At 71.2% G+C, this 55235-nt stretch carries 58 protein-coding genes and 2 pseudogenes (1 of these 60 running past the window's edge); 32 read left to right on the top strand and 28 right to left on the bottom strand.

The window, feature by feature from the left end; genetic code table 11:
- The 4 genes from KXC43_RS43445 to KXC43_RS43430 all read left to right on the top strand — a co-directional run.
- Positions 1–335, top strand: the 3' end of a protein-coding gene (locus KXC43_RS43445; protein ID WP_221382118.1) for a class I SAM-dependent methyltransferase. 691 nt of this gene lie to the left of the window's left edge; the window shows 335 of its 1026 coding nt (coding positions 692–1026); its start codon lies off the left edge, out of view; its stop codon occupies positions 333–335.
- Positions 336–427: 92 nt separating this feature from the next.
- Positions 428–769, top strand: coding sequence for a YciI family protein (locus tag KXC43_RS43440; RefSeq protein ID WP_221382117.1), 342 nt, complete (start codon positions 428–430; stop codon positions 767–769).
- Entirely contained in the window at positions 766–1971 is a 1206-nt protein-coding gene (locus tag KXC43_RS43435) for an RNA polymerase sigma factor (RefSeq protein WP_255645818.1), read from the top strand. The genes KXC43_RS43440 and KXC43_RS43435 overlap by 4 nt, the downstream gene beginning before the upstream one ends.
- A gap of 89 nt (positions 1972–2060) precedes the next feature.
- Positions 2061–2288 (top strand): hypothetical protein, encoded by a 228-nt coding sequence (locus KXC43_RS43430; RefSeq protein WP_221382116.1) that lies wholly within the window; start codon positions 2061–2063, stop codon positions 2286–2288.
- Here the strand turns inward: KXC43_RS43430 and KXC43_RS43425 are convergent.
- The 6 genes from KXC43_RS43425 to KXC43_RS43400 form a co-directional block, all read right to left on the bottom strand.
- On the bottom strand, positions 2285–3211 hold the full coding sequence (locus KXC43_RS43425) for a sugar kinase (RefSeq protein WP_221382115.1): 927 nt from the start codon (positions 3209–3211) through the stop codon (positions 2285–2287). The two genes, KXC43_RS43430 and KXC43_RS43425, sit on opposite strands and share 4 nt — an antisense overlap.
- On the bottom strand, positions 3208–3855 hold the full coding sequence (locus KXC43_RS43420; protein WP_221382114.1) for a bifunctional 4-hydroxy-2-oxoglutarate aldolase/2-dehydro-3-deoxy-phosphogluconate aldolase: 648 nt from the start codon (positions 3853–3855) through the stop codon (positions 3208–3210). Before KXC43_RS43420 ends, KXC43_RS43425 begins: the two co-directional genes overlap by 4 nt.
- Positions 3852–4445 (bottom strand): hypothetical protein, encoded by a 594-nt coding sequence (locus tag KXC43_RS43415; protein WP_308129522.1) that lies wholly within the window; start codon positions 4443–4445, stop codon positions 3852–3854. Before KXC43_RS43415 ends, KXC43_RS43420 begins: the two co-directional genes overlap by 4 nt.
- Before the next feature lie 77 nt (positions 4446–4522).
- Positions 4523–7195, bottom strand: a complete 2673-nt coding sequence (locus KXC43_RS43410; RefSeq protein ID WP_221382113.1) for an AfsR/SARP family transcriptional regulator — start codon at positions 7193–7195, stop codon at positions 4523–4525.
- Positions 7196–7245: 50 nt separating this feature from the next.
- Positions 7246–7983 (bottom strand): hypothetical protein, encoded by a 738-nt coding sequence (locus KXC43_RS43405; RefSeq protein WP_221382112.1) that lies wholly within the window; start codon positions 7981–7983, stop codon positions 7246–7248.
- Positions 7984–8118: 135 nt separating this feature from the next.
- Positions 8119–8985 carry a S66 peptidase family protein gene (locus KXC43_RS43400; RefSeq protein ID WP_221382111.1) on the bottom strand — a complete coding sequence of 289 codons (867 nt, stop codon included), beginning with the start codon at positions 8983–8985 and terminating at the stop codon, positions 8119–8121.
- 132 nt (positions 8986–9117) lie between these two features.
- On the opposite strand from KXC43_RS43400, the gene KXC43_RS43395 reads away from it, so the two are divergent.
- The gene (locus KXC43_RS43395) at positions 9118–9858 is read left to right on the top strand and encodes a dienelactone hydrolase family protein (protein ID WP_221382110.1); all 741 of its coding nucleotides are present in this window, start codon (positions 9118–9120) and stop codon (positions 9856–9858) included.
- Here the strand turns inward: KXC43_RS43395 and KXC43_RS43390 are convergent.
- The 3 genes from KXC43_RS43390 to KXC43_RS43380 all read right to left on the bottom strand — a co-directional run bounded on the left by KXC43_RS43390 (position 9800) and on the right by KXC43_RS43380 (position 13270).
- Complete coding sequence (locus KXC43_RS43390) at positions 9800–10444, bottom strand: peptide chain release factor-like protein (protein ID WP_221382109.1); 645 nt, start codon at positions 10442–10444, stop codon at positions 9800–9802. The genes KXC43_RS43395 and KXC43_RS43390 overlap by 59 nt on opposite strands.
- Entirely contained in the window at positions 10441–11514 is a 1074-nt protein-coding gene (locus KXC43_RS43385) for an RNA ligase RtcB family protein (RefSeq protein WP_255645817.1), read from the bottom strand. Before KXC43_RS43385 ends, KXC43_RS43390 begins: the two co-directional genes overlap by 4 nt.
- 133 nt (positions 11515–11647) lie before the next feature.
- The gene (locus tag KXC43_RS43380; protein ID WP_221382108.1) at positions 11648–13270 is read right to left on the bottom strand and encodes a helix-turn-helix domain-containing protein; all 1623 of its coding nucleotides are present in this window, start codon (positions 13268–13270) and stop codon (positions 11648–11650) included.
- Positions 13271–13581: 311 nt separating this feature from the next.
- Here KXC43_RS43380 and KXC43_RS43375 point away from each other — a divergent pair, with 311 nt between their 5' ends.
- From KXC43_RS43375 to KXC43_RS52485, 4 genes are all read left to right on the top strand, one after another.
- A complete protein-coding gene (locus KXC43_RS43375) occupies positions 13582–14076 on the top strand; it encodes a hypothetical protein (protein WP_221382107.1) in 495 nt (164 codons plus the stop codon).
- 75 nt (positions 14077–14151) lie between these two features.
- Positions 14152–16218 carry a M14 family zinc carboxypeptidase gene (locus KXC43_RS43370; protein WP_221382106.1) on the top strand — a complete coding sequence of 689 codons (2067 nt, stop codon included), beginning with the start codon at positions 14152–14154 and terminating at the stop codon, positions 16216–16218.
- Positions 16219–16238: 20 nt separating this feature from the next.
- On the top strand, positions 16239–16808 hold the full coding sequence (locus KXC43_RS43365; RefSeq protein WP_221382174.1) for a nucleotidyltransferase family protein: 570 nt from the start codon (positions 16239–16241) through the stop codon (positions 16806–16808).
- On the top strand, positions 16801–18243 hold the full coding sequence (locus tag KXC43_RS52485; RefSeq protein ID WP_304523169.1) for an XdhC family protein: 1443 nt from the start codon (positions 16801–16803) through the stop codon (positions 18241–18243). Before KXC43_RS43365 ends, KXC43_RS52485 begins: the two co-directional genes overlap by 8 nt.
- Positions 18244–18829: 586 nt before the next feature.
- Here the strand turns inward: KXC43_RS52485 and ligA are convergent.
- Positions 18830–20809 carry an NAD-dependent DNA ligase LigA gene (gene ligA, locus KXC43_RS43350; protein ID WP_221382105.1) on the bottom strand — a complete coding sequence of 660 codons (1980 nt, stop codon included), beginning with the start codon at positions 20807–20809 and terminating at the stop codon, positions 18830–18832.
- Between the two features lie 76 nt (positions 20810–20885).
- On the opposite strand from ligA, the gene KXC43_RS43345 reads away from it, so the two are divergent.
- Positions 20886–21464, top strand: coding sequence for an MmpS family transport accessory protein (locus tag KXC43_RS43345; protein WP_221382104.1), 579 nt, complete (start codon positions 20886–20888; stop codon positions 21462–21464).
- Here KXC43_RS43345 and KXC43_RS43340 read toward each other — a convergent pair.
- Entirely contained in the window at positions 21461–21874 is a 414-nt protein-coding gene (locus KXC43_RS43340; RefSeq protein WP_251798358.1) for a MarR family winged helix-turn-helix transcriptional regulator, read from the bottom strand. The two genes, KXC43_RS43345 and KXC43_RS43340, sit on opposite strands and share 4 nt — an antisense overlap.
- An 83-nt stretch (positions 21875–21957) precedes the next feature.
- On the opposite strand from KXC43_RS43340, the gene KXC43_RS43335 reads away from it, so the two are divergent.
- Positions 21958–22353 (top strand): VOC family protein, encoded by a 396-nt coding sequence (locus KXC43_RS43335; protein WP_221382103.1) that lies wholly within the window; start codon positions 21958–21960, stop codon positions 22351–22353.
- Between the two features lie 3 nt (positions 22354–22356).
- Here KXC43_RS43335 and KXC43_RS43330 read toward each other — a convergent pair whose 3' ends face one another.
- Together KXC43_RS43330 and KXC43_RS43325 are read right to left on the bottom strand one after the other, a co-directional pair.
- The gene (locus KXC43_RS43330; RefSeq protein ID WP_221382102.1) at positions 22357–22890 is read right to left on the bottom strand and encodes a dihydrofolate reductase family protein; all 534 of its coding nucleotides are present in this window, start codon (positions 22888–22890) and stop codon (positions 22357–22359) included.
- A gap of 17 nt (positions 22891–22907) precedes the next feature.
- Positions 22908–24245 (bottom strand): hypothetical protein, encoded by a 1338-nt coding sequence (locus tag KXC43_RS43325; RefSeq protein WP_221382101.1) that lies wholly within the window; start codon positions 24243–24245, stop codon positions 22908–22910.
- Between the two features lie 30 nt (positions 24246–24275).
- Here KXC43_RS43325 and KXC43_RS53685 point away from each other — a divergent pair.
- Positions 24276–24383 (top strand): annotated as a pseudogene (locus tag KXC43_RS53685) (ATP-binding protein); the annotation flags it as partial.
- Between the two features lies 1 nt (position 24384).
- Positions 24385–24552, top strand: a pseudogene (locus KXC43_RS43320) (response regulator transcription factor); the annotation flags it as partial.
- 66 nt (positions 24553–24618) lie between these two features.
- On the opposite strand, the gene KXC43_RS43315 reads toward KXC43_RS43320, so the two are convergent.
- Positions 24619–24741: a ribosomal protein bL36 gene (locus tag KXC43_RS43315; protein WP_127501833.1), complete on the bottom strand. Its 123-nt coding sequence runs from the start codon at positions 24739–24741 to the stop codon at positions 24619–24621.
- A 137-nt stretch (positions 24742–24878) separates the two neighbouring features.
- On the opposite strand from KXC43_RS43315, the gene KXC43_RS43310 reads away from it, so the two are divergent.
- Positions 24879–26525: a S8 family serine peptidase gene (locus KXC43_RS43310; protein WP_255645816.1), complete on the top strand. Its 1647-nt coding sequence runs from the start codon at positions 24879–24881 to the stop codon at positions 26523–26525.
- On the opposite strand, the gene KXC43_RS43305 is transcribed toward KXC43_RS43310, so the two are convergent.
- On the bottom strand, positions 26518–26985 hold the full coding sequence (locus tag KXC43_RS43305) for an NADPH-dependent FMN reductase (protein WP_221382099.1): 468 nt from the start codon (positions 26983–26985) through the stop codon (positions 26518–26520). The two genes, KXC43_RS43310 and KXC43_RS43305, sit on opposite strands and share 8 nt — an antisense overlap.
- A gap of 13 nt (positions 26986–26998) precedes the next feature.
- Positions 26999–27547, bottom strand: a complete 549-nt coding sequence (locus tag KXC43_RS43300) for a flavin reductase family protein (protein ID WP_221382098.1) — start codon at positions 27545–27547, stop codon at positions 26999–27001.
- Between the two features lie 319 nt (positions 27548–27866).
- Between KXC43_RS43300 and KXC43_RS43295 the strand changes: the two genes are divergently transcribed.
- The 5 genes from KXC43_RS43295 (at position 27867) to KXC43_RS43275 (ending at position 32448) form a co-directional block, all read left to right on the top strand.
- Positions 27867–28364: a winged helix-turn-helix domain-containing protein gene (locus KXC43_RS43295; RefSeq protein ID WP_221382097.1), complete on the top strand. Its 498-nt coding sequence runs from the start codon at positions 27867–27869 to the stop codon at positions 28362–28364.
- A complete protein-coding gene (locus tag KXC43_RS52480; protein ID WP_221382096.1) occupies positions 28361–29617 on the top strand; it encodes an FAD/NAD(P)-binding protein in 1257 nt (418 codons plus the stop codon). The genes KXC43_RS43295 and KXC43_RS52480 overlap by 4 nt, the downstream gene beginning before the upstream one ends.
- A 160-nt stretch (positions 29618–29777) precedes the next feature.
- Entirely contained in the window at positions 29778–30806 is a 1029-nt protein-coding gene (locus KXC43_RS43285) for a S1 family peptidase (RefSeq protein WP_308129521.1), read from the top strand.
- A gap of 252 nt (positions 30807–31058) precedes the next feature.
- Positions 31059–31715 carry a sensor domain-containing protein gene (locus KXC43_RS43280; RefSeq protein ID WP_221382095.1) on the top strand — a complete coding sequence of 219 codons (657 nt, stop codon included), beginning with the start codon at positions 31059–31061 and terminating at the stop codon, positions 31713–31715.
- A 253-nt stretch (positions 31716–31968) separates the two neighbouring features.
- Entirely contained in the window at positions 31969–32448 is a 480-nt protein-coding gene (locus KXC43_RS43275; protein ID WP_255645815.1) for a mycothiol transferase, read from the top strand.
- 32 nt (positions 32449–32480) lie between these two features.
- Here KXC43_RS43275 and KXC43_RS43270 read toward each other — a convergent pair whose 3' ends face one another.
- Positions 32481–33500: a methyl-accepting chemotaxis protein gene (locus tag KXC43_RS43270; RefSeq protein ID WP_221382094.1), complete on the bottom strand. Its 1020-nt coding sequence runs from the start codon at positions 33498–33500 to the stop codon at positions 32481–32483.
- 149 nt (positions 33501–33649) lie between these two features.
- On the opposite strand from KXC43_RS43270, the gene KXC43_RS43265 reads away from it, so the two are divergent.
- A complete protein-coding gene (locus KXC43_RS43265) occupies positions 33650–34594 on the top strand; it encodes a serine hydrolase (protein ID WP_308129520.1) in 945 nt (314 codons plus the stop codon).
- Between the two features lie 7 nt (positions 34595–34601).
- On the opposite strand, the gene KXC43_RS43260 is transcribed toward KXC43_RS43265, so the two are convergent.
- Together KXC43_RS43260 and KXC43_RS43255 are read right to left on the bottom strand one after the other, a co-directional pair.
- On the bottom strand, positions 34602–35201 hold the full coding sequence (locus KXC43_RS43260; RefSeq protein ID WP_221382093.1) for a DedA family protein: 600 nt from the start codon (positions 35199–35201) through the stop codon (positions 34602–34604).
- Positions 35198–35974: an MBL fold metallo-hydrolase gene (locus KXC43_RS43255; RefSeq protein ID WP_221382092.1), complete on the bottom strand. Its 777-nt coding sequence runs from the start codon at positions 35972–35974 to the stop codon at positions 35198–35200. The genes KXC43_RS43260 and KXC43_RS43255 overlap by 4 nt, the downstream gene beginning before the upstream one ends.
- Positions 35975–36084: 110 nt before the next feature.
- On the opposite strand from KXC43_RS43255, the gene KXC43_RS43250 reads away from it, so the two are divergent.
- The 7 genes from KXC43_RS43250 to msrA all read left to right on the top strand — a co-directional run bounded on the left by KXC43_RS43250 (position 36085) and on the right by msrA (position 42933).
- Positions 36085–36999: a diacylglycerol/lipid kinase family protein gene (locus KXC43_RS43250; RefSeq protein ID WP_221382169.1), complete on the top strand. Its 915-nt coding sequence runs from the start codon at positions 36085–36087 to the stop codon at positions 36997–36999.
- A gap of 28 nt (positions 37000–37027) precedes the next feature.
- Entirely contained in the window at positions 37028–37987 is a 960-nt protein-coding gene (locus tag KXC43_RS43245; RefSeq protein WP_255645814.1) for a YihY/virulence factor BrkB family protein, read from the top strand.
- Positions 37988–37996: 9 nt separating this feature from the next.
- The gene (locus KXC43_RS43240) at positions 37997–39463 is read left to right on the top strand and encodes a phosphatase PAP2 family protein (RefSeq protein WP_221382090.1); all 1467 of its coding nucleotides are present in this window, start codon (positions 37997–37999) and stop codon (positions 39461–39463) included.
- A complete protein-coding gene (locus KXC43_RS43235; RefSeq protein ID WP_221382089.1) occupies positions 39460–40239 on the top strand; it encodes an endonuclease/exonuclease/phosphatase family protein in 780 nt (259 codons plus the stop codon). The genes KXC43_RS43240 and KXC43_RS43235 overlap by 4 nt, the downstream gene beginning before the upstream one ends.
- A 171-nt stretch (positions 40240–40410) precedes the next feature.
- Positions 40411–41484, top strand: a complete 1074-nt coding sequence (locus KXC43_RS43230) for an RNA/DNA-binding domain-containing protein (RefSeq protein WP_221382088.1) — start codon at positions 40411–40413, stop codon at positions 41482–41484.
- On the top strand, positions 41462–41863 hold the full coding sequence (locus KXC43_RS43225; protein ID WP_221382087.1) for a putative DNA binding domain-containing protein: 402 nt from the start codon (positions 41462–41464) through the stop codon (positions 41861–41863). The genes KXC43_RS43230 and KXC43_RS43225 overlap by 23 nt, the downstream gene beginning before the upstream one ends.
- Before the next feature lie 566 nt (positions 41864–42429).
- Entirely contained in the window at positions 42430–42933 is a 504-nt protein-coding gene (gene msrA, locus KXC43_RS43220; protein ID WP_221382086.1) for a peptide-methionine (S)-S-oxide reductase MsrA, read from the top strand.
- On the opposite strand, the gene KXC43_RS43215 is transcribed toward msrA, so the two are convergent.
- From KXC43_RS43215 to KXC43_RS43200, 4 genes are read right to left on the bottom strand one after another with little or no spacing between them, the layout of a single operon-like run.
- Entirely contained in the window at positions 42930–43349 is a 420-nt protein-coding gene (locus KXC43_RS43215; protein ID WP_221382085.1) for a VOC family protein, read from the bottom strand. The two genes, msrA and KXC43_RS43215, sit on opposite strands and share 4 nt — an antisense overlap.
- A 30-nt stretch (positions 43350–43379) precedes the next feature.
- Positions 43380–43898: a GNAT family N-acetyltransferase gene (locus tag KXC43_RS43210; protein ID WP_221382084.1), complete on the bottom strand. Its 519-nt coding sequence runs from the start codon at positions 43896–43898 to the stop codon at positions 43380–43382.
- 11 nt (positions 43899–43909) lie between these two features.
- Positions 43910–44788 carry an alpha/beta fold hydrolase gene (locus KXC43_RS43205; RefSeq protein WP_221382083.1) on the bottom strand — a complete coding sequence of 293 codons (879 nt, stop codon included), beginning with the start codon at positions 44786–44788 and terminating at the stop codon, positions 43910–43912.
- Positions 44778–46883, bottom strand: a complete 2106-nt coding sequence (locus KXC43_RS43200) for an EAL domain-containing protein (protein ID WP_255645813.1) — start codon at positions 46881–46883, stop codon at positions 44778–44780. The genes KXC43_RS43205 and KXC43_RS43200 overlap by 11 nt, the downstream gene beginning before the upstream one ends.
- Before the next feature lie 200 nt (positions 46884–47083).
- Between KXC43_RS43200 and KXC43_RS43195 the strand changes: the two genes are divergently transcribed.
- Both KXC43_RS43195 and KXC43_RS43190 read left to right on the top strand, forming a co-directional pair.
- Entirely contained in the window at positions 47084–47449 is a 366-nt protein-coding gene (locus KXC43_RS43195; protein WP_438870953.1) for a PadR family transcriptional regulator, read from the top strand.
- Positions 47446–48819 (top strand): permease prefix domain 1-containing protein, encoded by a 1374-nt coding sequence (locus KXC43_RS43190; RefSeq protein ID WP_221382081.1) that lies wholly within the window; start codon positions 47446–47448, stop codon positions 48817–48819. The genes KXC43_RS43195 and KXC43_RS43190 overlap by 4 nt, the downstream gene beginning before the upstream one ends.
- Here KXC43_RS43190 and KXC43_RS43185 read toward each other — a convergent pair.
- From KXC43_RS43185 to KXC43_RS51910, 3 genes are read right to left on the bottom strand one after another with little or no spacing between them, the layout of a single operon-like run.
- On the bottom strand, positions 48751–49266 hold the full coding sequence (locus tag KXC43_RS43185; protein ID WP_255645811.1) for an anthrone oxygenase family protein: 516 nt from the start codon (positions 49264–49266) through the stop codon (positions 48751–48753). The genes KXC43_RS43190 and KXC43_RS43185 overlap by 69 nt on opposite strands.
- Before the next feature lie 2 nt (positions 49267–49268).
- On the bottom strand, positions 49269–49937 hold the full coding sequence (locus tag KXC43_RS43180) for an NAD(P)-dependent oxidoreductase (protein WP_221382080.1): 669 nt from the start codon (positions 49935–49937) through the stop codon (positions 49269–49271).
- On the bottom strand, positions 49934–50059 hold the full coding sequence (locus tag KXC43_RS51910; protein WP_255645810.1) for a hypothetical protein: 126 nt from the start codon (positions 50057–50059) through the stop codon (positions 49934–49936). The genes KXC43_RS43180 and KXC43_RS51910 overlap by 4 nt, the downstream gene beginning before the upstream one ends.
- 64 nt (positions 50060–50123) lie before the next feature.
- Between KXC43_RS51910 and KXC43_RS43175 the strand changes: the two genes are divergently transcribed.
- The gene (locus tag KXC43_RS43175; RefSeq protein ID WP_221382079.1) at positions 50124–50636 is read left to right on the top strand and encodes a MarR family transcriptional regulator; all 513 of its coding nucleotides are present in this window, start codon (positions 50124–50126) and stop codon (positions 50634–50636) included.
- Positions 50637–50794: 158 nt separating this feature from the next.
- Here KXC43_RS43175 and KXC43_RS43170 read toward each other — a convergent pair whose 3' ends face one another.
- The gene (locus KXC43_RS43170; RefSeq protein WP_255645826.1) at positions 50795–52264 is read right to left on the bottom strand and encodes an alpha/beta hydrolase; all 1470 of its coding nucleotides are present in this window, start codon (positions 52262–52264) and stop codon (positions 50795–50797) included.
- A gap of 175 nt (positions 52265–52439) precedes the next feature.
- On the opposite strand from KXC43_RS43170, the gene KXC43_RS43165 reads away from it, so the two are divergent.
- Positions 52440–52829: a DUF2255 family protein gene (locus KXC43_RS43165; RefSeq protein WP_221382077.1), complete on the top strand. Its 390-nt coding sequence runs from the start codon at positions 52440–52442 to the stop codon at positions 52827–52829.
- A 114-nt stretch (positions 52830–52943) separates the two neighbouring features.
- On the top strand, positions 52944–54584 hold the full coding sequence (locus KXC43_RS43160) for an alpha/beta hydrolase (protein ID WP_221382076.1): 1641 nt from the start codon (positions 52944–52946) through the stop codon (positions 54582–54584).
- Between the two features lie 216 nt (positions 54585–54800).
- Here the strand turns inward: KXC43_RS43160 and KXC43_RS43155 are convergent.
- Positions 54801–55235: TetR family transcriptional regulator C-terminal domain-containing protein (locus KXC43_RS43155; protein ID WP_221382075.1), on the bottom strand; the 435-nt coding region annotated here is incomplete at its 5' end.

The raw sequence follows: 55235 nt of genomic DNA, 5'->3' as shown, positions 1-55235 counted from the left end.
TGGTGACCATCTTCGAGGCCCTGCACGACATGGGCGACCCGGTCGGCGTGCTGAGCGCCGTCCGCCCCCGGCTGGCGCCCGGCGGCAGCGTCTTCATCGGCGACGAGCGGGTGGCCGACGAGTTCACCGCCCCGGCCGGCGAGATCGAGCGGCTCCAGTACGCGTTCAGCGTGCTGCACTGCCTGCCGGCCACCCGCGCCGAGGACCCGGTGATCGCCAACGGCACCATCCTGCGCGCCCCGACGCTGCTGGCCTGGGCGCGCGAGGCCGGCTACCGGTCGCCGGAGGTGCTCGACATCCCGAACGACTTCTGGCGCTTCTACCGTCTGCGGTAGAACCGTCTGAGGCGGAACAGGGCCTGGGGTTGTCGATTTCCGGTCGGCGGCGTTCGTCGGTGGAGTGACAGCGAAGAACGGAAGGAACCGACATGCCGAAGTACACCCTGCTGATCTACGGCGACTCCGCACAGTGGGAGGCCCTGACCGGCGAGGAGCGACGGGCCCACGACGCCGCTCACGCCGAGTTCCGGACCGCGGCGGGCGACCGCGTCATCGGCGGGCAGGAGCTGGAGCCCGCGCCGACCGCCACGACGCTGCGCGGATCCGTGACCTCCGACGGCCCGTTCCTCGAGACGAAGGAGGCGCTGGGCGGCTTCTACCTGCTCGAGGCGGCCGACCTCGACGAGGTGCTGGCCCTGGCCAAGCTGCTGCCCGAGGTGCGGGCCGCCCACAGCGGCGTCGAGATCCGTCCGGTCGTCGACCACGGATGACGGCCGAGATCGTCGCGGCGGTGGCCGAGGCCCACCGCCGCGACTGGGCTCAGGTGCTGGCGACGACCGCGCGCGTCACCCGGGATCTCGACCTGGCCGAGGAATGCACCCAGGACGCGTACGCGCAGGCCTTGGCCGTCTGGCCCCGCGACGGCGTGCCGAGCCGGCCCGGGGCGTGGCTCACCCGGGTCGCGCGGAACCGGGCGCTGGACGAGATGCGGCGCGAGGCAGCCTTCCGCCGCCGGCTGCCGCTGCTGGTCACCCCGCCCGACGGCCCCGGCGACGACCGTCTGCGCCTGATCTTCACGTGCTGCCACCCCGCGCTGTCCCGCGAGGCCCAGGTGGCCCTGACCGCCCGCCTCGTCTGCGGGCTCTCCACGTACGAGGTGGCCCGCGCGTTCCTGCTGCCGGAGCCCACGATGGCGGCTCGCCTGACCCGGGCCAAGAAGAAGATCGCCACCGCCCGCATCCCGTACCGGACGCCCGACCCCGACGAGATGGGGTCTCGCCTCGACACCGTGCTCGAGGTGGTGCACCTGCTCTACACCACCGGGCACACCGCCCCCATCGGCCCCGTCCTGATTCGCGCCGACCTCACTGCGAGCGCGATCCACCTGGCCCGGACGCTGCACCTGCTGATGCCCCGGTCCGCCGCGGTTGCCGCCCTGCTGGCGCTGCTGCTGGTGACCGATGCCCGGTCCGCGGCCCGGGTCTCCGCCTCGGGCGCCCTGGTGCTGCTGCCCGACCAGGACCGCAGCCGGTGGAACCACCCGCAGATAGCCGAGGGTGTGGCCCTGCTGACCGATTCGCTGCGCCGCGAGGCGCCGACCCGCTTCGCCGTGGAAGCCGCGATAGCCGCCGTGCACGCCGAATCGCCGTCCTGGGAGCGGACCGACTGGCCCGAGATCGTCGGCCTGTACGACGTTCTGCTGCGTCTGACCGGCGAATCGCCCGTGGTGGCGCTCAACCGGGCGGTGGCAGTCGGCTTCCGCGACGGCCCCCAGGCCGGGCTGGACGCGCTGGCGCCGCTGACGGCCGAGCCGGCCCTGGCCACGTACGCCTATCTCGCCGCGGCCAGGGCCGACTTCCTGCGCCTGTTGGGCCGACGCCCCGAGGCGGCCGCCGCCTACGACGAGGCCCTCACGCTGACCGACAACGAGGTGGAACGTGCTTTCCTGGCCGCCCGCCGGGGCAGTCTCTAGGCGGACACCTCACATTCGTTGCCGCCCGGCCGATGGTTGGGGTACAAATGATTGGTGTGGCAACGATATCGGCTCGGGAGGGCGCGGAGATGACGAAGGACGCCGAGGGACGCGGCCGGTTCCGGCAGTGGATTCACGAGACGTTCGACGACATGTGGTTCCGCTCGATGATCGGGCCGGCCCAGACGAAGAACGCCGTGCAGGGCTGCGACGAGGGTGCCCGCGAGCAGTGGAAGCGCGACCTCGAGAACCGCAAGCGCTACACCCGTGAGCAGCGCGAACGCAAGCGCCTGGCCCGTGCGGCCGCGAAGGGCTAACGGCGGACGTCGTCGCCCGTGAGGGCGGCCAGTTCGGCCCGGGTGGGGGCGCCCTCGCAGTCGCCCGGGACGGTCACCGCGAACGCCCCGGCTCTGATCGCCGTCGTGAGCCGCTCGGCCGGGGCGGCCCCGGCCAGCCGGTCGGCCAGGTAGCCGGCCACGAACGCGTCGCCCGCGCCAACCGGGTCGACCACCGTGACGCGCAGGGCCGGCACCGTGTGCCGTTCGCCGTCGATCAGCGCCACGCAGCCGTCGCCGCCGTCCTTGACGATCACCTCGGCCGGGCCCAGCTTGGCCAGTTCGGCCGGCACGTCGCCCGGGTCGACGAACAGCTCGGCCTCAGCCGGTGACGCGAAGACCACGTCGGCCCGGGTGGTGAGATCGCGCAGGACGGGAGCGGCGTCGTAGCGGCTCCACAACTTGGCCCGGTAGTTCAGGTCGATCGAGACGGTGACGCCGGCCGCCCGGGCGGTCTCGATCGACTGGAACGTCGCCGCCCGGGCCGTCTCGCTCAGGGCCGGCGTGATGCCCGTGATGTGCAGGATGGTGGCCGCCGTGACCTCGGCCGCGGGGACATCGGCGGGGGCGAGGCGCGAGCCCGCGCTGCCCGCCCGGTGATAGTCGACCTGAGCGAACTCGCCGGACCGGCGGTGGCGCACCATCAGGCCGGTGAACGACTCGTCGGTGATGGCCAGCGTGCGCACCCCGGCGGCGGCGATGCGGGACGCGATCAGGGCACCGGTGGCGTCGGGGCCGACCCGGCCCAGCCAGGTGGCCTCGCCGCCGAGGCGGGCGACGCCCATCGCCACGTTGCTCTCGGCGCCGCCGATGCCGAACGAGAAGCTCTTCGCGTACGCCAGCGGGCCGATGCCGTCGGCCGCGACCAGCCCCATCGTCTCGCCGAAGGTGAGCAGGCCCGTCATGAGCGGGCGAAGGCGACCGCGCTGACCGCATGGCGGGCCCGGGCGGCCAGGGCGGCGAGGCTGCCCCCGACGACCGCGTCGCCGACCAGCGGGCCGCCCAGGCCGACCGACCGGGCCCCGGCGAACAGCCAGTCGGCGATGTCCTCGATCTTGATGCCGCCGGTGGGCATGACGTTGATCTGGGGCAGCGGGCCGCGCACGTTACGCAGGAACTCGGGGCCCAGACCGGCCGCCGGGAACAGCTTGACCAGCGGCGCGCCGACCTGGTGGGCCGCGTACGTCTCGGTCGGGGTGGACGTGCCGGGGTAGAACGGGACGGCCGAGGCGGCGATCAGACCGCGGTCGAGCACGGGGGAGACCAGGAACTCGGCGCCCGCGTCGACTGCGGCCTTGGCGTCCTCGGGGGTGAGCACCGTGCCGGCGCCGACCGCCACCGACGACGGCAGCTGACGGCGCAGACCAGCCAGCGCCTCGACAGCGCCCCGGGAGGTGAGCGTCACTTCTAGGGCCGTGATGCCGTTCTCGGCCAGCACTTCGGCCACGGCGGCGAAATAGTCGGCCGTGGGGGCCCGCAGGATCGCGACGATCCCGCTTTCGACCACGGCGGCGGACACGGCGTCGAGGGGAACGCTCACATCGGTCACGCCTTCAGATCCTGCCCCACTTCGGCCCGGCCATCCAGGGGTGCGGTGCGTGCGGGACGTCTCAACCGGGGCCAGGTGCGGCTTTCGGCGTCGGCCGGCGGCGACGGGGGCGCCGTCTCGATCCGCAGCTCGTCGCGGATGGCCGCCTCGAACTGCTGCATGACCAGCGGCACCTGGGCCAGCAGCTCCCGGAAGTGGATCTGCGGCTCGACCCCGACCACTGCGGCCGGGTTCATCTCGCCGTGCAGCTTCTGCAAAAGGACGTGCACGGCCAGGGCGGCGCTGCGCACCGGCCCGGAGGCGAGCAGCCGCACCTGCATCAGGGCCGGGCCGACCTCGTCCATGTACGTGAGGACGGGCACCGCCTTCTCGCCGGCGTCGTACGCGGCCCGCAGCCGGTAGGTGTCCCGCTCGAAGACCGACAGAAGCGACACGTACGCCTCCTTGCGTTCCTCGTACCACCTCCGGGTGCGCTTACGACGGCTGCGCAGGTAGTCGTTGCGAGCGGACGCGAGCTGTACCGCCGCGGCTCCGGCCAGGGCGAACAGGGCGGCGATGAGGGGGAGTCCCCACCACGGGATGTCAGACACGCGCTAACGGTATCGACGCCGTGCCCGGCGGGCGCAGCCCGCATGCCGATCGTGACCGCCCGGCGACCAAAGCTCGCCTATCCGGCTATCCGGGACAGCGCAGCGTTGATGGCCCGTGACGCTTCGTCGTGCACACCGGCCGGAGGGAGGAGGGCGCCGCGCCGCCTGAGGATCGCCACCCGATCGGCGCCGAGTCGTTCGCCGGCGGCGGCCCGGGCCCGGTCGAGGCGGGCCTGTTCGGCCGGATAGACGTCGGCCGGCGGCAGCGCGGCGTCGACCAGCACGGCCGTCTCGTCGGCCCCGACCCGCACGAGCAGCACGACCAGGTTGCGCAGCGCCGCCGCCCGCAGTGTGTCGTTGCCCACCCGGCGCCACATGGCCAGCACCTCGCGGAACGCGGACAGCGCGGCCGCCGGGTCGCCGTGCCGGCTGCCGATCGCCACCGCGGCCGTCTCGGCCGCGCCCTGGAAGAGCCGCTCGTCGACCGTCGCGGCCACCTCGGCCGCCTCGGCCAGCAGACTCAGGGCCCGGTCGGGGTCGCTGTCGCCCAGCGCCTCGCCCAGGGCGTAGAGCGCCTCGGCCCGGGCGCCCGGGTTGCCGGTCGACACGGCGAGATCCACAGCCGACCCGGCCGCTGCGACCGCCTCGTCCACCCGGCCCGACCACGCCAGCACCAGGGCCTCGCCGACCAGCCCGGACACCCGGTGCACGGGCTCGGTGCCCATCGCGCGGTAGTGCCGCAGGGCGGTCGCGGCGTCGCACGACACGAGAGCGACGTCGCCCAGCACCTCGTGGACGGCGTCGCTCTCGTATCCGGCCGCGAGCGCCCGGGCCTCGGCGAGGTCGCCCCGGCCCCATGCGTGGGTGGCCGCGGCGGCCCGGGCGTCGGGCTGATCACCGGCCGCCCGTCCCCAGGCCAGCACCTCGTAGTGCTGGCAGCGGTAGCCGTAGCGGTAGAGGGCGGCGGCCAGGTCGCCGGCGCGCGAGCTCCGCAGCACCGCGAGGCGCAGATCGGGCAGGAGGGCGTCGAGCTCGCGCACCGCCACGGCCTGCGACGGCCCGCGGAACATCAGATCGAGCCGGCGGGCGGTGGCCAGCATCACCTCGGCGTGGCGATGGTGGAGCGCCTCGCGCTCCTCGCCCAGCAACGAGGCGGCGTACGCCCGGATCGTCTCGAGCAGGCGGAACCGCCCCGGCCCGTGCCGGACGACGAGCGAGCGGTCGACCAGGTCGGCCAGCACGGCCGCCGCCCCGTCGGCAGCCACCACGGCCTCGGCCTGCGACACCGTGAACGCGCCGGCGAAGGCCGACAGCCGCGTCAGCACACGCCGCGCCGCGGGGTCGAGCAGTCCGAACGACCACTCCACCACCGCGCGCAGCGTACGGTGCCGGGCGGCGCTCGTCCGGCCGCCGCGGACCAGCAGGTCGAGCCGGTCGTCAAGCCTTTCCCGCAACTCGTCGACCCCGAGCGCGGCCGCCTGGGTGGCCGCGAGCTCGATCGCCAGCGGCAGCCGGTCGAGCCGCTCGACGATGACCGGGTCGCCGGTGGGCACGCCGGCCCGTTCGGCGAACAGGCGCATCGCCGCCGGCCGGTCGAGCGGCCCGAGTTCGAGCAGCCGCTCGCCGTCCACCCGTAGCCTTTCCTGGCTGGTCACGACGACGCGGACGCCCGGCATGGCCTGCACGACGGCTGCGGCCGGTTCGACGACGTGCTCGCAATTGTCGAGCACGACGACGGTGAATCCGGCCGCGTGCCGCCCGATGACCTCGAGCGGGTCGTCGAGCGGCCCGACCCGCGCGCCCACCTCGGTGGCCACCGCCGCCAGGAAGTCGTCGACGGTCACATCGGCCGCATCCACCCAGGCCACCCTCGAACCGGCCCGCACCGTCTCGGCCACCAGCCGGGTCTTCCCGACGCCGCCGGGCCCGGTCACCGTGACGATGCCGGGCTCGGCCAGCAGGCCGGCCAGCGTCCGCTGCTCACCCTCGCGTCCGAGGAAGCTGGAAAAGCGGAGGGGCAGGGTCTTCTTATGTACGCGCGAGGGTGACAAGCCGGGGGCAGGAGTTCCCACCACAGCCGCCGGTCCCTCGCCGCGCAGCAGCGCGACCTGTAGAAGCCGTACGGTTTCGGACGGGTCGATCCCCAGCCGGTCGACCACCGCGTCGGAGTGCCGCCGCAGCACCTCGAGCCCCTCCCCGCGCCGCCCGCTGCCGGCCAGCGCCGTGGCCAGCACGATCGCGCCGCGCTCCCAGCAGAGGTCGTCCGCCACCGCCACCCACAGCCGATCCACCGGCCCACCGGCTCGGACGAGATCGGCCACGGCCTCGCGATGCAGCCCGGCGAGCCGCCCGGCGACGCCCCGGAACGGTTCGCCCTCGAACTCGGGCATCGCCGGCCCGCGCCACAGGTCGAGCGCCTCGGCCACCGCCCCGTCGCGCAGCAGATCTTCGAACCGGAGCACATCGACCTCAGCGCGACGCAGACCGAGGCAGTAGCCGGCCGGCGTCAGCGCGATCAACGCGGGCACGCCGATCGCCGCGCGCAGCCGGGCCACATGGGACTGCAGGCTGTTGCGAGCCGATGCCGGCGGCCCCTCGGGCCAGAGCGCGTCGGTCAGAGCCGCGGCGCCGACGGGCTGCCCGGCGTGCAGCGCGAGCATCGCCAGCACTGTCCGCTGGCTCCCGCCGGTCACGACGACCGGCCCGTCGTCGCCGCTCACCTCGAACGGCCCGAGCATCCGCACGAGCACCCGCCGAACATACGGGCCCGCCCGGCAAGATCGCTTCAGCTTTTCGGGGATCAGCCGCCGGGCCGCAGCAGGGCGGTCAACCGATGACGCACGGCGGCCGGGTCGGACACGTCGGCGACGTGGATCAGGGGATGGTCGGCCAGGCGCGTGACCTGGTCGTCGTCGCGGCCGCCGTTGCGGACGGCCTGGATGCGGTCGGCCAGGCGGCCCGTGCCGGCCAGCACCAGCACCGGGCGACGGGAGCGCAGGCTTTCGGCGGCGTCGCCGGCCGAGATCGGGCCGCCGTTGATCAGCACGGTCGCCGACGGGGCGGAGCCGGCCACGACGGTGGCGGTGTCGGCCAGCCAGGGGGCCTCCTCGCCCCATGCGGTGCCGGGGACCAGCACGAAGTGCGAGTGGTGCGACTCCAAGGGAGCCGGGTCGCCCGGCCCGGCGGATCCGCCGGGCAGCACGACGGTCTGTTCGACCGCCACACCGACCAGGGGAAAGGTGTCGCGGGCGCGGCCCATCAGGCGCATCACGCCGACGTCGGTGCCGCCGTCGACGACGACGGCGCGGGTGGCGGCGAAGGTGGGCAGCAAGGCCAGCGCCACCACCGCGCTGATTCGTTCCATGTCGGTGTCGGTCATGCCGTTGGCCCCGCCCACGATCGCCACTGCGGTCCGGGGGCCGGTCAGGCCGAAGTCGCGGACGGCCGCCTCGAGACCCTCCCGGTCGGACACCCGGGCGGCCAGGGCCTGGCGGCCCGCGCCGAAGTCGAGAGTGAACACTGCCCGGCCGTCACCCATACGCGTCCTCCGTCAGCCCGTGGCCACTGCCGTTGCCTGGCACGTTACGCGAATCGGGGACAGCGTACGTCCATGATCACATCGGTGGTGATCCAGCTCGATCCTCCACTGCTGACAAGCCTGGGCGCGTCGCCCTCAGGAAACGGCCGGCTCGATCGTGAGGGTGCCGGCGTCGGCGTCCAGGAAGGCGGGGGTGCCGAGCGGGATGGCGCCCTGGCCGATCGGCAGGCCGCCCAGGATCGGCACGCCGAGCGGGGACAGCCGGTCGCGCAGGACGTCCAGCACCGGGCCCGGGCCGCAGTCGATGTAGCGGCCCAGGGCCACCCCGCTGATGCCCTGCAGGCGGCCCGTGCGATGCAGCATGGTCAGCTGGCGGTCGATCTGGGCCGCGTTCAGCGACCGGGCCTCCAGGAGCAGGATCGCGCCGTGCAGGCTGGGCAGGATCCAGCCCGCGGCGGTGGCGATCTGTTCCTGGTCGCCGCCCAGCAGCACGCCGGCGGCCTGGCCGGTGGTGGTCAGTTCGGCGGTGTGCGAGTCGGGCTCGCTGTGCAGGACGGTCGGCTCGGCGCCGAAGGCCGCGGCCACGAACGAACGGTCGGGCTCGCCGTAGATGCCGGCCAGGCCGGCCCGCTCCCAGAACGCCAGGTGCAGGATCGTGCAGTCGCGGAAACCGACCAGCAACGTCGGCAGGTGGGCCGCGGTCGCGAAGTCGAGGTCGTCGGCTATCCGGTGGGCATAGGCGCCGCGGCCGACGGCGATGATCGCCTTGATCGACAGGTCGCGCAGAGCCTCGTCGATGTCGGCGATGCGGTCGGCGCCGGAGCCGGCGTCCAGCGCGTGTTCGGCCACCGAGACCTTGAGACCCAGGCTCTCGAGCCAGTGGGCGGTGCGCTCGACGTCCGCCCGGTCCGGCGAGTCCGTCGGTGACACCAGTCGCACCTGATCGCCGGCCCGCAGCCGCGGCGGCCGGACGATATAGACATACTCGGATGCAGTCTGCACGTCCGCATTATCGCTCCCTCGGGTGCTGGGGCCGGATAGTTCCGCTGGTCGGGAACCATGGGCGGCACGCGCCACTCCGCTCGGGGCGACGGTCCGGAGCGACGACGGATCTTCCCAGTAGGGTGCGCAGGCATGAAGGTGCTCGAGGAAGACGTACGCATTGCCGGGGCGGGCCACGAGATCCGGGCCCGGGTGCTGACACCCGACGGCGGCGGCGACCGGCCCGGCCTGCTGCTCTACTCCGACATCTTCCAGCTCACCGAGTCGACGCTGCGCACCTGCCGCCGCCTGGCCGCGGCCGGGCTGGTGGTCTGCGTGCCCGAGATCTATCCGCGGGGCGAGCTGGCCGGGGTCGCGCTCGAGTTCGACGACGCGGGCAAGCAGGCCGGCCTGGCCGGCGCCGCCTCGATGACGACGGCCGAGTTCGACGAGGACCGGGCGAGCGTGCTCGACTACCTGGCCGCGCGGGCCGACGTCACAACCGTGCACGTGGGCGGCTGGTGCCTCGGCGGGCACCTGGCGTTCCGGGCCGCCTTCGACGAGCGGGTCGCCTCGACCGTCTGCTTCTACCCGACCGGCCTGCACAACGGCTCGCTCGGCGCCGACACCGCCGACTCGCTGAGCCGGGCGGCCGACATCCGGGGCGACCTGATGATCATCTTTGGGTCGCGTGACCCGCACGTCCCCGCCGGCGCCCGGGCTCAGATCATCTCCGCCCTCTACGAGGCGGGTCTGGAGGATCTGGAGCTGCACGTGTACGCCGGCGGGGAGCACGCCTTCATGCGGGATGTCGGGCCGCGTTACGACCCGGCGCTCACCGACCTCGGGCTCGCCGAGGCGGTCTCGTTCCTCGGGGGTCGCTCGCTCCGATAGCCGGCCGCTCGATCCGGGCCGGGTTTCCGCGTACGAGCTGATCGTGCACCCGCCACCGGCCGGCCACCGCGGCCCGCTCGGCGGCGGCGTCGTCCGCTTCCAGGCGTTCCCGCAGCAACCGCAGGGCGATCCGCCGGTTGAGCCCGAACTGCCGCTCGGTGTCGACCACCACGACCCGGCCCGACGGCCGGTGGGTGGCCCGGACGGCCGTGCTTGCCTTGTTGCGGTGCTGGCCGCCCGGCCCGCCGGTGCGCGTGGCGACGACGTCGACGTCGCGCTCCGAGAACCCGGTGTGCGGCACGTCGAGGTTGACCGGCTGCGCGATGACGTACCAGTTCTTGCGGCCGATGCCCGTACGGAAGGGACTGGAAGCCTGCCAGCAGAGCGTGCCCGTCCAGCCCCGCGCGAACTCGCCCGCGCCCTCACCCTCGACCGTGACCAGGGCCGACCGGGACGTGTCGGAGGCGACCGCGGCTCGCAGCCCGCGCGCCGCCGCCTCGGCCTTCAACCGCACCAGCAGCTCGATCAGCGCCCACTCGCATTCCCGCGGCCCGCGCCCGGCCGAGAGCAGCAGATGCACCCTCACTGGTGCCCCCTCGTCTTGTAGGTGACCAGCGGAACGGTGACCGCGACCGGCGTGGCCAGCCCGTGCGCCGCCAGGTCCCCGATCACCTGCTCGATCCGTTTGTAGGCCGTCGGCGCCTCCTCGAAGAGCAACTGCCGGTCGCCGCAGACGACCAGGGAGCCCACCTTCGTACGCCGGAGCTCGGCCACCGTGTGCTTGGCCTTCCCGCGGCGGAGCGCATCCGACCGCGACATCTTGCGCCCGGCGCCGTGGGCCACCGAGAAGTTCGCCTCGGCCCCCGCGTGCGCCGCGACGAGGTACGACGGTGTGCCCCGCGTGCCCGCGACCAGAACGTCCCGCGAGTCGCCGCGGGCCGCGCCCTTGCGGTGCAGGTAGAGACCGTCGCGCACCTCGACCAGGTTGTGGCACTCGTCGACGACCGGCTCGCCGATCTCGGCCCCGAGCGCGCGCCCGACCCGGGCCGCCATCAGCCGCCGGTTGAGCGACCCCCAGCGCACGGCGTCGTCATGCGCCTTCAGGTACGCGGCGGGGTCGGCGGCCGGTCCGGCCCCGTGCAGCTCGGTGTGCGCCCGCAGGATGCGCTCGCCGAGCCCCCGCGATCCGCTGTGGACGATCAGCACGAGGCTCTTCTCCGAAAGCGTCGTCTGCTGGAGGACGCCGTCGACCCGGGCCAGCTCCACGAAGTGATTGCCCCGTCCTACGGTGGCGAGGCTGTCGGTGTGCCCGGCCGGAATGTCGGCCGGCCATTCCTCGTCGTCCGGGGTCAGCGCCCGGTCGAGGTCGGGAAAGCGGGCGGCGATCCGCTCCGCGTTGGGGCGCTTGATCCTGATCGGAAAGACGGCGATGCCGCAGCCGATGTCCGACCCGACCAGGAACGGATACAGCACCGACGACAACATGGCCGCCCCGATCGGCGCCCCCTTGCCCGGATGCAGATCCGGCATGCCGGCGACCCGGATCATCCCGTCGAGCGCGGCGACCTGGTCGCACTGCACGAGGGCGTCGGACTCGATCCAGCTGCCGGGAGAGGCGAAGACACGAACAGTTGCGCGAGCAGACTGCTGAGACAAAAGAACTCCACAAAAGGGAATGACGACATGACGGCGGCGCGTCACAGCGCGCGGCCACAGGATGGGCTGAGGGCAGTCCGTCAGTACGTCATGCGTCCACTGTCGCGGAAGTTGCGCGTTCGCAGCAACAGAATTACGGGCCCGCGAGGTGCCGGACGAGGGCAGGGTCCTCGCCGATGGTCAGCGGATTGCCGGCCGACAGCGCTGACGACGTTCCGTCGAGGCGCTGAACCGACGTCATGTCGGTTGCCGCGGTGACGGTCGCCGTGCCCTCATGGGTCCAGACGATGGTGACCGGGGCCGATCCGGATCCGGCGGGTGCCGTGAACCGGCACTGCCAAGCGTTGGGTGGCAGGTCAACAGCCGGACCATGGCCGCAGGAGTGCACCTCGGCACCCGCGAGCCAGCGTTGCAAGGCCTCCACGGCCCGCGCGGCCGGCGTGGGCGAACCACCGTCGGGCTGCAACACGATCGGGATCTTGGCGCCGCCCCAGTTGTAGAAGTACATGCGCTCGAGGAACGTCTTCCGTGCCAAGAGCCCCACGAGGTAGAAGCGTACGGCGAAATTCCGGGCGGTGGTCTCGTCGAGCTTGTCCTGCAGCGGGATCGTGTAGGTCGTGCCCGTGTTCCAGATCCGGGGGTGGACGCCGGCCTCGTGCAAAATCTCATCGACGACGCCGGTGAGCTGCAACATCGTCTCGGGCGGGTCGGCCGCGCTGCGTTGGTAGAGCTTGATCCCGGCCACGTCGCAGTGATCGTAGCCGCCCAGAGCGGCGAAGGCGCGTAACGTCTCGCGGCCTTCCTCGGTCCACAGGTTGCCCATGCCGGGGCATACCAGGGTGGCGCGCGGGTCCGCCTTCTTGACGATCCGATGAGCCCGGCGGGTCATGTCGACGAGAGTCTCGACGGTTCCGCTGTAGAACCGGCGGTCAGTGGCGAGCACCCACAACTCGTACGCTTCGATCCGGCCGGCGTACCGACCGGCCAGGGCCGTGACGAAGGCGTCCCAGCGCGCCAGGTCGTCGGGCGGCGCGGCCCGGGCGTCCTCGGGGTACGGCGCTCTCGGCCCGGCGGGGGCGGCCCACCCCGGCGTGCCGCCGATAACGAACAGCACAGGCAGTGAGGATGCCTCGGCGCCGGCCACCTGACGATCGAGCAGCGTCCAGTCGAAGCGGCCCGGTTCGGGTTGAAGCTTGGCCCACAACGTCCCGCTGTCCCACAGCCGGACGGCGCCGACTTCGAAGTCGGGCATGTGACCGGTCTTGCTGTTGATGGTCACGCCGAAAAACTGATCCGGCACCGGTTCGGGAGGCAAGGTCCAGGTCGGCCCGCTGATCCACTGGGCGTCCGCCGGGCCGGGGTCCGGGGTTCCCCGCTGCCCGTCGAGCACGACGAGAAGGCCAACCAGGATTGTGAGAACCACGGCGACCATCAGAGGACGCCGGTGTTTCTTCGGCGCCGGCGTGGCCGGGTCAACCCGTTCCACCGGGGGAGCTGCTGGCGTCTCGCTGCTCGCCGCAGCCAGGGACCACAGCTCGAACAACTCTTCGAGCTCGGGCCGGGTGGCCCCCGTGGCGCGGCCGATTCTCTCGACGGTGCCGAAGTCAGCCGGGGCCGAACTGCCCGAACAGTACCGGTGGACGGCCGATTTGCTCAGGTGCACCCGGGCCCCGAGGGATTGGTAGCTGAGGCCGGAGCGTTCCTTCAGACGGGTCAGCGTCCGCCCGAGCTCGGCGCGAGGATCGCTTGCCGCCATCGCCACCTCCGCTCGAGCGCGGCTGCACTGCTGTCCGGAACCGATCCGAGACTCGCACGACATCACCGTGCCGAAGAAGCGCGGATCGATGACCATGCCTGTCGGATAACGGATTGCGAACCTGTCCCGGCGCCTCGGCCGCGTCCCACACTTCTGAGTTCTCGCTGGTCAGAAACGGGTCAACGTCCCAGCGTCCCGAAAGTCGCCGTCGGTCTTGTGCCGGGACGAGCACCGCCGCGACGGTGGACGCGGATCGGGGCCCGGCCCGGCGGATGCCGGGGATTCGCGGATTCCGGAAACGGGGGAGAACGATGCGGAGATTCATCGCTCTGATGGTGCTGCTGGCGAGTCTCGTGGCATTCGCACCGTCGGCGCATGCCGCCGAGGCGGACACTGCGCCGGCGGATGTCGTACAGCCGATGGGCACATGCTCGACGGTGGGCTGCGGTGGTGAGGTCACCAACCACTCGCAGCACTACATCAGGATCAGCAACAACTGGTGCTCCGGGTCAAGCGCCGACTACTACGGTGACCGCCTGTACGACTGCTACCCGTGGCAGAACTGGGACAGGTCCGATCTGTACCCGGCCGACATGTGGCTGACCCAGAACCAGTACTCGGGCAACTTCGTGAAGTACCGCGACACCGACGCGTTCATGGCGTCGGCCGGCTGCACCACGGTCTTCAACAAGTGGATCGGTCCGCTGCTGCTCGGCCGGTGGACGTACGACCGGCACAACCGGACGAGCGCCTGGATCAAGATCACCGACGCCGAGTTCATCGACATCCTGTCGATCAGCTGCTGATGCCTCATTGATTGACAAGCATCCATGTAAGGGATGAGGTGAGGAGCGACATCCTTCAACGAAGCAGGGGGTTCGATGTCGCTCCGTCCTCGATGGGTGGCCACTGTGGCCACCCTCGCTCTCATCACCGCGTCGGTGTCTGTGCCGGCGCAGGCAGCGCCCGCTGCGGCGCCGCCGTCGGTCACTCTGAACGCCGGCGAGACGGCGCTCATCCGATTCAGGCTCGCCGACGAGGAAGCGCTGCGGCGTCTCGTGGCCCAGGGCGCCGACCTCGCCGCGCGGCCGCGGACCCAGCAGGGCGCCGTGCTGGTCGACATGGTCGTCGACGATCGGCAGTTCGCGACGCTGACCGGGCAGGGCGCCGTGCCGGTGCAGGTCATCCAGCGCGAGTCGCCCGGCGGCGCCCAGCGGTCCGCGAAGGTCGCGGTGCAGGCCGACACGCTGCACTTCCTGCAGGCGTACTGGTGGACGACGGCCGGGCGGACGTTCGTGCAGACCCAGGTCGCCACCACCTCCAGCGACGACCCCGACGTCGAGATCACCGTCACCTGGCGGACGGCGGACGGCGCGACCGGGTCGTTCCCGCTCGTGCGGTTCGAGGACGCGGGGGAGTACCAGTACCACTACGCGCTGCCGCAGCCGTTGCCGGCCAAGCCGGTGCAGGTGACGGCCACCTCGAGCCTCGGCGGCACGGCCCGGCCGGCCACCCCGGCGGCGTGGCCGGGTGCGGCCCCGCCGGCCCCGCCCAGCGGCTATCAGAAGGACTTCATCGACGCGTACATGACGCCGGTCGACGTGCGGGCGCGGATCAAGCGGCTCGGGCGGCAGTACCCGGCGCTCGTCGACGTGATCAACCTGCCCAACCGGACGCAGGGCTACCGGCGTACGGCCGTGGCCTATCTCGGCGATCCCAACGCGGCCGCCGTCGTCGTCGAGTCGGTCCGGTTCGGCGCCCAGAGCATGAACGGCGTCCAGGTGCGCACCGTCGACCCGGGCCGGGCCAACCGTCCGCTCGCGGCCACCTACCGGGACCGCGTTCTCACCGTACGACTGGCCACCGACGCCGGCGGCAAGGTGATCAGCACGACCGACGATGTGGCCGCGTTCCTCACGGCCCGCTACCCGCAGCAGTTCCGCGCGTTCGTCGAGGCCGGTTCGGCCGGCCTGCCCATGCCGATCGCCGGGCCGGCGCGGCTCGACGACGGGCTGAAGGGCACCGAGGTGCCGACCGGTCCGTGGACGGTGCAGGCGCTGCGCATCGGCAAGGTGCGCGACGGCTCGAAGCCGGGCGTGCTGGCGTACTCGCAGGAGCACGCCCGCGAGTGGGCCACCCCGCTGGTGACCCTGGAGTTCGCGGAGCGGCTGCTGGCCAACTACGCGACCGACCCGGCCACCCGCGAGCTGGTCGACTCGGCCGACGTGTTCGTCATCCCGACGGTCAACCCGGACGGCGCGAACTACTCGTTCAACGACTTCAACTTCCAGCGCAAGAACCTGGTCAACCACTGTGCCGGAGCGTCCCGCGACCCGCGCAACCGCGACTCGTGGGGGGTCGACGTCAACCGCAACTACACCGTCGGCTCCTACTTCGACGGCTACGTCGGCGGCAGTTCCAACTGCCTTTCCGGCACGTACGCGGGCACGGCCGAACTCTCCGAGGCCGAGAGCCGCAACGTGATCGCCCTCGCCCAGGCGCACCCGAACATCGGGCTGGCCATGAACGTGCACAGCTACGGCGGCTACTTCATGTGGCCGCCCGGCGCCTACCGCGCCGACGGCCGGGTCACGTTGCCGCGGCCCTCGATCGACGAGTCGAAGTTCTTCCTGGACAGTGCCCGCCGGATCGTCGGCGCCATCTCGGCCGAGCGCGGCACGGTGACCTGGCCGTCGTACACCGGCCCGGTGGCCGACGTGCTCTACTCGGCGGCCGGCAACTCGGCCGACCAGCTCTACTACGAGCTGGGCATCGACGCGTGGGACTTCGAGGTCGGCAACGACCGCTGGAACGAGGCGACCCAGCAGTGGGAGGGCGTCGGCTTCCAGCCGCCGTTCGACGAGGCGCACGCCGAGGCGCAGGAGTACGCGGGCGGGCTCGTCGAGCTGGTCCGGGTGGCGCGCGACAAGGCCGCAACTGAACAGTGACGGCCTAAGCTTGGCCGGTGATCGGGAACACAGCGGGGCTGGTGCTCGCCGCGGGCGCGGGGAGCCGCTACGGCATGCCGAAGGCGCTGATCCCGTACCCGGACAAGCTGCTGGTCGAGCGGGCCGTCGACACCTTGCGTGAGGCGGCCCTGTCACAGATCGTCGTGGTGCTGGGGGCGGCGGCCGAGCGGGTGCTGGCCGCCGCCCCCGGTCTGCCCACGACAGTCATCAACCCCGACTGGCCGACCGGTCTGGGCTCCTCGCTGCGAGCGGGCCTGCGGGCGCTGACCGGTACGCCGGCCGGGTCCGTCGTGGTCCTGCTGGTCGACATGCCCGGCGTCACCCCCGAGGCGGTACGCCGGGTGACCGCCCATGCCGGGGCCGACGCGCTGGTCATGGGCGGTTACGGCAAGCGCCGGGGCCATCCGGTGCTGCTCGGTCGCGCCCACTGGCCCGGCGTGATCGCGAGTGCGACCGGCGATTCCGGGGCAAGGTCCTATCTGCAGTCCCATTCCGTACGCGTCGTGCCCGTCGACGATGTCGCCGACGACCTCGACCTCGACGTCCCGGAGCTGAATCCCCATGCGTGACGTGCTGGACGCCCTGCTCGAGTGGTGGCACGCCGACGTGCCGGTCGGCCTGGCCACGGTGACCGCGACGTGGTCGAGCGCCCCCCGCCGGCCCGGCGCAGCCATGGTCGTCGGCCCCGACGGCCAGGTGGTGGGAAGCGTCTCCGGCGGCTGCGTCGAGGGCGCCGTCTACGAACTGTGCCGCGAGGTCATCGACACCGGCACCCCCCGCACCGCCCGCTTCGGCGTGAGCGACGACGACGCCTTCGAGGTCGGCCTGACCTGCGGCGGCACGATCGAGCTGCTGATCGAGCGGGTCGACCGCGGGTCCTTCCCCCAACTGCCCGTCCTGGCCGCGGCGATCGCCGAATCCCGCCCGGTGGCCCTGCTCACCCGGATTCCCGGCAGCCGGCCCCCAGCACCCGCTGACCACCCGCCGCCCACCTTGAACGGCCTCGCCGACGCCCGTCACTTGACCGACAACATCGGTGGCAGCCACACCCCGGCCTCCACGACCAGCGACCCCACCGACGTCCGCCCGGGCGTCACATCGGGAGGCGGTGACAGTGTCGGTGCTGGTCTGGGCGCTACGGGGGGAGGCAGTGACGGTGTCGGTTCGGGAGCCTCGTGGGGAGGCGGTGATGGTGTCGCGGGCGGTGCTGGTCCCGGCACCACATCGGGAGCCGGTGACGGTATGGGCGGTGACGCCCGTTCGGACATCACGCCGGACGGTCGGAACGGCGTCAGCGGCTCTCGTCATCTGGTCATCACGCCCGACGGCCGGGACGGCACGTTGGGTGGCGACCGGATCGACGACGCGGCCACCGATGACGGACGCGGCCTGCTCGCGGCCGGGCGAACGGGCGTGCTGCATTACGGGCCGTCGGGCGAGCGCCGCGGCGAAGGGCTCTCGGTGCTGGTCGCGTCGTTCGCGCCGCCCGCCCGCATGCTGGTCTTCGGCGCCACCGACCACGCCGCCGCGACCGCCCGGATCGGCTCGTTCCTCGGCTACCACGTCACGGTGTGCGACGCCCGCCCGGTCTTCGCCACTGCCCGCCGCTTCCCCTCGGCCGACGAGGTGGTGGTCGACTGGCCGCACCGCTACCTGACCGCCGAGGTGGAGGCGGGCCGCATCGACGAGCGCACCGTCCTCTGTGTGCTGACCCACGACCCCAAGTTCGACGTCCCGGTCCTCGAGGTCGCGCTGCGCCTGCCGGTCGCCTACGTCGGCGCGATGGGTTCCCGCCGCACCCACGACGACCGCAACAAGCGCCTCCAGGAGGCCGGCGTGACCGACGCCGACCTGAACCGGCTGGCTTCCCCGGTCGGCCTCGACCTGGGCGCCCGCACCCCGGAGGAGACCGCAGTCAGCATCGCCGCCGAGATCGTCGCCCTGCGCTGGGGCGGCACGGGCGCCCGCCTGACCGCCACCGAGGGCCGCATCCACGCCGACTGACAGAGATGATGTCGGTGAGCACCTCCCCCGCAGCCTGACCCACCGATTGACTCCACCTGCACGCGGCCCCACCGAGACGGCCGGGGCCGTTGAGGATGGCGGACCAGAAAGCTCGACCGCGCCGGCGATCGCGAGTGCCTGCCGGCCGACGCTTGTCATCCCGGCTCACGTCGGCTTGACCTGCTGGTCCACCGGCACGCGGTCTCGACCAGCAAGCTCGATCGCGCCGGGATCGCGAGCGCCTGTCGGCCCACACCTGTCACCGAGCCCACACCCGTCTGACCTACCGGTCCACCCGTATGCGGCCTCGGCCGGCAAGCTGGACGGCGCCGGCGATCGCGAGGACGTGCCGGCCACACCAGCCGCCCGTTGACCTGCCGGATCCGCCCGCACGCAGTCCCGACCGGCAAGTTCGGCCGCCGCCGCCGCCGCCGCCGCAGCGATCGCGAGCGCGTGCTGGTCCACACACCTACCACCCGCCCACGCCCGTTTGATCTGCCGGACGCGCGACCCTGCAGCGCCGCGTGCCAACCCTGCTTCGGCCCCACCGTTCGCCCGGCCGCCTGCCAGGCGCTTAAGTGGGATGTCAGTCGGCGAGCATTTCGGCGAACTCGGCCGGGTCGATGATCGGGACGTTCAGCTTGGCCGCCTTGGTGGCCTTGGCGGTGGTGGTCTCAGAGGTGATCAGGGCTGTGGTGGTGGCGGAGACGCTGCCGCTGGCACGGCCGCCCAGTTGTTCGATGCGTTCGCTCACGGTGGTGCGGGTGTAGCCCGGGACGCTGCCGCTGACCACGTAGGTGCGGCCCTCGAAGGGCTTGTCGCCCTCGGTCTCGGGGACGCTCATGGTGACGCCGGCGGCGGCCAGGCGGTCGATGACGCCGGACATGGCGCTCAGGCCGTCGACGACGTGCTGAGCCTTGATCAGGCCCATCTTGTCGATCTCGGCGATCTCTTCGACGGTGGCGGCGCGTAGCGCGTCCATGGTCTTGAAGCGGGCGGCCAGCCAGCGGCCGACGCTGCGACCGGTCATGCGGATGCCGAGGCCGGTGATGACGCGGTTGAACGGCTGGGCCTTGCTGCGTTCCAGCGAAGCGACGACCTTGGCCGCGTTGAGCTTGCCGAGCAGCACGACGCCGCCGGCCTTGGTGTTGCCGACGGGAAGCTCGGCCAACTGCTCCTCGGTGAGCTGGTAGAGGTCGGCGACGTCGTTCGCGAGGCCCCGGTTGACCAGGACGACGCACAGCGCCTCGCCCACGCCCTCGACGTCCATGGCCTCGCGGCTGCACCAGTACTCGAGCGCGTTGGTGGCGCTGCACGAGGCGGTGTGGCAGCGCCAGAGCAGGCTGGATTTGTCCCACGGCTCGCCGCACTGGGGGCAGGCCTCGGGCGGCGCCCACGGGGTGAGGCCGTGCGGCTGCTCGCCGATGGGCGCGGTGACCCGGGGGATGACGTCGCCGGCCCGCCACACGGCGACGGTCTGGCCGATGGCCAGGCCCTGTTCCTCGACGAACTTGGGGTTGTGCAGGGTCGCGTACGTGATCGTGGTGCCGTCGACGAAGACCGGGTCGAGCACGGCGCGCAGCGAGATGCGGCCGGTGCGCCCGACCCGCACCTCGATGTCGCGCAGCACTGTGGAGCCGGTGTCGGCGGGATACTTGAACGCGGCCGCCCAGTGCGGGGTGCGGCTGCCGGAGCCGAGCCTGCGGCGGGTCGATTCGAGGTCGGCCGTGAGCACGGCGCCGTCGATCGGGAACTCGAGGCTGCGGCGCAGCTCGCCGATGTGGGCGACGGCGGCCAGCGCGGCCTCGGCATCCGTCGCGACCTGGGCCTCGCCGGTGGCCAGCCGTCCGGCCACCGGGAAGCCGAGCTCGGCCGCGCGGGCCATGCGCTCGCGGTGGGACTCGAAGGCGCCGGAGATGTCGTACGCCGCGAAGGTCATCGGCGTCTCGTAGGTGCGGTCGACGCTGCGGATCGACCCGGCCACCGCGCCGCGCGAGTTGATGAACGCCTTGGCCCCGGCGGCGACCCGGTTGGCGCTGGCCGCCTCGAAGTCGGCGACGGTCATGTAGACCTCGCCGCGCACCTCGCCCGTCCATTCGGTGGCGAGCTGGGCGGGCAGGCCGGCCACGCCGCGCAGCACCTGGGCCGTGACGTTCTCGCCGGTGCTGCCGTCGCCGCGCAGGGCGGCCAGAACCAGGCGGCCCGAGTCGTATTCGACGCGGATGGCGAGGCCGTCGAGCTTGACCTCGACCAGGCAGGGTTCGCCGCCGAGGCTCGCGACGAAGGTTCGTACGCCCTCGTCGCCGTTGATCTTTTCGAGCGACATCATGGGCACCGGGTGCCGGACGTCGCCGCCGCCGGACACCCCGGCCGCGACCTGCATGGTGAGGCCGCCGTCGTCCCATTCCGGGTGGGCCTGCTTCGCCTGGGCGATGCGGTCGAGCAGCGCGTCGTAGTCGGCGTCGGTCATCAGCACTTCGCCGGTGTCGTAATACGACTTGGCGGCGACCTGCGCCTGACCGACCGCGGCGGCGAAGTCGGCTTCGGTGAGGGCGGAGTCCGTCATGCCGACAACCTACGTCCCCGGTACGACAATTCGGCGCCGCCGTGACTGGTTGGCACCGTCCCCCTACTGTGAGGTTGTGACGAACGCCGATCAGGACGGTGGACCCGACGACCGCCGGTCCCGGCCGCCCACACCCGCCGCGTACGCCGCCCCCAGCATGCCGGTAGCCCCTGTCCCCGACGACGGCTACGTCGAACAGGCCCCACCGCGACGCGACCGGCGCTTCGTGTGGTTCGCGGCCTCCGTCCTCGCGGTCCTCGCCTGCTTCTCCGGCGTCCTGCTCACCGCGGTCAGCGACGGCGATCGGCCCGGCCGGGCCCCCGCCGCCACCGCCGTGGCGCCGGTCGTCGAGACCGATCCGCCGTCCGCCGCCGCGCCGGTCGAGGTCGTCTACCTGGTCACGTCGAGCGGCCGGGGTGACCTGGCCCGGGTCGAATACACCGACCAGGACCGCGACATCATCCGCAAGGGCGAGGTGTCGCTGCCGTGGCGGCTCACCTTCACGGTCGTCGGCGACAAGCCCCCGCTGGTGCTGCTGGCCCAGCGCAAAGAGGGCGGCACCGGCGCGATGACCTGCTCGATCACCGTCGGCGGCAAGGAACTCACCACCGCCGTCCAGCGAGGCCGCTACGCCGCCCCGCAGTGCTCCGCTTAGCTCAGCGCCTTCAGCGCGGCCAGGAAGCCGGCCCGCTCGTCCTCGGCCAGCCCGGCCAGCAGGGCCTCTTCCTCCGCGCGGATCTCGGCCTGCACCGCCCGCTGCCGGTTCCGGCCGGCCGGGGTCAGGCTGAGCAGGCGTACGCGCCGGTCGGCGGGGTCGGGCGTCCGCTCGATCAGCCCGCGTCGTTGCAGGTCGTCGAGCACCGGGATGAGCCGCGTCTTGTCGGCGTTGATTGCCGCGGCCAGCGCCGCCTGCGTCCGCGTCGGCCCCTCGCGCAGTGAGCTGAGCACCACGTACGCCCACATGGAGATCTCGTGCCGGGCCAGGATCGGCTCCTCCGCCGCGATCAGCCGGCGGGCCAGCCGCCCCACCATGGCCGCGAGATCCGCTCGCTCCTCGCCTCGCACGCCTCCTACCTTCTCACGCCTTGACATATCGTAAGCATGCATAGATCGTAGGTAAGTGCTTACGAATGAGAGAAGGGACCACCATGGGAACCCAGCTCGGCATGATCGGCCTCGACGTCCGTGATCTGCGTCGATCGATCGAGTTCTACCGGCTCCTCGGGCTCGACATTCCCGAGCCGCTCGCCGATCATCCCGCCGCGCTCTACCGGATGGACAGCGGCGTCACCCTCGTGCTGGCTGAGGGCTTCGCCGCCGCCAACGATCCCGACTGGGTGCGTCCCGAGCGCGGCTACCAGCAGTTCCTCGAGTTCTACGTCGGCGATGACGCGGCCGTCGACGCCGAGTGGGCCAAGCTCACCGCGGCCGGCCACCACGGGCGCATGGCGCCGGCCCAGACCAAAGGCCCGTACGCGGCCATGGTCGACGACCCGGACGGCAATGTCGTGCTGATCACCTCGGACGCCGGGGCCAAGCCTTGAAAGTCAGCCGGCGGTGTACTCGAGCAGCACCACGCCTGACGCGAAGGCCTTCGTCCGGGCCGGGGACAGGCGGAGCGTGACCTCGTCGAACAGGCGGATGCCGCTTCCCTGCACCACCGGGTGAACGAACAAGCGGTAGACGTCGACGAGACCGGTCGGGACCAGGGACCGGACGAGGCTGGTGCTGCCGGTGACGGTGATGTCCTTGCCGTCCCGCTCCTTCAGCGCGGTGACCTCGTCGGTCAGGGGGCCGCGGAGGATGGTGGTGTTCTGCCACTCGGCCTTCTCGAGGCGGGTGGAGACCACGTACTTGTCGACCTGGTCGAGGTACGCCGAGATCGCACCCTCCTGCTGCGGCCAGAAACCGGCGAACTCCTCGTAGGTGACCCGGCCCAGCAGCAGCCCGTCGGCGGCGGCGGCGTGCTGGGCGTTCACGGCGGCCAGCTCGTCGTCGGTCGTCCCGGGGTCGAACCAGTCGCCCATGGGGGAGATGATGCCGTCCACGGTGATGTTCTCGGTCACGATGAGTCTGCGCATGACCGGCACTTACCCGGTCAGGGCAGAAAACCGCGCACCGCGGCCAAGCCCAGCGCCGTCCTCGGGTGGTAGGCGGTGCGCCACAGGCCGCCGTGGGCGGCCGATTCCGCCTCGTCCTGCCAGGCCAGCGGGGCGGCCGGGCGAGGCTTGCGGATCTGGTGGACCAGCAGCAGGGCCATCAGGCGGTTGGCCGTCTCGGGGCGGAAGATCTCGACGTCGAAGAGGTGGGCGCCGGCGTAGGCCGCGGCCAGCAGGCGGTTGCTGGTCACCGAGCGGGTCCAGGTGGGCGGGGCCACCGCGAAGCTGACCACGCCGTCGCGGCGCGCGACCGACGCCCGCCAGCGCTGGATCCGTTTGGCCAGCGCGTAGTTCGGGCCCTGCTGCGGCACCAGGCTGTCGTTGATGGCGTCGCCGTGGTAATTGGGCTGCAACAACCGGCCACCGGAGAGTGCCCCGGTCACGCGGGCCCGCCGGGACCGGGCCCGGAACCGTTGCGTGGACTGCTCGACGGCCGGCGGCGGCACCGCGAAGACGTCGGTCGGCGTGGCCAGGAAGGCCAGCGCGACGTCGTCGCGGCTCGCGCGCAGGCGTACGGCAAGAGCGTCGAAGGCAACTGACAACCGCACGTACGCGGCCCCGGGCGCGTACAGATAATTGCCGACGATCAGCCGGCCCTCGATCCCGTCGAGCCAGTGCGCGACCGCGCTCAGCTCGGTCAGCAGGTCGGCGCCGGGGTCGCGCCCGGGCCGCACCGGCGCGATCACCGTGCCCGCCGAGCGGACCGCCGAGATCCGCCCCCACACCGCGGGCAGGTCGACCGCGACAACCGTGCCGCCCCAGCCCAGCACGGCCGGCACCGGGCCCATCTCGGCCCCGGCCCCGGTCACCACCAGCCGCTGGTCGGACAGGTCGAGCCAGTCCGGGTTGTCCATCACCTCGCGCACGGCTTCGGCGCACGACTGTTCGACGACTCCCGCTGTCACCCACGCGTCGAGCCGCTGCCGCAGGGCATCCCCGCGCAGCAACTCCCGGCCGTACGGAAGCACGACCTCGGTCTCGCGGCTTTCGCGCCCGGCCGTGGTCAGCGTCTCGAACGGCTGCTCGGGCGCCTCGATCGTGACCGGCATCCTGTGGTGCACCGCCGCCAGCCCGGCCGCCGCGATGTCGTAGCCGCCGGCCAGCCCGGTCGAGACGAGCGCCCGGAAATGCGCCAGGTAGCCGCGGCGCCAGTCGGTCTGCGCGGCGGCGGCGTCGGCAGCGGCCGGGTCGGCGGCGCGCAGGGCATCGGCGACCACGTGGCGGCCGAAGGCAGCACTGCTGCGCCGGCCCGTCTCATCGGCGGGAAACTCGATCACGCGCGACAGTATCTCCTCCCACGGTAGGGGGCGCCGGGCGGCGGGCACGGGCTCACCGGCATGCGGGAGCGGGTCGAGGTGCTCGGCGGCACGCTGACCGCCGGACCCGACGGCGCGGGCTGGCAGGTCGCCACGGTGCGAGAAGGACGTGCTGGACCTGGTGGGCGAAGGGCTCTCGAACACCGAGATCGCCGAGCGGCTGCACATCGGGATCACCACGGTCAAGACGCACATCACGGCGCTCATGACCAAGACCAACAGCCCCAACCGCGTACGCCTGGCCCTCGTGGCCCATCGGGGCGGATGAGAAAAGCCGGAGCCCCCGTGGCGGCGGGGACTCCGGCTTTGTCTCGTCCAGGTTATCTCAGCCGGGTCAGCCCTGTCGGCCGTTCCAGCGCGGGTTCTTCTTGTTGATCACAACCTGGCGGCCGCGGCGACGAGTGACCACGCTACCGGGCTTGCTCTTGAGCGACCGCAGCGAGTTTCGGACCTTCATGATCGGTACCTCTCTCCGCGCCGGCGATGGCGTCCGCCGGTCGCGAGGGGTGTAACGACCGTGGCAGGGCCGGTATTTCCGCGTTGCCGGCAGGGTTTCCCCTCATGTCGGCGCGGTGCCGCACCGATCACAGGGCCATGCGTATGCGCACCCTGGCCACCGCGGCCGCCACCGCCGCCGTGGTCCTCGCAGGCACCGCCGTCCCCGCTCAGGCCTCGCTGCCGGAGGGCACCGTCGTCGGAACGGGCCTGCCCGGCGCCATCCCGGGCCGGTACATCGTCACGCTCGACGAGCCGGCCGGCGGCGACGTCTCGGCCCTGTCGGTCGACGGCGGCGCCACCTACGTCGCCGACATGAGCGCCACCGAGGCGCGCCGGCTGGCGGCCGATCCGGACGTGCGCTTCGTGGAGCAGGACCGGATCCTGACCCTGCAGGCGACGCAGAACAACCCGGCCTGGGGCCTCGACCGGATCGACCAGCGGGTCACCAAGGCGTCCAAGACGTTCACGCCGACCGACGACGGCGACTCGGTGCACGCGTACGTGCTCGACACCGGCATCCGGATCACCCACGCCGACTTCCGTGGCCGCGCCTCCTACGGCTACGACGCGCTCTCGGGCACGAGCAACGCGAACGACTGCAACGGGCACGGCACGCACGTGGCGGGCACGATCGGTGGCCAGTACTTCGGCGTGGCCAAGAAGGTCGAGCTGGTCGCCGTCCGGGTGCTCGACTGCAAGGGCCGCGGCTCGCTGTCCCAGGTCATCGCGGGCGTCAACTGGGTCACGACGCACGCCGTCAAGCCGGCTGTGGCCAACATGAGCATGGGCGGCTCGAAGAGCGCCTCGCTCAACGCGGCCGTGCAACGCTCGATCAACTCCGGCGTCACCTACGTGGTCGCGGCCGGCAACGAGAACGCCAACGCGAGCACGATGAGCCCGGCCAACCTGCCGGCCGCCATCACCGTCGGCGCCACCGACGCGGCCGACCGCCGCGCCACGTTCTCCAACTACGGCACGGCGCTCGACCTGTTCGCGCCCGGCGTGAACATCCGCTCCGACTACTACGGCGGCGACAACTTGACCGCGGTGGCCAGCGGCACGTCGATGGCGGCCCCGCACGTCGCGGGCGCGGCCGCGCTGATTCTGGACGCCTCGCCCGGCCTCAGCCCGGCCCAGGTGCGCAATTTGCTGGTCAAGAACGCCACGGCGAGCAGGGTGAAGAACGCCAAGGGTTCGGCCAACCGGCTGCTGTTCGTGCCGCGGCCGCCGGCCAAGGCGGTCATCGCGAGCGCCTCGCTGACCGTGACCGCCGGACAGGCGTACGCCGGCCGGCTCGCCCTCACCGCGGCTCGGCGCGGCACCTGGAGCATCGCCGCCGGCAAGCTGCCCATCGGCCTGACGCTGCGCCCGAACGGCTCGATCACCGGCACCCCGACCGGGCCCGGCTCGGCTGCCGTCACCGTCCGCTTCACCGACTACGTACCGCAGGCGGTCACCCGCTCGATCAAGGTCATCGTCCGCACGACCACCCCGGTGATCGCTACGACCTCGCTGCCCGCCGCCGCGGTCGGCGACTACTACTACCAGCAGCTCACGGTCGCGGGTGGCCGCGCCGGCAGCTGGTCGGTCGACTCGGGCGCGCTGCCCGACGGCCTGACCCTCTCGGCCGGCGGCACCCTCGAGGGCACGCCGGCGACCGCGGGCAGTGCCGCCTTCACCGTGGCGTTCACCGACAGGTTCGGCGTCCGGGGGACGCGCGCCCTGACGATCGACGTCAGCTGAACTCAGCCGCGTACTTCTCCGCGATCGCCGCGGAATCCGGGAGGTCTGCCTCGATCACGGGCAGGCCTTCCGCCACGTCCGCGCCCAGTTCGGTCAGCAGCCGGCGCAGCAGAGCCTCGGCCGCGGCAGCCTGCGGCGCGACCCCGGCTGTCACGACCGGCACGGCCCGCTTGCCGGCCAGCGCCTGCGCCGGCAACTGGTCGAGCAGCACCTTGAGGACGCCGGTGTAGCTGCCCTTGTAGGTCGGGGTCGCCACCACCAGGACGTCGGCCTCTTTCAACGCGGCCACGGCGGCCGCGGTCGCCTCGTCGCCCGGTGTCAGCAGGCCCGGGCCGAGCTCACCGACCTCGATGATCGTCGGCTGGGCCGGCTCGGCCAGGGCTCGGCCGACGGCGGTGGCCAGGATCGAGGTCCGGGAACCGGGACGGGGGTTTCCGGACACGACGACGTACTGGGTCATCGACCCTCCAGGATCACGCGGCATGCCGCAGGTGGGTGTAGTGCCCGTCGTGATAGACGAGCGGGGTCACGGAGCTGTCCTCGTGGTGCCAGCCCGTCTCGGGCGCGGCCAGCACGATCGTGTGGTCGCCGGCCTCGACGCGCTGTTCCACCCAGCAGACGATGCGGGCCAGCACGCCGTCCAGCAACGGCACCCCGCCCGGCCCGGGCCGCCAGGCCCCGTGCGTGGCGAAGCGGTCGATGCCCTTGGTCGAGAAGGTGCGCGCCACCTGCTCCTGCTCCTGGGTCAGGACGTGCACGGCGACGATGCCGGCGGCCTCGACCGCGGGCCAGGCCGAGGCCGTGTGGGCCAGGCAGAACGAGACCAGCGGCGGGTCGAGCGAGACCGACGTGAACGACGTCGCGGTGAAGCCGGCGGGCGGCTCGCCGGGCGCGGTGATGACGACGACAGCGGCGGCATGCCGGCGCAGCAGCGCCCGGAAGAGATCGGTGTCCACGACGTCCACGTAGTGAGAAATCCCGGAATCGGACGGGGCGGTGGCCCCGCTTGCGGCTGCTTGCATGACCATCACCGTCCCTTCTCTCCAGCGGCTGTGTCAATGCCCTTCTCAAATCCTAGTAAACCTAGAGGGTTTGACCAACATAGGGGAGTTCTCCAACGCCCTCCCCTGCCCGGACGATGTCCGGGCAGGGGGGTGGGCCGGCGGCTCGCTCCGGTGTGCTCTCCGTCTCTCGCCGACCCCGTCGAGGGCCCTCGAGGCGCCCCCGACCGCGGGCCCGGGTTGGATCATCCGCTTCGAGGGGCCGACCCGCCGGTCGGGTCTTAACCTATCTTGCAGATAGGAGATATATTGTTCGGGCCGCCACCGGAGGGAGAACCCCATGTCCGCGCTCGCCGTCGCCCACCCCACGATCCCGCGCCGCCGTCTGCATCCCGTGCCCGATCGGCCCGAGCCGCCCGTCACCGTCACGATCAGCATCTCGGGCTCGGGAGCGGGCCGTGACCGGGTCGTCGCCGCCCTGCGTGACTTCGTGGACGCGGCCGGAACGGCCGTCTCGGTCGAGGAGCCGCCGGCTGCCGGCGACGCGCTGAGGCTCGAACCCGGCGCCCGCACCGCGGTCCGGGCCGGTCAGCAGCTCGACCTGAGCCGCCTCGAGTACGACCTGCTGCTGTTCCTCGCGCGGCACCCGCGCCAGGTGTTCAGCCGCAGTCAGCTGCTGGCCCAGGTGTGGGGGCACACGCACACCACCAACCGGACGGTCGACGTGCACGTGAGCCGCCTGCGCACCAAGCTGGCCGACCCCGAGGTCGTGACCACCGTCTACGGGCTCGGCTACCGCCTGGCCGACGACGCCTGCGTCACCGTGGTCGAGCGGTGACCCGTCGGACCGTCGCCGTCGTCGGCGGTGGGTGTGCCGGCGTGCTGGCCACCCGCGAGCTGCTGCGCGGCACCGACGACCGGGTCGTGCTGATCGAGCCGGACGAGCCGGGCGGCGGTCTGGCCTACGGCTCGGCCCGGCCGTGGCACCTGCTCAACTCGCGGGCCGGTGCGATGAGCGCCGATCCCGACGACCCGGGGCACTTCGCGCGCTGGGCCGGCTGCTCGCCCGACGAGTTCCGCCCGCGAGCCGAATACGGCCGCTACCTGCGCTCCGTCCTGCCCTCCTCGGAGCGCCTGGACGTGCGCCGGGCCCGGGCGGCCGGACTGACCGCGACCGGCGTGCGCCTCGCCGACGGAACCGAGGTGCGGGCCGAGAGCGTCGTCGTCGCGACCGGCAATCCGGCCGCCGCGCAGCCCGCGGCCCGGCCCGACCACCCCGACTACATCGGCGACCCGTGGGCCAAGGGTGCGCTCGACGCCATCCCGTCCGACGTCCCGGTGCTGCTGGTCGGGGCCGGGCTGACCGCGATCGACGTCGCGCTCACGCTCACCGCCTCGGACCGGGACGCGCCGATCACCGCGGTCAGCCGCCGGGGCCAGCTGCCGCTGACCCACACCGAGGTGGCCGCGCCGCCGGTCGGGCTCGCGCTCGACGACTGCGCGACCCTGCGCGACATCGTGCGGGCCGTGCGGGCCGAGGCGGCCCGCGCGGGGGACTGGCGGGCTGTGGTCGACGGGCTGCGTCCGTACCTGGACGAGCTGTGGACCGCCTTCACCCCCGACGAGCAGGAGGCGTTCCTGCGCCACCTCGCCCGCCCCTGGGAGTGCCACCGGCACCGGATGGCCCCCTCGGTGGGCGCCCGGATCGCCCGGTTGCGGGAGGAGGGCCGGTTCGAGGTGCGGGCGGGCGGCATCCGCTCGATGACCGCGCCGGCCGCCGGAGGCCTGCTCGTCGAGCTCGAGGCGGGCGTGCAGTGGTTCGGCGCGGTGGTGAACTGTGCCGGGCCCGGCCGGCTGCCGGAGGCCGCGGGATCGTTCGTGGGCAGCCTGCTCACGGCCGGCCAGGCCCGGGTCGGCCCGCACGGGCTGGGGCTCGACATCGACCCGGCCGGCCGGCTGATCGGCGCCGACGGGCGCGTTCAGCAGGACCGATGGCTGATCGGGCCGCTGCGCCGGGGCGCCCGGTGGGAGACGACGGCCGTACCCGAGATCCGCTCGCAGGCTCGGGGTCTAGCCATCCCGGTTGGATAATACGATTCGCGCTATGCGTGGGTGTTCGCGCAGGTCAGAGGGTTTCGTTCAGGGACGCGAGAATGTGAACATCTTGTCGAACCATCGAGATGCCTCAATACTCCGAGGGCAGAGCGGTACGCCGGATCCGGCGTACCCCCACCCCCCTGGGAGGACCCCCGTGCTCAACCGGAAGCTGCGCCGGCCGATCGTCGGCCTTGCTGCCTGCATGCTCGTCGGCACCGGACTCGCCGCCTCACCCGCGTCGGCCGCCCCCTCCGGCGACTCCTTCGCCCCGTCCGCTCTGTCCCAGAAGCTCGACTCCCAGTTCGGCGTCAACGCCGCCGGCTCCTACATCGACTCGGCCGGCAAGGTCGTCGTCAACGTCACCGACGCCGCGACCGCCAAGTCGGTCAAGGCCGCCGGCGCCACCCCGCGCTTCGTCAGCCGCACCGGCGCCCAGCTGGCCGCGGCCGACAACGCCCTCAAGAGCAGCCTGAAGACCCCCGGCACCGCGTTCGCCGTCGACCCGGTCAGCAACCAGGTCGTCGTCGAGGTCGACAGCTCGGTCACCGGCGCCGCGCTCGCCTCCGTCGAGGCCACCGTGGCCAAGCTCGGCGACAACGCTCGCATCGAGAAGACCGCGGGCACGCTCAGCACGAAGATCAGCGGCGGCGACGCCATCTACGCCGGCGGCGGTCGCTGCTCGCTCGGCTTCAACGTGCGCTCCGGCAGCACCTACTACTTCCTGACCGCCGGCCACTGCACCAACATCGCCTCGACCTGGACGAACGGCTCGGCCACCCTGGGCACCCGCGCGGGCAGCAGCTTCCCCGGCAACGACTACGGCATCGTCCGCTACACGAACACCAGCATCACCAAGAGCGGCACCGTCGGTTCGCAGGAGATCAGCTCCGCCGGCACCCCCGCCGTCGGCGCCACGGTCACCCGCCGCGGCTCCACCACCGGCATCCGGTCCGGCCGGGTGACCGCCCTCAACAGCACGGTCAACTACGCCGAGGGCTCGGTCTCCGGCCTCATCCGCACCACGGTCTGCGCCCAGCCGGGCGACAGCGGCGGCCCGCTCTACGCCGGCACGACGGCCCTCGGCCTGACCTCGGGCGGCAGCGGTAACTGCAGCACCGGCGGAACGACCTACTTCCAGCCGGTCACCGAGGCCCTGAACGTGTACGGCGTCCAGGTGTTCTGATCGTCCCGCTCCTGAATCGCTGATTCCCGAACGGCCCCGCCCTCATCGGCGGGGCCGTTCGCATGCGCGGCGGGCCGGCTGACGACCGTTCACGCGGCGGTAGTCGGCTCCGCAGGCTCCAGCAGTCCTGTTTGTCCCCGGCGCTCATGACCAACCCGAGGAATCCGTCGTCGGAGGGTAGGGCCAGCCCTACCCCGGATCGGGTGGCTTGCCGGATCGGTTGCCGGAGCGCGGGTCAATAGCGTCGTGGACATGACGACAACTCAGCTCGAGACGCCCTCCGCCTTTGCTCAGCCCGACGCGCCTCGGGCAGCCGCTCACCCCCTGGAAGCCCAGCTCGAAGTTCCGCCGGCACGTCGGGTGGTTGCCGACTCGCTGTATGTCCTGAGTGGGTTCCCGCTGGCGGTGGCATCGTTCGTCGTCTGCCTGACCGCCTTTACGGCCGGTATCAGTCTGGCTGTTGTCTGGATCGGGGTGCCGCTGCTGGTTCTTGCCCTGGTGCAGTCGCACCGGTTCGCCGCTCGAGAGCGCGCGCGGGCTGCCGCCGTGCTCGGCTTCGAGGTGCCGGCGCCTGTTCATCGCACGGGACGGCTCATGGCCGTGATCGCAGACCCGCAGGCGTGGCGGGAACTGGCCCACGCGGTCCTGCGGTTCATCCCGAACACGATCGCCGTGTCGTTCGTGGCGACCTGGTGGGCCGGGATGCTGGGCGGCGTGACCTTCGCGCTGTGGAGCTGGTCGCTGCCGGACGACGATCTGCCGGAGCTGCTCGGCCTCAGCGACACCTACGCGGCCTCGATCGTCTTCTACCTGGTAGCCGGCCTGCTGTTCGCGCTGACATTGCCGGCAGTCGTCCGCGCCGCGGCCCGCTTCGAAGCCCGGTTCGCCCTCCTGTTCCTCGGCCGGTAACTCTCCTGCTCCGCGGCCGACAATCAGTCGAGCGTGATCGCCGTGCTGTTCCCCGGCCGCCTCGTTCGGGAAGGCGGGGAACAACGGCCGGCAGACGGTGCGCGAGGTTATCCACAGATCCGAAATGGGCGGCGCCGGGGGAGAGGCGGACCCGGCAGAATCGGGGGCACATCCGGTCGCACCGCACCGGTGATCGGGAGGAGGTCCCGTCCTGAGCGAATTTCCCCAGCTGCACCCACCCGAGCGCGAGACGTTGCTCCAGTTCCTCGATGAGCACCGCGCGATGGTCCTGGCCGCGCTCGACGGGGTCGACGACCGGACCGCGGCTGCGCGTCTGCTGCCGGCCACCGACATGACCGTCGGCGGCATCGTGAAGCACCTGGCCCACATGGAGGATCTCTGGTTCACCCACATCTTGCTCGGCGCCGATTTCCCGGAGCCGTGGACGTCCGTCGGCACCGACGAGGCCTGGGCCTGGGCGTCGGCCGGTGACGACTCGGTCGACTCACTGCGCGGCCTGTACGCGTCGGCGTGTGCTCGCAGCCGGGCAGCCGTGGCCGGCTTCGGCGCGCTCGACGGGCGGGCGGCGCTGCCTTCGTTCGGCAAGGCGCCGGTCAGCCTGCGGTGGATGCTGGTGCAGATGATCCGTGAGACCGCTCAGCACTGCGGCCACCTCGACCTGCTGCGCGACACGCTCCGAACACCGGACCCGCCCGCCGCTCAACCGGGTTGACGAGCCGCTCACCCGCCGGGCGCTCGAGGCGGTCAGCGGGTTTCTTCGACGCGCTCCTCGCCGCGGCGGCGGAGCAGCTTCAGGCCGGGGAGGCCGGCGATGGCCAGGTGCAGGTCTTCGGTGACCTCGAGCAGCTTGTGCAGGTCGGGGCCGACCTGGTCGAGCTTGCCGAGCAGCGGCATCACGTCGTCGACCAGGTGGGAGCGCAGGGCCGGGAGCTGGTCGATCATGCGGATCGCGGCCGTGACCTCCTCGGGCGAGAGCTCGTCGACGAAGCGGCGGGCGATCGGGGCGCCCTTCATGAGCGCCTCCGAGTAGGCGGCCAGCAGCAGGGCCGCTTCCTTGGCGGTCTTGTCGGCCCGGCCCACCACCGTCTCGGCCTGGGCGCTGACTGCGGTGGCCCGGTCGACCACGCCCGCGGCGGCGTCCGAGATGCCGACCGCGCGCAGGACCACGCCCTCGGTGCGCTCGCTGACCTGCTCGGCCCGGCCCACCACGGCGCCGGCTCGGCCGCTGACTTCCTCGGCCGTCCCGACGACCGCGGCCGCGCGCCCGCTGACATCCTCAGCCCGCCCGACAACCGCACCGGCCCGAGAGCTGATCTCTTCCGCGTTGCCCACGACCGTGCCGGCCCGAGAGCTGATCTCTTCCGCGTTGCCCACGACCGTGCCGGCGCGGGAGCTGATCTCTTCGGCGGTGCCCACTACGAGGCCGGCCCGGGAGCTGATCTGCTCGGCATTGCCGACGACCGTGCCGGCGCGTGAGCTGATGTCGACGGCCTGGCCCACTACGCCGGAGGCGGTGGTGGCTATCGAGCGGGCGTCGGCGACCGTCGACTCGGCCGCCTCGACCACCGCGGTGACCCTCTGGATCAGGGCCTCGGCCTCGTCGGCGAGCATGGTCACGCGGCTGACCAGCAGCTCGGTCTGGCCCAGCAGGCCGAGCACCCGGACGGGGACCGTGGCCGCTGCGGCCGCCGTCTCCACCACCTGGCCGACGGCGGAACGGGCCAGCTCGGCAATGGTGGACGGTGACAGCAACGGGATGCGCATGTTCCCATGATGCGCCAGGGAGGCACGCCTCAAACGTGATCACCCTCGGTGAGCGCGATGTACGCCGAAAGTCGATACTTCCTGTCAATCTCGTACGTGGAGCACCCTGGGGCGCCCATGAACCGTCGCGAGTTGGCACTATGGCAGGCGTGCGACGTACGCGAAACTGGATCCTGGGCGCCGCGATGGCGGGCGTCCTCGGGGGTGCGGGGTTGGTCGGGGTGAGCATGATGCGCGACTCCGGGGGCAGCACGCGACCGCTTGCCGGCACCTTCAGCGAAGCCGGCGTTCGAGCCCAGGCGCAGGCCGCCCCGCGGCAAGGCGCTCAAGCCCAGGCTCCGGCCGCGCAGAAGACGCCCAGCCCGGCCGCGGTGCGCGCCGCCCGGGTCAAGGCGCTCGACGCCGCCCTCAAGAAGTACGCCGCGTCGGCCCCGGAGTTCTCCGTCGCGGTGCTCGACCGCCGCACGGGGCAGCGTTACTCGTACCGGGGAACCGAGAAATACGAGACCGCGAGCGTCGTGAAAGTGCAGGTGCTGGCCTGCCTGCTGCTGAAGGCCCAGGACGCCCGTCGTGATCTCACGGCCACCGAGCTCTCCCTGGCCAAGCGCATGATCCGGCTCAGCGACAACGATGCCACCACCTCGCTGTTCTCGAAGCTGGGCCGGGCCTCGGGGGTGGGCGCCTGCAACAAGCGGCTGGGCCTCACCGAGACCAAGGTCAACAGTGCCTGGGGGCTGACTCGCACGACGGTGAACGACCAGGTCAAGTTGCTGGCCGAGCTGACCGACACGTCGGGGCCGCTCGACGCCGGCTCGCGCAAGCTGGCCTACACGCTGATGAGCACCGTCGACGACAGCCAGGACTGGGGCGTGCCGGCGGTCGCCCGGAGCACCGAGAAGTTCACGGTCAAGAACGGCTGGCTGGCCCGCTCGACCGAGAACTACCGCTGGATCATCAACTCGGTCGGCCGGGTCACCGGACCGGGCACCGACGTCTCGATCGCCGTCCTCTCGCACGACAACGCCACGATGTCGGGCGGCATCACGACGGTACAGAAGGTCGCCAAGCTCACGCGCCAGCACCTCAAGTACTGAGCGGAGCTCAGGCGCCGGCACCCGAGGTGTTAGCGGCAGCGGCGGCGCGGGCCTCGCGCCGCTTCGAGATCCACGAGACGGTCTGGTTGATGATCAGGATCAGCACGACGGCCGCGACCACGCCCTCCCACGGCTCGGGGAAGATCGAGCCGCCGGCCACGCCGATGCCCGCGTAGACGGCCGACCACAGAGCGCAGGCGGGGGCGTTGGCCACCACGAACGTACGCCAGGGCATGCCCAGGAAGGCGGCGGCCAGCAGCACCGGCACGCGGCCGCCGGGGATCAGCCGCGAGACCAGCAGCACCGGGATCTGCTTCTCGTGCAGGCGCTCCTTGACCGACACCAGATGCTCTTCGTCGCGCAGCCAGCGCAGGCGCTTGGCCAGCTTCTCGCCGCCGACCCGGCACATCGCGTACATGACCAGGTCGCCGACGTACGCGCCGGCGGCGCCGGCCGCGATGACGAAGACGATGGTCAGCGGGTGGTGCTCGTGGAAGGCCAGCGCGGCCGCGCCGCTGACCGCGGCCCCGGTGGGGACGATCGGAATGATGGCGCCGAACGCCACAACCGCGAAAAGCCAGGCCAGCGTGCCCAGAGTGGCCGTCACGCGGGACGCCCGATCGACAGGCTCTCGCCATGGGCCAGCACCCGCACGTGGGAGTCGGGGGCGGCGCGCAACGCGACGCGGGCGAACTCTTCGCCCGGGTCGCGGAACATGTGCGGCCGGACCCGGCCCATGCCGAGCGGCCAGAACGTGCCGTAGTGGACCGGGACGGCCCACGCGGCCTTCACCCGGCGCAGGGCCTCGGCCCCGGCCGTGGCGTCCAGGTGGTGGAGCGAGCCGAGGGTGGGGCCCCAGCCGCCGACCGGTATGAGGGCCAGGTCGAGCGGGGCCAGGTCGTTCATCTCGTCGAACAGGCCGGTGTCGCCCGCGAACCAGGTGCGGGCCTCGCCCTCGACGACGAACCCGACGGCGACAGCGCGTTCACGGGACCACGGGCCGCGGCCGCCGTCGTGGGCCGCCTTCACCGCGCGGACCCGGAGTGAACCGACGGTCGTCTCGTCGCCGGGGCCGAGCTCGACCGTGCGGGCCGCCGCCTCGGTGCCCAGGCACTTGACCACGAACGGCCCGGCCCCCCGCGGCACGATCAGCTGGGGAGTGCCGCCCAGCTTGCGCAGCGAGGCGCCGTGGAAGTGGTCGGCGTGCAGGTGGGAGAGCAGCACCGCGTCGGGGACACCGGGCAGCGCCGGTTGCGGGCCGGCCATGCGGCGCAGGTGGGCCACCCGGCCGGTGAGCACCGGATCGGTCAGCAGGGACGTGCCGGAGTCGGCCAGCCACACGGTGCTGTGCCCCCACCAGGTGACCGAAGTCGTGCTCACGCAATTTACCGTACAGAAGCCGAGTTTCGTTCCCCACCCAGGACGGGCACACTGTCGCCGTGACTGGACCCCGCAGCGCCGTAGTAGTGAACCCCGCCAAGGTGCCCGACATGGACGAGCTGCGCCGGATCATCGGCGAGGGCCTGGCCGGCGCCGGATGGCCGGAGCCGTCCTGGTACGAGACCACCCCCGAGGACCCGGGCGAAGGTCAGACGAAACAGGCTGTGGCGGACGGGGCCGAGCTGGTCTTCGCCTGTGGCGGCGACGGCACCGTGATGGCTGTGGTGACCGCCCTGGCCGGCTCCGACGTGACGATGTCCGTGCTCCCGGCCGGCACCGGCAACCTGCTCGCGGCCAACCTGGGCCTCGGCACCGACCCGGCGACCGGCGTGGAGGTGGCCCTCGAGGGCGGCCGGAAGCGCATCGACGTGGGCGTGACCGGCGACAAGTGCTTCGCGGTGATGGCCGGCATGGGCTTCGACGCCCAGATGCTGGAGAAGACCTCCGACGATGCCAAGAAGCGGATCGGCTGGCTGGCGTACATCGGAGGCGGGGTCAAGGCGCTGCGGGAGCGGCCGATGCGGGTACGGATCGTGCTCGACGGCGGCAAGGTGATGCCCCGCCGCCCCCGTTCGGTGATCGTCGGCAACGTCGGCCGGCTCCAGGGCGGCGTGACCCTGCTGACCGAGGCCGACCCGGCCGACGGCAAGCTCGACGTCGCCATCCTGAGCCCGAACAACCTGGGTCACTGGGTGTCGCTCGCGTGGGGCGTGATCCGTCGCCGGAACAGTGTGCCGCTGATGGAGACCTACACCGCCGAGCACGTCGAGATCCAGGCCCGGTCGGCCCAGCCGCGGCAGCTCGACGGCGACCTCATCGAGCCCGGCCGGACCCTCAAGATCTCGATCAAGCCCAAGGCTCTCCTGCTCTGCGTTCCCCGCCCCGCGGGCGACCCCGACCTGGCGTACGACGTGAGTTCCGCGGCCGAGGCGGCCGAGGACATCCGCGAGGCCGCCCGTGAGTAGTACGGAGCCTGTGCCACAGACCCGTGACATGAGCGGGGACGAACTGTCCGCCGACGAAGCCGTTCAGGCGTTGTGGCACTACGGCCGCTGGCCGCTGGTCCGCGACGCGTTCGTCCGATTCCGGTACGGCGACGGCTTCAGCCACGCCCGGGCGTTCGCGTTCCAGCTGTGCCTGGCGATCGTGCCGTTCCTCATCGCGCTCTCCGGCCTGGCCGCCGACCTGGGCGCGGAGGACGGCGGACGGGTGGTGGCCGAGACGATCCTCGAACTGACCCCCGGCGCCAGCGACCCGCTCGTGGCCGAGCTGCTCGAGGACAGCGAGGGCAGCAGTGATGCCGGCGAGCTCGCGCTGACCCTGGGTCTGATCACCGGCCTGTTCGCGCTGACCACCGCGATCAGCCAGATCGAGCGGGGCGCGAACCGGATCTACGGCGTCGAACGGGACCGGCCGGCGTTGTTCAAGTACATCCGGGCCACGATCCTGGCCGCGGTCGCCGGCATTCCCGCGTTGTTCGGGTTCCTGCTCCTGGTGGCGGGGCGACCGTTCGGAGACGCGGCCGCCCGGCACTGGGCCTGGGCCGATGATATGCGGGTGACCTGGGACTTCGTGCGCTGGCCGCTGAGCCTGTTGCTGATCGTCTTCGCGGTCGCCGTGCTCTTCAAGTACTCGCCGCGCCGGCACCAGCCCGGGCTGTCCTGGTTGCTGTTCGGCGCCGGGCTGGCCACGGCGCTGTGGTGGCTGGCCAGCCTGATGCTGGCCGGGTACGTCCGCTTCGCCGAGGGCTTCGGCGCCACGTACGGGCCGTTGACCGCGATCATCGCCCTGCTGCTCTGGGCGAATCTGACCGGCATCGCGCTGTTCCTGGGCATCGCGTTCGCGGCTCAGTTGGAGGCGGCGCGGGTGGGTGCTCCGCGGCCGGCCAAGAAGGACAAATGGGAGCCCTCGGCCCGCCCGACCAGCGGTGTACGGAATCGGCGCTCCGGGTAAAACCGGGCCGTGACCGACAACCGAGTGGTAGAACGCACCGGCTGGGCCCCCTTGCGGCACTTCGCCGAACGCAGCGTGGCCGGCCTGACCGCCGTCGTCCTGGCCGGCCTGGCCTTCGGCACCCTCCTTCTGCTCGTACGGTCGCAGTGGAGCCCGCTGCGGCGGCTCGACCAGTCGATCGCCACCGGCCTCAACGACCTCATCGCGCCGCACCCCGCCGTGGTCAAGGTGCTCACCACCATCACGTCGGCCGGCGGCCGGGGCGTGCTGGTGCCCCTGGTCGTCATGGTGGTCCTGCTGCTGCTGATCCGCCGCCTGCCCCGCCTCGCCCTCTACGCGGCGGTCACCGGGCTCGGCGCGGCCGTCCTCGACCCGTCGCTCAAGGCGCTGGTCGGCCGGGTGCGCCCGGTGGTCGCCGACCCGGTCGCCGTCGGTGGCGGCAACAGCTTCCCGAGCGGTCACACGCTGGGGGCGACCATTGTGTACGGCATGCTGGCGCTGATCGCGTTGCCGGCCACCCGCGGCCGGCACAAGGCGTGGATCCTCTCGGTGGCGGCGGCGATCATTGTGGCCGTCGGACTGACCCGCATCGCGCTCGGCGTGCACTTCCTCTCCGACGTGCTGGCCGGCTGGATGCTCGGCCTGGCCTGGATCAGTGTCACGGCGTACGCGTTCCGGGTCTGGCGCCGCGAGGCCGGCCACCCGGCGCCGCCGGTGACCGACGGCCTCGACCCCGACGCCGCCGACGACCTGGTGCCCGCGCCCGCGGAGGACAAGGTGCTGCCCCACCCGTGGGCCAAGGGCGCCGAGATCCTGGTCGGCTGGGTGTTCACGTTCGGCCTGCTCTATTTCGTCGGGTACGCGGTGACGCGCTGGGAGCCCTCGTTCGACGACGCCGTGCCGCGGTGGCTCCAGACGTTCCGCACCGAAAGCCTCGACCACCTGAGCTGGCTCGCCTCCAAGGCCGGCGACACGCACGCCGTACTCATCGTCTGCCTGGTCTTCTGCCCGCTCGCGCTCGCGCTGTGGCGGCAGTGGCGGCCCGTCGTGTTCATCGTGCTCACCATGATCGGCGAGCTCACCCTGTTCCTCTGCGCCGCCGCCGCGACCGGTCGCGAACGCCCCTCGGTCGAACAGCTCGACGGCCAGATGCCCACGTCGTCGTTCCCGTCGGGCCACATCGCCGCCACCATGTGCCTGTGGGCGGCCATCGCGGTCGTCAGCATGCCCCGCGTACGCCAGTGGTGGCGCTGGATCTTCCCGGTCCTCGCCGTCCTGATGCCGGCGATGGTGGCACTGTCCCGGATGTACCGCGGCATGCACCACCCGACCGACGTTCTGGGCGCGTCCCTGCTGACGCTGTGCTGGGTGGGCGCCCTCTACCTGATCATCCGCCCCAACGACCACGCCGAGACGGTCACCGAGGCCGCCGAAGAGGCTCACGAGGTGCGCGACCGCCAGGCGGTGACCGCATGACGCTGCGCTTCGTCACCTGGAACATCAAGACGGGCGGCGCCGGCCGCCTGGAAGCCGTCGCCGCCGTGATCCGCCGCGAGCAGCCCGACCTGCTGGCCCTGCAGGAGCTGCGCAACTTCGACCGCAACGACGGCCGCGTGATGAACGAGCTCGCCGAGGCCGTCGGCATGGCGCCCCACCTGGCCCGCTCCTTCCTGGGCCAGCCGGTGGCCGTGCTGGTCCGCCCGCCGCTCGAAATCATCGACCGCGCCGAGGTCCGCTGGCGCCTCCACCACGCCGCCGCGGTGGTCACGGTAGCCACCGACTCCGGCCCGCTGCGCATCGTCAGCGCCCACCTGAACCCTTTCTCGCCGTACCGCCGCATGCGCGAAGCCGTGTGGCTGGCCCATCGCTACCGCCCCACCCGGCTCCCCACGGTGATAGCCGGCGACCTGAACGGCCTCGACCCCGGCACCGACCACACCGAGACGCTGGCGCCGCAACCCGGCTTCCTGCGCGCCCGCCACCTCGCCCGCGACGGCTCCGCCGACACCAGAGCAGTGGCCGCCTTCCTGGACGCCGGCTACACCGACCTGTGGCGCGTGGCCGGCACCGGCTCCCCACTGACCGTCCCCACCACCAAGGGCGGCGGCCGCGAGTTCTCCCGCATGCGCCTCGACTACGTGCTGGCCGGCCCCACCCTGGCCGAGGGCGCCACAAACATGACCGTGATCCGCGGCGACGAGACCGAGTACGCCTCCGACCACTACCCGGTCCGCGTGGACCTGCCGGTGTGATGACACCCGCCGACGCGGCCTCTCTTCCGCATAGCCGGCACCTGCGGCCTGTCATGCAGCAACTAGTCATGTAACAATGGGTGGCGGTGAAGACCGTACGAAAACAATCTCGGCCCCGGGAAGGGGACGTCGATGAGCCCGGCACGATCTCCGGAACAGCTTGCTCGGCTCGTGGGAGAACTGCTGAGACTTCCAGCTGAGACGGAGTGGTTGGAAGACAAGGCAAGCAATTGCGACGCTGCTGAGATCGGCAGTTACATCTCTGCGCTGGCAAACGGTGCCGCTTTGGCCAACCATGATCGCGGATATCTCCTCTGGGGGATCGAGGACGGCACCCGCGCAGTGATCGGGACGGACTTCGACCCGCTCCAAAACAAAGTGGGCAACGAGAACCTCGAAAATTGGCTGCTTCGGCACCTGAGCCCGCAGATCCACTTCGTCTTTCACCGCCTCACCGTCGCCGGCAGGCCGGTGGTCGTACTGGAGATCGATCGAGCGTCTCAGCGGCCGGTGACCTTCAAGAGCGAGGCGTTCATCCGCATCGGCTCCTACAAGAAGAAGCTCAGCGCGCATCCCGACGTGGAGCGACGAATGTGGAAGTCGTTCGTGCTCGGCACCTTCGAGGACGGCACTGCTGCGGACGGATTGAGCCCTTCGGATGTGGTGCAATTGCTCGACTATCCCTCCTACTTCCGGGTCATGAAGATGCCGTTGCCCGAGAGCCGGTCCGGAATCTTGGACGCGCTCGCCCAAGAAGGCATGGTGAAGCTCGACGACTCCCACACTTGGGCGTTGACCAACCTGGGGGCCATGCTGTTCGCGCATGACCTCGACGAGTTCTCGGCGCTGCGCCGTAAGTCGGTGCGGGTCATCCAGTACCGCGGCAACAGCCGTGTCGAGACGGTGAAGGAACAGGAGGGCGTACACGGCTACGCCAGCGGATTCGCAGGACTGATCCGATACATCAACGAGTTGATTCCCTCGAACGAGGTGATCGGGCAGGCATTGCGACAGACTGTGAAGCTCTATCCCGAACTCGCTGTCCGTGAGCTCGTGGCGAATGCTCTGCTCCATCAGGATTTTCTGATCACAGGTAGCGGGCCGACGGTGGAGATATTCGACGACCGTATGGAGATCACGAATCCAGGACAGCCTCTGGTGGATCCGCTGAGATTCGTTGACAGCCCTCCAGTGAGCCGTAACGAGCGAATGGGGCAGAGTGATGCGCCGCAGCGGGCTCTGTGAAGAGCGCGGCAGTGGCTGGGACAAGGTGGCGTTCGAGATCGATTTCAACCAGCTTCCGGCCCCGCTGGTCGAGGTTACGCAGGAGCACACTCGGATCACTCTCTACAGCCACCGAGACCTGCGCCATATGGACCGTGCCGACCGCGTGCGAGCCGTCTACCTCCATGCATGCTTGCGCTATGTCAGCGCGCAGAAGATGACGAATGCGTCGATACGCGAGAGGTTCGGGATCGCATCGCACAACAGCGCCAAGGCTTCTCGGTTGATCAAGGAGGCTGTCGATGAGCACTTGATCGCCCTGCGTGATCCCCGGGCGCCCGTCAAGCTCCGCGAGTATGTGCCATGGTGGGCGGCTCCCGACGGGAGTATCTCCTCTTGACCTGGTCAGGCAGTGACTGAGGCTTTCGTGCCTAAGTGCGTCCGGATCGAGCCAAGCGCAGAGCGTGAGAATCGATAGCTACACATGGTGGTCAAGTTCCTTGATGAGTAAATGCGTCAGCTCGTTCGGTGGTGCCTAACACCTGCCTTGAGCTGGGAAAACCTAGGTCGTCTTCTTTGATGGGTTCTTGATGCCCGACTGTCGAATGTAACGGAGCGTATATAATTCTGGCGTCGTGGTCCTGGGGTCAAGGCCGGCGGGTGGAACAAGTGGCACCAGACGGCCGTACCGCTGGATGAGCAGTATGGAATGTGCTTCGACTAACGCAGTGGCAGGAGGGCGGGGAATGAACGGCTGCTACTCGCGCTGGCAGGACATTCGGGCCGGGTACGTCGAGGGGGCGGCTGGGAGGAGGCGGTCGCCGAGGGCAAGCAGGCGTTGCTGGCTGAGGTTGTGGCCGTCTACCTCGACGACGCGGCGATCGCGTGACCGACGTGACAGTAGCCGTGGGGCGGTCAAGGGGTAACGCTTGAGCGGGTAAGTCAGCGACGGACGAGGTGGGTGGCATGGCTACGGAGAAGGCGATTCTGGCCGGGGGCTGTTTCTGGGGGATGCAGGACCTCATCCGGCGGCGGCCGGGGGTGGTTTCCACCCGGGTCGGCTATACCGGGGGAAACGTGGCCAACGCGACCTACTACAACCACGACGGGCATGCCGAGGCCATCGAGATCACCTTTGATCCGGCCGTGACCTCGTACCGGGACCTGTTGGAGTTCTTCTTTCAGATTCACGACCCGACGACGATGAACCGGCAGGGCAACGACATCGGGACCAGCTACCGGTCGGCGATCTTCTTCGAGAGCGACGAGCAGAAGCGCGTCGCCGAGGACACGATCGCGGACGTCGAGGCGTCGGGGCTGTGGCCGGGCAAGGTGGTGACCGAGGTGACCGCGGCCGGACCGTTCTGGGAGGCCGAACCGGAGCACCAGGACTACCTGGAGCGGATCCCGGACGGCTACACCTGCCACTTCCCGCGGCCGGACTGGAAGCTGCCGCACCGCGTCAGCTAGGCGTGGCAGACCGCTTCCAGGTTGATGCCGTGCGGGTCGAGCACGAAGGCCCCGTAGTAGTCGGCGTGATATTCGGGATGGGCTGCCGGCGCCAGTAGTGAGGTGGCGCCGGCGGCCAGCGCCGCCTCGTAGAAGACGGTCACCTCGTCGCGGCGGTCGACCGTGAAGGCGACGTGCATGTTGGTGCCCACGGCGCCGCCGTCGATGAGCCAGAAGTACGGCTTCACACCGGCCAGGCCGAAGCCGGTCATCGCGGTCGGCTGGTTCGGGGTGGCGTCCGGCGGGATTTCCAGCATCTTGGTGATGCCGATGGCTCCCAGCACCGGCTCGTAGAAGGCCACCGCGACGGCCAGGTCGGGCACGGCGATGTTCAGGTGGTCGATGCGGGAGCCCGCGCGGTCGATCGAAGAGGTCATGGCCCTACCGTGCCCGCCGTTGCGGTCAGATCACGGCCGTTGGACCGGAACTTCGTACAGGTACTCCGTTCCGTCCTGCTCGTCCCACTGCTCGCCCACGTGGGTGAAGCCGAAGCCGGCGATGGTGGCGAGGGAGGCCGCGTTGTCCGGCCTGATGCTGGCCCGCACGGTGGCCGTGCCCGGTGCGGCGGCGGCCCAGCGCAGCAGTTCGGTCAGCATGGCCCGGGCGTAGCCGCGCCGGCGGTACGCGGGGTCGGTGCTGTATCCGACCTCGACCATGCCGTCGTCGTCGGGTGGCCCGTGGAAGCCGGCCGCGCCGACGACCGCGCCGTCGGGGACGGAGACGGCGGCGCGGACGATCCAGTCCGCGGCGCGGGGGTCGGCGGCGATCTGGTCGAGGCGCATCCGCCACAGCCAGGTGATCTCATCGCTGAGGAACCATTCGGTCAGCGGTACGCCGGTCGCCGCGCGGGCCGCTTCCAGGTCACCGGAGGGCAGGGCGGACAGCACGGGGGGCGGCAGGGGCACAAAGCGCACAGTTGTCGGCATCGCGCCGATCGTCACACGCCCGTCAACCGAAAAACGGCCGCGGCGTACTCGGCGGGCGCTTCCGCGTGCACGAAGTGGCCGCAGTCCGGGAACACCCGTACGACGGCGTCGGGACGGGCGCGGCGGAAGTCGGCCACCTCGCCGGGGCTCGGGATCGGGTCGAGGCCGCCCTTGATCAGGAGCGCCGGTTGCCGCAGGCCGGCCAGGAGCGGCGTGTGGGGTTCGAAGAACGCCGGATCCTCGGCGAGCCGGGTCGCGTGGTCGGCTCCGCGCTGCCACTGGGCGGCCTCGAACGGCGCTGCCTGCAGGACCTCCCAGATGCGGCCCCGCGCGGCCAGGTCGGGGGTGTAGATCGCGGCCCGGTCAGCTCCGAAGCCGGCGAGCACGTCGATCAGGCTGTTCCACAGCGTCTTGTCGTCCGGCGCGCTTGCCAGCAGCGCCTCGCCCGCCGCCACCGCCTCGGGGTGGGACCCGGCCGACGGGTGGGCCAGGAACGCCGCCAGCAGCGACCGGCAGGTGCGCCCGAGGTCCCAGGCCGGGTTCTCGAAGGCGACGGCTCGCACCGACCCCGGATGGGCGACCGCGTAGCGCAGGGCGAGCATGCCGCCGAACGACTGGCCGAGCACCGCCCAATCCGGAAGACCCAGGTCCTCGCGTACGGTCTCGCAGTCGGCCACCAGGTCGTCGAGCCGCACCGTGGCGTCCTCGGGCAGCGCCGCCGACCGCAGGACGCCCCGCTGGTCGAGGCAGACGACCCGCAGCCGGGTGGCCAGCACGGGCGCCTGGTGCTGCTCGAACTCGTACGAACCCTGGCCCGGACCCCCGTGCAGGAAGAGAACCGCCGGCGCGTCCGGCGGTCCGTACTCGCGGACGTAGAGGTCAGGCGCCACGTTGCAGCGGGAGGTCGTCGGCCCGGGTGATCAGGGTGTCCCGGTGTTCGTCGTCGCCGCGGACCAGGGCGGCGATGTATTCGCTGGTTTCGGGCGAGATCGTGCTCAGCGTGGGCGCGGCCGGCTGGCGCGTGATGTAGCCCTGCACGTGGCGGATGCGCTGCTCGTAGATCTCGCGCAGGGTCAGCGGGGACTCGTTGTCGACACCCTCGACGATGACCACGCGCGGGGCGTGGCCGGCGTAGCGGGCCGTGTCCATGACCAGCGACAACTCCTTGGCCGCGAGCGGGTGGTGCAGGATCGCGCGGTCGACCTTGATCTGGGTGAGCGGCAGCTCGGCCATGCGCGACAGGGACGCGTACCCCTCGCCGAAGTCGTCGACCGCGAACGCCACCCCGACGTCGCGCGCGATCGCGGCCAGGCGGTTGTGGAAGTAGGCGTGCGGCGCCTCGGCCCACTGCTCGCCGCGGCGGGGCTCGATCGGGTCCTGCTCCGAGATCTCCAGGGTCACCGTCTCGGGGTCGATGGCGAGTTCGGCGATCGTCGTGCGGAGCGTCTCGACGTACGCGTCGCTGAGCAGCGACCGTACGGCGACATTGACCGAGACCGGCTTGGGCTGGGCCCACGGGCCCTCGGCGTGGGCCTGGGCGTACGCGCGCAACGCCATCCGCAGGATCACCTTGTCGCGCTCGACGACGAAGCGGTCGCCCCACACCTCGGCCAGCCGCAGCATGGCGACCGGGGCGCGCTGGTCGCTGGGCGAGCGGCGGGCCAGCGCCTCGTAACTGTGCACGCCGACGCGCCGGGCCGTCTTACCGAGCGTCACGACCGGCTGGAAGACCACGCAGTACGACTCCACGACCCGCTGGTACAGCTCGAAGCAGTGTTCGTAGAGCGGGACGGGCAGCCGCCCGAAGGCGTCCCGCAGGGCGGTCAGCACCTCGATCTCGGCCTCGTCCGGGGACGCCGCGAAGTCCGTACGCCAGATCGTCTCGAGGATCTTGGCGAGCGGCTGCCCGAGCCCCAGCAGGTCGGTGACCGGGTCGACCAGCGCCAGCAGCAGGGACCGGCCCTCGGCCAGGCGCAGCGGCACGCACAGAACGGTGCGATGGTCGTCGTGCACGGTGTGACCGAACCAGTCGGCCCCGGCCGGGAAACGCAGCAGCGGCCGGATCACGTCGAGGTCGAAACGCTTGGACGAGTCGATCGTCTGGAAGCCGTTCGCCGTGTACTCGAGCAGGGCCGACGAGTGGGCGTCGGTGGCGGCGCGCAGGTATTCGACGCGGGAAGGCGCGGCCCCTCCGGCCTCGGCGCGGCTGCCGGCCGAGCGCGGGGCGGCGTGCCGGGGCATCCGGGCGTGGTGGGTGAGCCGGCTGATCAGGTGCAGGATCTCGCCCGCGGCCGCGTCCATCGGGTTGGCCAGCGGGCGCGAGGCGGGCCGCCCGGGCTGGTCGGCCGGCCCGGCCAGCACGACCGCGTCGCCCCCGGGCGGGCTCATGGCCTGCGGTGTCAGACCCTGTTCGCGTACGGCCTGAGCCAGTGACCCGAACGTCACGCTCGGCTGCCGGTGCAGAGTCGCGAGGATGTGCGCGGTCAGCACGCCGTGCCGGATGACCGGGTCCTCGCGTGTGGCGGCGTCATCCGCGTACGAGGTGAGGGCGCTGTAGGCAGGCCGCGACACCTCGGGGGCGTCGCCCACGGCGTCGACGAACAGCACCGCGGAGCCGGCGAAGAACTCCAGCACGTCCCGTTCCAGGAATGCCATTCGTACGCCCGAATCGGGATTTTCGGAAAGGGCCGATTCGTCGAGATCGTGGGTGACGAGGTAAGTGTCGGCGCCGCGACTCCACTCCGGAGTGACCGTGCGACCGGCGAAGTAGACCACCAGAACATCCGATTTCCCGGACCGCATCACGGCCTGACGCAGCGTCGCCTTGATCTCGCCGGCGGTGGCGTTCAGCCCCGTGAACAGGCAGGTCTCGAAACCCTCGGCCTCGAACTGATCACGCATGGCCTCGGCGTCACGCTCGGCGAAACGCAGCAGTGAGCCGGCGTCGTCGACGCCTACCATCACCGCGAAGCGCTGATTCGCCATCCAACGCCTCCGGTTTCGAACACTCCCGCATTGGAGCGCTTCCGAGTGCGGCGTCCGCTGATGATAGCGACCCACCCGCCCCAATCAAATCGATCACCACTGAGTAGGCGGAGGGTCTGCCGGCCGGGTCGTTGTTGCACCCCCTCATACCTAGAACTACTATGCCTCGTACTTCTAGGTATGAGGGGGTGCTCGTGCGGGTGACCAAAGATCTGGTGGCCGCTTCGGCGACGCCTATCGTGCTCGGCATCCTCGCCGAGGGCGAGAGCTACGGGTACGCCATTCTGCGCCGGATCAGTGACCTGTCCGGCGGCGAGCTGGACTGGACCGAAGGCCTCCTCTACCCCCTGCTGCACCGGTTGGAGCGTCTCGGTCACGTCGAGTCGAGCTGGCAGGTGGTCCCGGGGGAGCGGCGGCGCAAGTACTACCGCATCACTCGCCAGGGCCTGGCCGAACTGGCCGAACAGCAACGTCAGTGGCGGACGGTCGTCGAGGCGCTCCAGCAGGTCTGGCCGAGCATCGCCGAGATCCGGCCCCAGTTCACCCCTCTGGAGGGCAACGCGTGACGGTCACCGACGGCAAGGACGAGCTCGAGGCACAGTTCGCGTTGTGGCGGGAGCACGTGCGCCGTCGTCCGGAGCTGGTCGAGTCGGACGCCGACGAGTTGGAGGACCACCTCCGGGGCTCGGTCGACGGGCTGGTCTCGAAGGGGCTGGCCGCCGACGAGGCGTTCCTCATCGCGGTCAAGCGGATGGGCGGCCTGGACGAATTGTCCCGCGAGTTCGCCCGCGAGCATTCCGAGCGCCTATGGAAGCAGCTGATGTTCACCGGCGAGGCCGGCGACCCGGTACGCCGGAGCCGCTCCCGGCGCGACGTGATCGCCATGCTGGTATGCGCGTTCGGGGCCGCCGTCTCCGTCAAGATTCCGGAGCTGTTCGGACGCGGCTTCAACGAGGACGGCCTGTTCTACAGCGTCAACCTGGCCCTGTTCGCGCTGCCCTGGCTGGCGGCGTTCCTGGTCTGGCGGCGGCGCCCCAGCGCCGGTGTGGGCGGTGCGTTGGCCGCGTTGTTCGTGCTCGGCGCCGTGGTGGCCAACGGCTACCCGCTCGACGCGGACTCCCAGTCGGCCGGCCTGATGGCCACGCACCTGCCGATCGCCCTGTGGCTGGTGGTCGGTCTGGCCTACGTCTCCGACGATCTGCGCTCGGCCCGGCGGCGGATGGACTTCATCCGCTTCACCGGTGAGTGGTTCGTCTACCTGGTGCTCATGGGCCTCGGCGGCGGGGTCCTCATTGCCTTCCTGTACGGCATCTTCGACGCGATCGGCGTCGACTCGGACACCGCGATCGGCACCTGGGTGGTGCCCTGCGGCTTCGTGGCCGCGACCGTCGTCGCCGGCTGGCTGGTCGAGGTCAAACAGGGCGTCATCGAGAACATCGCCCCGGTCCTGACCAAGCTCTTCACCCCGCTGTTCACCGTGGCGTTGCTGGCCTTCCTGGTCACCATCGGCTGGAACGGCCGGAGCATCGAGATCGACCGGGAAACGCTGGTGATGTTCGACCTGCTGCTGGCAGTTGTCCTCGGCCTGCTCCTCTACTCCCTGTCGGCCCGCGACCCGGAGGCCCCCCGAGGCCCGTTCGACGTGCTGCAACTGGCCCTGGTGGTGAGCGCGCTGGTGATTGATGCCCTCGTCCTCTACACCATGGCCGGCCGCATCGCCGAATACGGCACCACCCCCAACAACGTGGCCGCCCTGGGCGAGAACATCGTCCTGCTGGCCAACCTGGCCTGGTCGGTCTGGCTGCTGCTGCGTTTCGTCCGCCGCCGCGGCACGTTCCCGGCCATCGAACGCTGGCAGACCTCCTACCTACCGGTCTACGCCCTCTGGTTCTGGACTGTGGTCCTGCTCCTGCCCCCGCTGTTCAGCTTCCGCTGACCCCCAGGCCGTGGCCAGGAGTGCGAAGGCCAGGACCGCGGCCGTCGTACGGGTGGCGTGGGCGAGCTGCCAGCGGTCGCGGACATCGGCCCAGTCAGCGGGTGGGGCTGCGGTGTTCCAATGGAGTTGGTCCGCGTTGATCGGAAGGTTGACGGCGATCGTGAGGCCGACGACGAGCACCAGGAGGGCCAGCGCAGCCAGGGTCGGCCGGCGCTTGTTCGTTCGGCGGGTCCGGTAGGCCAGCAATGCTGTGATGCTCAATGCCGGGAGGAGCGTGGCGGCGGCGAGTTTGTCGAGGGAGTCGAGCTCGACCAGCCGCATCTGGGCGTAGACGGAGCCGTCGAAGCCTCGCAGCGAGAGTTCGAGGACGAGGACTGCCGTGAGGAATCCGGCGAAGAGCCCGGTGAACAGCAGACTGGTGACACGTGCCCACTTCGTCAGGGTCATGCTCAGCTCGCAATTCCGATGACCTGCTCGACGGTGCCGGGCTGGTTGATCGTGGCGAGCATGTGGTGGGCGACGTCGGCGCGGGGCACGGAGAACCCCCCTCGGATGTTGCGGTTGAGTGCGGTGCGGTACCGGCCGGTCAGCGGCTTGTCGGTGAGTTTGGGCGGCCGGGAGATCGTCCATTCCAGGCCGCTGTCGCGCAGGAGCTGCTCAGTGACGGCGAGGTCGGCGTAGTGCCGCCTGAACATGGCGTGGGTCAGTGGCATGCCCAGGTAGCGCATGAAGAAGCCGTCGCCGGGGTCGTGCCGGGGTGGCTTCGGATGGCCGGGGGCCGGCACCGGTCCGACCGGTGCGGCGCTGACGATGACGATCCGCCGTGCGTGCGCACCCAGCATCGCGGAGATGACCGCGCGGGTGCCTTGGGACGTGATGCCGGCGTCGGCGCGCGGGTTTCGCGGGCCGAGGGCGGACAGGACGGCGTCGGCCCCGCGTACGGCCGAGGTCAGCACGGCCAGGTCAGGCCGGGCCAGGTCGACGGCGACCGCGCGAACGTCGTCCGGCAGTTCCCGCGGGCGCCGGGCCACAGCGGTGACCTCGTGCCCGGCTGCGACCGCCTGCGCGACCAAGTGCCGCCCGATGCCACCAGTGGCAGCGATGACGGTGAGCCTCATCGGTGTCCTCCGGCGAGGGCGGCGCCTTGTTCGGCCGCACGGACGGCGAAGTTGCGGGCCGGGCGGCCCGGCACGGCGATGTCACACCCGACGACGCCGATGGCGCTGATGAACAGAAGCATCAAGATTCCTTCCGAAGCCGTACCATACGAAAGTCATATGAAAATACTTCGAGAAAGATAACATATGAGTTCCGTATCATCTAGTGGCGCCAGTGGTCGCCGCCGGCTCACGACGCAGATCAAGGTCTCGCTACGAGACCTGCGCAACGAGTTGTCGATACTCAATCGCCAGGTCAGCAACAAGATCGCCGTCAAGGACGGCGATCTGGACTGCCTCGACCTGATCAGCCGGCACGGCCCCCTGAGTCCATCCGCTCTGGCCCGCCTGGCTGGTGTCCACCCAGCCACGTTGACCGGCATCCTCGACCGCCTCGAGCGCGCCGGCTGGATAGCCCGGGAGCGCGACGTTCAAGACCGCCGCGCGGTGCTGATCCGAGCGCTGCCGGACCGGGGCCGCGAGGTGCTCCGCCTGTACTCCGGGATGAACTCCGCGCTCGACGAGATCTGCGCCGACTACGACGAGAGCCAACTCGAACTACTAGCCGACTTCATGCACAAAGCCGCCGGCGCCGGTAAGACCGCCGCCCAGAACCTGGCTGACAACGGCCAACCCACCGCCCAAAAGCAGGGCCCATGACACCGTCACCGCTGATGCGGCCACCGCCTCGGCCTCGGCTCGACGTGCTGAGCCGGGCCGGCGTCCTCGCCGGTCTCTGGTACGGCGACAGCGACGACAGAGCCTGACCGGCCGCACCATCTCGAATCCTCAACCCAGAACACCGCGGTCGCCGGCCCTTACCTGCAGTTGCTGTCCCGCGGAAGCTTGCCCTCGACCAGCCAGGCGGTGCCGACGTTGAGGGCGCACGCGTTGCCGCCGAAGACGTAGACGCCGTGCTGGTTGTCGTCGACCGTCACCAGACGCGACCGCTGGGCGAACTCGCGCCGCAGGATCTGCGCGCCCACCAACGGCGTCGCCACGTCCCGGCGGTTCTGCAGGATCAGGATGTTGACCGGGCCGTTGTCGTTGATCTCGGCCTGCGGCTCGGGCGACTTGCGGGACCAGAACGCGCACGGGCTGATGTTGGCCGAGGCCGCGCCGAACATCGGGAACTTCTTTCGATCCTCGGCGACATCGCGCTGATACACCCCGACCTCGCTCGGCCAGACGCTGTCGTTGCAAGTCACAGCCAGGAACGAGGACAAGAAGTTGGTCTGCGCGTGCGGTTGCGCGGCCGCCGCGGCCATCGTGGTGGCCGGCGCATGACCGGTGACGTTCAGCGACTGCCACAGCTGTGCCAGGATGCCGTAACTCGACTTGTTGAAGAGACTGACGTACGTGAACTGCCGGAAGAAGCGCCCGTCGAGGCCGGACACCGGCCGACTGTCGAGCCGTTCCGCGAGCGCGAAGTAGGTTTGCCGTACGTCCTTGGGGGTGCGGCCCAGCCCGTACGCGCCGTGCCGGTCGGCCAGCCACCGCGCGAAGTCCGGGAACGCCTGCTCCATGCCCAGCCCGTACCGGCGCTGGCTCTCCCGGGTCAAAGCCGTGTCACCGAGGTTGCTGTCGAGAATGACCCGGTCGGTGGTTCGCGGGAACATCGACGCGTACGCCGCGCCGAGGGCAGACCCGTACGAGGCGCCGAAGAAGCTGGCCTTCGGCTCGCCCAGGGCGCGCCGGATCTGGTCCAGGTCCCGCGCTGTGTTGGCCGTCGACATGTGAGCCATCCGGTTGCCGGTGTCGTTGGCCGCGCACTGTTCGGCGACGGCCTTGGCCGCCTTGGCGTCCGCGGCGACGGTAGCGGCGTTCTCGGCCCACGGCGGGATGTTGCCGGGGTAGTTCTGCTCGACGGTGAACTTGCAGTCGACCGGGCTCGAGTGGCCGACGCCGCGCGGGTCGAGCCCGATCAGGTCGTACGTGTCCAGGACGGTGTTCGGGATTCCCCGGTTGACCAGGTCGAACGGCATGGTCAGGCCACTCACGCCCGGGCCGCCCGGGTTGAGCAGCAGCACACCGCGTCGCTTCTCCGGATCGGTGCTGGCGATCCGCGAGATCGTCAGATCGATCTTCGCCCCTGTCGGCTTCTGATAGTCCAGCGGCACCGTCACCCTCGAGCACTGCATCGTCGGCGCCGCCGCTGCGATCGCCTGGGGGCAGGCGCCCCAGGCGGGCGGGGCGGCGCTCGCGGCCGGCGACGCGACCCAGGCGCCTGCGAAGCCGGTCGTCATCGTCAGGATCAGTCCCAGGCCCGCACCGTGCTTTCGTGTCATCTTCACGCTGACGAGTGCAAACCGTGTTCCGGCGACAAAGTCAAACAGCGTCCGGCGCCGCCGCACCGCGGGTCAGCTCGATGACAAATCAGACTTTTAAACTTGACTCTGTTCCTGGAACACAGTGTCCAGTGGAGGCGTCAGGTGTCTGTTTCGCCGGATACAAGGAAGATCCATGAGCACTGAACCGTTGGACACACGGGCCTGGACCGCGGCCGAGCTGGCGGTGCTCGACAGCACGCCGCTGATTCGCGTCGCGGGCGTCCGCCCGGACGGGACGCTGCGATCCTTCGTCATGATCGGGCATGTTCGCGTCGGTGGCGACGAGCTCATCCGCTCGCTGAACGGGACCGGCGGCAGCTGGTACCGGGGGGCAACCCGCTCGGGCCGGGGCGAGATCGACGTCGACGGCCGGCGGATCAAGGTCGCGTTCCTCGTCGACACCGGGCGGGAGGACGAGGTCGACCACGCCCTGCGTGCCCGCTACGGCAACGACTCCGGCGTCCGCCGCATGACCAAGCCCAAAGCGCGAGAGGCGACACTCCGCGTGGCCCCGCTCGCCTGAGCTCGACAGTCTTGACTCTGTTCCGGCAACATACTGTTTGGTCTTCGTCAGCGCTGCTCGCTCGCCGACGAAGGAGTAACCATGAACGCCAGACGGTGGCTTTTCGTTGCAGGTATGACAGCGATACTGGCCGGTGTCACCAGCAGCGCCTCAGCGGAGACCGCTCTCCGCCCGGATCGCACCAGCAGCGCGGAGAGCCGCAAGGTGGACGCGGTGCCGACACCCCGGCTGGACTGGTCGGCCTGTTTCGAGAGCGCCGAGTGCGCCACCGTGAAGCTGCCGCTCGACTACGACCAGCCGCACGGCGCCACCACCGACCTCGCCGTCCTGCGGGTCAAGGCCCGGGATCAGGCCAACCGGATCGGTAGCCTGTTCCTCAATCCGGGCGGCCCCGGCGTCTCGGCCACCCAGATCGCGCGCCTCGCGCCCGCCTTCATGAGCGACGAGCTGCTCGATCGCTTCGACATCGTGGGCGTCGACCCGCGTGGCGTCGGCTCCAGCCGGCCCGTGCGGTGCTTCGCGTCGGCCGAGCAGCAGGCGCCGGTCCTGCGCGACCTGGGCGAGCTGTTCCCGGTCACCAAGGCCGAGAAGCAGGCGCTCGTCCGGGGCTCCCAGCGGTACGGCCAGGCGTGCTCGACCACCGGTCGGCCCCTGGCCGGGGCGATGTCCACCGCCGAGCTGGCCCGCGATCACGACGTGCTGCGCCGCGCAGTCGGCGACGAGAAACTTACGTTCCTCGGCCTCAGCTACGGCAGCGTTCTCGGTCAGTACTACGCCAACATGTTTCCCGACCGGTTCCGCGCTCTGGTCATCGACGGTGTGCTCGATGCCCGCGGCTGGGTCGGCAACACTCGGCAGATCCTCGACGAGCGGATCAACTCCTCCGGCGGCGCGTCCCGGGCCCTGTTCGAGATTCTGCGGCGCTGCGACCGGGCCGGCGAGACGGCCTGCGCCTTCGCGGCGGGCGACCCGGTGCGCAACTTCGACACCATCACCCGCCGGCTCAAGGCCAAGCCCCTGGTGATCGGGGACCGGACCATCACGTACGCGGGCTTCATCACCGACGTCCACCTGGCCATGTATCTGCCGACCGCGGGCGAACAGGTCACCACCCTCGCGGCGGAGACCCGGGCCGCCCTCGACGGCGACACGGCGGCCCTGGCGCGGCGGCTCGGGGCGGCCGCCGACCCGCCGTACGACAACAGTCTGGAGGCAGTCCTGGGCGTCCTCTGCACCGACGGCCGGTTCCCGGCTCGAGCCGAGCAGTGGCCGGCCGCCGTGGCCATGCGCGACCGGATTGCCCCGTACTTCGGTGGCAGCGCACTGGTCTGGAAAGACACGGCGTGTGCGAGCAGCACGTGGACAGTGCGGGACGAGGACGCTTACACCGGCCCGTTCAACCGGCACACTGCGGCACCCGTGCTGGTCGTGGGCAGCTTCTGGGACCCGTCGACCAACTACGCCAACGCCGTGTCGACGAGCCGGCTGTTGCCCAACTCGCGGCTGCTGTCCAGCGACAACTGGGGCCACACCGCGTACGCACGCGGCGCCTGCGCGACCGCCTGGATCGATGCCTACCTGCTGACCGGCAAGCCGCCGGCCCGGGACACGGTGTGCGCCGACGCCCCGCAGCCGTTCACGGGAGAGGCGCCGACGTTCGCTGAGGGCCGGGGCATGCACCTGCTTCCTCCGGCCAACCGGCCTTGGGCACCCGTTGCCGGGGGGCAGAGCCCATCGGGTGACGCCATCCGGTAGACGACCGCGTCCGCCGAGTCAGCGGGCGCGGGCCAGCGTGATGTCGCCGAGCGGGCCACGCACGAGCGTGGCCTGCGGTTCGTAACGTTCTCCCGGGCCGGCTACGGCGCCTCCACCCGAGCCCCGAGCCGGTCCGTTGTGGACACGATCACCGACGTACGGGTCACGCTCCAAACGGGCCCTGGCCGCGCAGTCAACGGGGGCGGCGCCCACCGGTCACCGCTCTTCTTGCGGCCGGGCCAGCACGGGCGGCCAGCTCTGCAGGACGGCGTCGGCGATCAGCTCGAGCTCGTCGCGCGGGGCGCCGGCGGCGGCCTGTACCGCGACACCATTGCCGATCGTCATGACGTATCTCGTCAGCAGCGCCGGGTCGGTCTCCGCGGGCAGATCACCCTCGTCGACGGCCCGCTGAAAACGCTTACGCAGCATGGCGCTGGTCTCGTCGCGCCAGTCGGCCAGCAACCCGCGGATCACCTGTCCGTCCTCGCCGCCGATCAGCGAGGCCCGCAGGCTGAGGCACCCGGTCGGGTATCCCGGCAGGGTGGCGCTGCGGACGGCACCGTGCAGGAAGACAGTGGCCACCCCGCGGGCGGTCGGCTCGACCACCGCCTCGGCACCGTACGACGCCGGGCCGTCGGCGTAGCGCGCCAG

The sequence above is a fragment of the Paractinoplanes polyasparticus genome, assembly GCF_019710575.1.
Classification (GTDB): domain Bacteria; phylum Actinomycetota; class Actinomycetes; order Mycobacteriales; family Micromonosporaceae; genus Actinoplanes; species Actinoplanes polyasparticus.
The sequence above is the reverse complement of the archived record's forward strand: the minus strand, read 5'-3'. Positions and strand labels throughout refer to the sequence as shown.

Excerpts from the sequence above, each read along its gene's own strand:
- KXC43_RS43440 (WP_221382117.1), top strand. The coding sequence starts at position 428 with ATGCCGAAGTACACCCTGCTGATCTACGGCGACTCCGCACAGTGGGAG.
- KXC43_RS43435 (WP_255645818.1), top strand. The coding sequence starts at position 766 with ATGACGGCCGAGATCGTCGCGGCGGTGGCCGAGGCCCACCGCCGCGAC.
- KXC43_RS43430 (WP_221382116.1), top strand. The coding sequence starts at position 2,061 with ATGACGAAGGACGCCGAGGGACGCGGCCGGTTCCGGCAGTGGATTCAC.
- KXC43_RS43425 (WP_221382115.1), bottom strand. The coding sequence starts at position 3,211 with ATGACGGGCCTGCTCACCTTCGGCGAGACGATGGGGCTGGTCGCGGCC.
- KXC43_RS43405 (WP_221382112.1), bottom strand. The coding sequence starts at position 7,983 with ATGGGTGACGGCCGGGCAGTGTTCACTCTCGACTTCGGCGCGGGCCGC.
- KXC43_RS43395 (WP_221382110.1), top strand. The coding sequence starts at position 9,118 with ATGAAGGTGCTCGAGGAAGACGTACGCATTGCCGGGGCGGGCCACGAG.
- KXC43_RS43380 (WP_221382108.1), bottom strand. The coding sequence starts at position 13,270 with ATGGCGGCAAGCGATCCTCGCGCCGAGCTCGGGCGGACGCTGACCCGT.
- KXC43_RS43375 (WP_221382107.1), top strand. The coding sequence starts at position 13,582 with ATGCGGAGATTCATCGCTCTGATGGTGCTGCTGGCGAGTCTCGTGGCA.
- KXC43_RS43370 (WP_221382106.1), top strand. The coding sequence starts at position 14,152 with ATGTCGCTCCGTCCTCGATGGGTGGCCACTGTGGCCACCCTCGCTCTC.
- KXC43_RS52485 (WP_304523169.1), top strand. The coding sequence starts at position 16,801 with ATGCGTGACGTGCTGGACGCCCTGCTCGAGTGGTGGCACGCCGACGTG.
- ligA (WP_221382105.1), bottom strand. The coding sequence starts at position 20,809 with ATGACGGACTCCGCCCTCACCGAAGCCGACTTCGCCGCCGCGGTCGGT.
- KXC43_RS43335 (WP_221382103.1), top strand. The coding sequence starts at position 21,958 with ATGGGAACCCAGCTCGGCATGATCGGCCTCGACGTCCGTGATCTGCGT.
- KXC43_RS43330 (WP_221382102.1), bottom strand. The coding sequence starts at position 22,890 with ATGCGCAGACTCATCGTGACCGAGAACATCACCGTGGACGGCATCATC.
- KXC43_RS43315 (WP_127501833.1), bottom strand. The coding sequence starts at position 24,741 with ATGAAGGTCCGAAACTCGCTGCGGTCGCTCAAGAGCAAGCCCGGTAGC.
- KXC43_RS43310 (WP_255645816.1), top strand. The coding sequence starts at position 24,879 with ATGCGTATGCGCACCCTGGCCACCGCGGCCGCCACCGCCGCCGTGGTC.
- KXC43_RS43305 (WP_221382099.1), bottom strand. The coding sequence starts at position 26,985 with ATGACCCAGTACGTCGTCGTGTCCGGAAACCCCCGTCCCGGTTCCCGG.
- KXC43_RS43300 (WP_221382098.1), bottom strand. The coding sequence starts at position 27,547 with ATGCAAGCAGCCGCAAGCGGGGCCACCGCCCCGTCCGATTCCGGGATT.
- KXC43_RS43295 (WP_221382097.1), top strand. The coding sequence starts at position 27,867 with ATGTCCGCGCTCGCCGTCGCCCACCCCACGATCCCGCGCCGCCGTCTG.
- KXC43_RS43280 (WP_221382095.1), top strand. The coding sequence starts at position 31,059 with ATGACGACAACTCAGCTCGAGACGCCCTCCGCCTTTGCTCAGCCCGAC.
- KXC43_RS43270 (WP_221382094.1), bottom strand. The coding sequence starts at position 33,500 with ATGCGCATCCCGTTGCTGTCACCGTCCACCATTGCCGAGCTGGCCCGT.
- KXC43_RS43250 (WP_221382169.1), top strand. The coding sequence starts at position 36,085 with ATGGACGAGCTGCGCCGGATCATCGGCGAGGGCCTGGCCGGCGCCGGA.
- KXC43_RS43245 (WP_255645814.1), top strand. The coding sequence starts at position 37,028 with ATGAGCGGGGACGAACTGTCCGCCGACGAAGCCGTTCAGGCGTTGTGG.
- KXC43_RS43235 (WP_221382089.1), top strand. The coding sequence starts at position 39,460 with ATGACGCTGCGCTTCGTCACCTGGAACATCAAGACGGGCGGCGCCGGC.
- KXC43_RS43225 (WP_221382087.1), top strand. The coding sequence starts at position 41,462 with ATGCGCCGCAGCGGGCTCTGTGAAGAGCGCGGCAGTGGCTGGGACAAG.
- msrA (WP_221382086.1), top strand. The coding sequence starts at position 42,430 with ATGGCTACGGAGAAGGCGATTCTGGCCGGGGGCTGTTTCTGGGGGATG.
- KXC43_RS43215 (WP_221382085.1), bottom strand. The coding sequence starts at position 43,349 with ATGACCTCTTCGATCGACCGCGCGGGCTCCCGCATCGACCACCTGAAC.
- KXC43_RS43210 (WP_221382084.1), bottom strand. The coding sequence starts at position 43,898 with ATGCCGACAACTGTGCGCTTTGTGCCCCTGCCGCCCCCCGTGCTGTCC.
- KXC43_RS43200 (WP_255645813.1), bottom strand. The coding sequence starts at position 46,883 with ATGGCGAATCAGCGCTTCGCGGTGATGGTAGGCGTCGACGACGCCGGC.
- KXC43_RS43185 (WP_255645811.1), bottom strand. The coding sequence starts at position 49,266 with ATGACCCTGACGAAGTGGGCACGTGTCACCAGTCTGCTGTTCACCGGG.
- KXC43_RS43180 (WP_221382080.1), bottom strand. The coding sequence starts at position 49,937 with ATGAGGCTCACCGTCATCGCTGCCACTGGTGGCATCGGGCGGCACTTG.
- KXC43_RS51910 (WP_255645810.1), bottom strand. The coding sequence starts at position 50,059 with ATGCTTCTGTTCATCAGCGCCATCGGCGTCGTCGGGTGTGACATCGCC.
- KXC43_RS43175 (WP_221382079.1), top strand. The coding sequence starts at position 50,124 with ATGAGTTCCGTATCATCTAGTGGCGCCAGTGGTCGCCGCCGGCTCACG.
- KXC43_RS43170 (WP_255645826.1), bottom strand. The coding sequence starts at position 52,264 with ATGACACGAAAGCACGGTGCGGGCCTGGGACTGATCCTGACGATGACG.
- KXC43_RS43165 (WP_221382077.1), top strand. The coding sequence starts at position 52,440 with ATGAGCACTGAACCGTTGGACACACGGGCCTGGACCGCGGCCGAGCTG.
- KXC43_RS43160 (WP_221382076.1), top strand. The coding sequence starts at position 52,944 with ATGACAGCGATACTGGCCGGTGTCACCAGCAGCGCCTCAGCGGAGACC.